Source organism: uncultured Tenacibaculum sp., from assembly GCF_947502995.1.
Lineage (GTDB): Bacteria > Bacteroidota > Bacteroidia > Flavobacteriales > Flavobacteriaceae > Polaribacter.
The window spans coordinates 115,344-173,014 of record NZ_CANNBW010000005.1; the positions used below are offsets into that span (position 1 = coordinate 115,344).

Sequence of the window (57,671 nt, forward strand, 5' to 3'; positions counted from 1 at the left end):
TTGGTATGGAGCAAAACTATTACAAACTCCATTTAATGTAAAACTTAACGATTTTCAACTAGAGAAATATCCAGGATCTGAAACTGCTTCTTCATACGCAAGTGAAGTATCAGTTATTGACAATAATGATTCTTTTGACTACAGAATATATATGAATCATATTTTAGATTACAGAGGTTATAAATTCTTTCAAGCAAGTTACAAAAACGAAGGACAGGCTATTGAACAAACTCACTTATCTGTAAATCATGATTTCTGGGGAACATTTGTTACCTACTTAGGATATTCACTTTTATATATTGGTTTAATTTCTATGTTATTTGCTAAACATACTCGATTCGATAGTTTGAAAAAACAACTAAAGAAACTTCAAAATAAAAGAGCTATACTTTTCTTACCATTAGTATTCTCATTCGGATTAACTTTTGGTCAACACGAAACACATAAAAACCTTCTTTCTGAAGAAAAAATAGATAGTATTTTACAAGCAAATAGTGTAGATATAAAACATGCAGATAAATTCAGTAAAATTGTAATTCAAGATGCTGGAGGAAGAATGAAACCTGCACATACATTTGCATCAGAACTTGTAAGAAAAGTTTCACACTCAGATAGTTTTAAAGGAATGACACCAAGTCAGATATTACTTTCTATGACTGAATATCCACGGTTCTGGTTTCAAGTTCCCTTTATTTACCTTGAAAAAGGAAATTATAAAATACGTGAAGCTTTAGGCCTGCCTAAAGATGCCACACATGCTCGTTTTATTGATTTTTACGATACAAAAGGTAATTCTAAAATCAACAAATTAATTGATGAAGCACAGAAGAAAAAGATTCAGAATAAATTTGAACAAGATGTTATTAAAATTGAAAAGCGTTTATGGTTATTAAACCAAGCTATTGGAGGAGGAATTTTAAAAATATATCCTATTCCAAATGATGAGAATAACAAATGGGTTTCACAACCTGAAACTTCTCAAGCTTCTTTTAAAGGAACTGACTCTGTTTTCGTAAAGCAATCTTTACCTGTTTATTTACAATTATTACAAGAAGCTAAGAAATCAAATGATTATTCTGAAGCAGGAAAAATATTAGATGGTATTAAAAAATTCCAAAAAAAATATGGAAGTGAAGTACTACCTTCAGAAACAAAAATAAATGCGGAAATTCTTTATAACAAAGCTAAAATATTCCCTAAGCTTGCAAAATACTATGGTTTAGTAAGTGTACTTTTAATTGTTTTTGTAATTCTTCAGATCTTTTACAATAAGAAAATATTTAAATCAATATCTAAGATTTTAATTTACTCTATAATTGGATTATTCCTAATTCAAACATCAGGATTAATTGTTAGATGGTACATTTCTGGTCATGCTCCATGGAGTAATGCTTATGAAAGTGTTATTTATGTTGCTTGGGCTACAATGTTGTTTGGATTAACTTTAGGAAGAAAATCATCACTAACAATTGGTGCAGCTACATTTGTTTCCGCTATAATTCTTGCCTTTGCTAATCAATATTGGATAGATCCAGAAATAGCAAATTTGCAACCAGTACTTAACTCTTGGTGGGTTTTAGTTCATGTATCTATTATCGTTGCTAGTTACGGACCTTTCTCTTTAAGTATGATTTTAGGAGTTTTAGCATTGATATTATTGATCTTTAAAAACGAAAAGAACCATAAAAAGATAGATGAGAACGTTAAAGAAGTTACTTTAATTAATGAAATGTCTTTAACTGTTGGTGTAGTAATGCTTACTGTTGGAAACTTCTTAGGAGGAATGTGGGCCAATGAAAGTTGGGGGCGTTATTGGGGATGGGATCCAAAAGAAACTTGGGCTCTAATATCAATAATGGTTTGTGCTTTTGTTTTACATATGCGATTAATACCAGGACTTCGAGGAAAGATTGCTTTCAATTTTATGTCTGCATTCTCTTACCTTTCGATTATGATGACTTTTTTTGGAGTTAACTTCTATTTATCTGGATTACACTCATACGCAAGTGGAGATAGAGTTGTTACACCTAAAGAAGCGTACATATATATAGTTGTACTTATCTTAATTACCGTAGCTGCTTGGCTTAGAAACAAAAAGTTTTCTCAAAAGTAAATTTTCATTTATACAAGAATAACGTACATTTGTCGCAAAATTAGAAAGAATAAATATGTTTAATAAGAATATAAAACTGGGCTTAGCTTTTTTAACTTTTGCATGGGCCGTATATGAATTTTCTCAAGGTCACATTGGTAATGGTATAGCTTTATTACTAGTTACAGGAATTTTTATTCTATTCTATTTTAAAAATGAATTTATTCTTCTAGCTTTTTTAAAGTTAAGAACACAAGATTTTGATGGTGCCAAAAAATGGTTAGCTTATATTAAAAACCCTGAAGCTGCGTTAACACTTAAACAACAAGGATATTATAATTACCTACATGGCACTATGCTATCTCAAACGAATTTAACTCAAGCAGAAAAATTCTTAAAAAAAGCTGTAAAACTTGGGTTATCTATGGATCATGACATGGCAATGGCTAAATTACAATTAGCAAGTATAGCAATGTCTAAAAGAAGAAAAAGAGAAGCTACTACATTAATGAATGAAGCAAAAAAGTTAGATAAACACGGAATGCTAAAAGAGCAGATCCAGATGTTAAAACAACAGATGAAGAGAATTTAATATCTAAAACTGATATTATTTAATTAATTGTATCTTTACTCGAATTCATTCTAGATCGATGATTAGAAATTTTCTTTTAAAAGCTCTTAACAAGCATGCTTCTCATTGGGTTGTGCTAATTATAGACACTGTTTTAGTTGCCTTATCTTTTATATTGGCTTACACTATTAGATTTGCTTCTTTAGATTTTAATGTTGCAGACTTAACCTATCAAATCCCTTTTATATCTTTAATATCTTTATTTAGCTTTTGGTTAGTAGGTTCTAACAAAGGAATTATTAGGCATACAGGAACTAGAGATGCTTTTAATGTATTTATTGGAGTAACAATTGCGTCCATGGGAATAGTTTTCTTTGTCGCTACTAATAATGTTTTTAAAGTTATTCCTTGGTTTACAATACCTAAAACAATTGTTTTAATACATTACTTCATTACTATTTTTGTTTTAGTTGTTTGTCGATTTATTTTCAAAGCATTTTATGAAATTATCTCTTCTGAATTAAAAGACATTACCAATGTAATGATATATGGTGCTGGAGATTCTGGGTTGATTACTTATGGAGCTTTAAACAGAGATACTAGAAATAACTATGAAGTTATAGGCTTCATAGATGATGACAAAAATAAAGTAGGAAAAAAAATAGATCGCGTAAAAATATACAGCAGATCTCAAATCACTAAGAAATTTGTTGATGATAAAGAAATAGATGAAATCATCTTTTCTATTCAAAATATTAAATCAGAAAGATTATTATACCTTACTGATAGACTTCTAGAGCTTGGAGTAAAACCTAAAATTGTTCCTCCTTTTTCTAAATGGATTGGTGGTGATTTTGAAGCTAATCAAATTAAACAAGTAAAAATAGAAGATTTATTAGACAGAAAACCTATTACAATTGATAACCCAATTGTAAAAAGAGATGTAAATAATAAAGTTATCTTAGTTACTGGAGCAGCTGGTTCTATTGGTAGTGAAATATCTAGACAAATATGCAAATATAACCACAAACATCTTGTGCTTGTTGATCAAGCTGAATCTCCTCTTTATGAAATCCAACAAGAATTACTTAGAAATGGAGTAAAGAACTTCACATCTATTGTTGCTGACGTAAGAGATATAGTTAGAATGGAAGCTGTATTTAAGGAATTTAAACCTGATAAAGTTTATCACGCAGCAGCATACAAGCATGTTCCCTTAATGGAAGAAAGCCCTTACGAAGCTATTAAAATCAATATAAATGGGACGAAAAACATTGCAGATTTATCCATCAAACATGAAGTAGATAGATTTGTAATGGTTTCAACGGATAAAGCTGTTAATCCTACAAATGTGATGGGAGCTTCAAAAAGAGTTGCTGAAATGTATATAAGTTGTCTTAGTAACACTACTAAAACAACAAAATTTACAACCACTCGTTTTGGTAATGTTTTAGGTTCAAATGGATCTGTTATTCCTTTATTCAAAAAACAAATTGAAAATGGAGGCCCTTTAACTGTTACTCATAAAGATATAACACGTTATTTCATGACTATACCTGAAGCATGTCAATTAGTGATTGAGGCAGGAACTATGGGCGAAGGTGGTGAGATTTATATATTTGACATGGGTAAATCTGTTAAAATTTTTGATATTGCAAAGAGAATGATTCATTTATCTGGATTAAAATATCCTGAGGATATTGATATCAAAATCACTGGATTAAGGCCTGGAGAAAAATTATATGAAGAGTTATTAGCTAATGGTGAAAACACTACTCCAACTTATCATGAAAAAATAATGATTGCTAAAACACAAGATTTAAATGTAAAAGACGTTAAAGAAAAAATAGAAAATCTTTGTGTGGAAAATCTAAAATATGAAAACAATAAATCAGTAAAATTAATTAAAGAAATTGTTCCAGAATTTAAATCTAATAATTCGATTTATGAAAAACTGGATGAAAAAATTTTAAATTAAATTCATTACTTTCGCAAAAAATTTGACAAATGCAAAAAGCTTATAAAGTTGTTTCTTTAATACTTTTAATTAGTATTACTTTAACTTCTTGTGTATCTAAAAAAGATATTACTTACTTCCAAAATGATCAGATAGATCAAAAAAATGTATCTAATTCATACAAGATTGTATTTAAGCCTGATGATTTGTTACAAATAACAGTATCTGCCTTGGATTTTGAATCTGTTAAGTCCTTTAATTTACCAGCAGTGAACTTTGCAACAACTACAGATAGAGCAATAGGGACGCCACAACAACAGACATATTTAATTGACAACAAAGGCTTTATAAACTTCCCTGTGATAGGGAAATTAAAAATCGCAGGACTAACTCGTGGAGAAGCAATTGACATGATTAAAAACAAACTAGATCCTGATTATGTTAAAAACCCTACAATTAATATAAGAATAGCAAATTATACTGTTACCGTACTGGGTGATGTAAGACGTCCTGGAACATATACAATTCCTAATGAAAGAATTACAATTTTAGAAGCTATTGGTTTAGCTGGTGATCTAAATATAACTGGAAAAAGAAACACAATAAAAGTCTTTAGAGAAATTAACGGAGAAAAAGTACAGTTTGATATTGATATTAGATCTAATAAAATCTTCACCTCTCCTGTTTACTATTTACAACAAAATGATTTAGTGTATGTAGATCAAAACAAAGCCTCTTCACAAGATGCAGCTTACAATAGAAATACAGGATTAATAGTTTCTGTTGGTTCTATAATTATATCCCTTATAACACTTATAACAAGATTTTAGAAATGAGTAGTAATACAAATACAAACTCTAATGAGATAAATGATCATGATACAATAAACATTCGCGCTGAAATTGAAAAATATTTAATTCATTGGAAGTGGTTTATTATAGGTGCTACTTTAAGTTTAATTTTTGCTTTTCTTTACTTAAGATATTCTACACCAAAGTATTCAGCTAGTACAACTATAATGATAAAGGATAACAAAAAATCTGGAATTTCTGCTGAACTTCTAGCTTTTGAAGATCTAGGTATCATTGGTGGTGGATCTAGTAATAACCCAGATAACGAAATAGAGATATTAAAATCTAGAAAAATTCTTGGCGATGTTGTTAGAAAATTGAATTTAACAACTAAATATATCTCAGAAGGTAGAGTTAAAAATTCAGAAACATATAAAAACTCTCCTATCAGTGTATCTGTTAGTGATTCATTATTTTTTGATAAAGTTGAAAAAACGAAATCATTTTTTATTAAGATAACTTCTAATAACGAGTTTCAAATTTTTGATAGAAATAACAATTTAACTCATGATAATTTAAACTTTGGGAAAACGTTTAAAATTGAAGAGCTGGGTAATTTCACAATATCTAAAACTAATTTTTTTGAAGAAGAAGAACATATTAAAAAAAATATAATTATTGTTTTATACCCAAAAGACAAGATTATAGACCAACTTATCAGGAGTGTTTCTATTTCTCCTATAAACAAGAATTCTAGTGTTCTTAAACTTTCTTTGCAGTCTGCGATATTAGAAAAAGCTGAAGACATTCTAAATGCTATTGTTAATCAGTATAACTTAGATGCTGTAAAAGACAAAAGTGAAGTTTCCTCAAAAACTGTTGAATTTATTGATGAACGTTTAAATGAAGTTGGTAAAGAGTTAGCTATTGTTGAGGATAAAGTTAAAGACTTTAAAAAAGACTATAATGTTACTGATATAGAATCCGAAGCAAAATTAGCATTGCAATCTACCACCGACAATCGAGAAAAAATTATACAATCAAATGTCGAGTTAAATATAATCAAGTCATTACAAAATGAACTTAGCAAAAGCGAAGGAACATTACCTCCTAACTTAGGCCTACAGGATGCTAATCTGGGAAAAACTATTAGTGAATACAACAAATTTATATTAAGAAAAAATAGTCTTTTAAAAAGTGCAGGAGAAAAAAACTTAGTAATTGTTGAAATCCAAAGAAATATTGATGACTTAAGAGAATCCATAAGAATTGGTTTAGTAAACCAAGAAAAAGCTATACAGTTTAAACTAGATAATTTAAACAGAGAAGCTAGAATTATGAATTCTAAAATATCTTCTATCCCTGTAAAAGAAAGAAAGTTTTTAGATATAGCGAGACAACAAGAAATAATAGCTACTTTGTATTCTTATTTACTTCGTAAAAGAGAAGAAACAGCGATTTCCTTAGCTGTTACCGTTGATAATGCAAAAATTATAGATAGAGCATATGGATCAGATGTGCCAGTATCTCCTAAAAGAAAGATAATATTTTTATTAGCGTTATTTTTAGGTATAATTGTTCCGTTCATAATTATATATTTAAGAGATTTATTAGATACTAAAGTTCATACGAAAAGAGATATACAAGAACTTACTTCAGTTCCTTTCATAGGAGATGTACCTCATAATGAAACAGGTCAAAAAATAATAGTAAACTCTGATGCTAGATCTAGTACAGCTGAAGCTTTTAGACTAATTAGGACTAACTTAGATTTTATGTTATCAAATACAAAATCTGAAGGAGGAAAAACTATTTTTGTTACTTCTACTACAAGTGGTGAAGGGAAATCTTTTATATCAATTAACTTAGCTGCAACTCTTGCTTTATCTGGAAAAAAGGTAGTGCTTGTAGGTATGGATCTAAGAGCTCCTAAAGTAACTGAATATTTAGGTATTCCTGATAGAAAAGGAATTACGAATTATATTACTAATGATAACTTATCTTTAAATGATTTAAAATTTAGAGTTCCTGAATTAAAAGATTTAGATATCATTGCTTCTGGTGTTATACCACCAAACCCTGCTGAATTATTAATGTCTACTAGAATTCAACAATTATTTGACGAATTAAGAGCTGATTATGATTATGTTTTAGTCGATACAGCTCCTGTAAATTTAGTTACAGATACTCTTTTAATCGCGAAGCATGCAAATGTATTTTTATACATTACTAGGGCAAATTATTTAGATAAGAGACTTTTAACTGTTCCAGATACACTTTATAAGGAAGGTAAATTACCTAACATGGCAATTGTTTTAAATGATACAGATATGACTAGAGGTTATGGATATGGTTATGGCTACGGTTATGGTTATGGTTATGGAAATACAGAAGAAACCAAAAAACCTTGGTATAAAAGAATAATCAATAGATAAAATAAAAAAGGATGAATTAAAATTCATCCTTTTTTTTATGATAAAAATTTGCTGTTATTTTTTAATAGGTATTCTATTTTTTTATAATTTTTCTTTGTTCCAATCTTCTGTAATAGTCTTAAATGATTTTCATGATGCGTATCTGTTCCTACAAAATCATACAAACCTTCTTTTATTAATTTCTCTGCAGTACTTTGAACTCCCCTTCCATATTGTTCAGTTAAAGACAATAAGTTTAACTGGAATAGACATCCTGCTTTTTTTAGTTTATAAAAATTTTGAAAATCTTTGTGGTAAAAGTTATAACGCTCAGGATGTGCTAAAATAGGTTTATATCCTTTTAATTGAATCTCAAATAAAATATCATATAAATTATAAGGAGCATTGAAATAAGACATCTCAACTAGAATAAAATTATCCTTTAGTGTTAGTATATCATCATTTGCAAGTAATTCAGAAAATTTTTCATCCATCATATATTCTGCAGCGGCATTGATATTAATATCATTATATCCTGATTGCTCTAATGCTACTTGTACTTCTGTTAACTTTTCTTTTATTTTATCTGAAGCATTGGGATAAACATCTCCTAAAACGTGAGGAGTAGTAATAAAGTTTTTTATTCCATAAGATCTCATTTTTGATATTAAAGCTAAAGTATGTTCAATATTTTTAGCCCCATCATCAATTCCTGGTAATAAGTGTGAATGTATATCGATAAAACTATCATTAAAAAATGTAGTTAGTGGTATACTTTTTTCTTTTAAAAAAAACATAATCTATATTAAAAACTTTGTAAAATTAAAGTATTTCATCAAAAATTCAACTTTTATTTTGACGAAAACGTTTGAAATTTTATAGCCTATTGTATATACAGAATGTAAAATATATATTTGATTTAAACATCAACTATAACAATGATTTTAATAGCAGACGGAGGGTCTACAAAAGCAGATTGGATTGCTTTAGATGACAACAAAAATGAAGTATTTAGAGTACGAACTTTAGGATTAAATCCTGCAGTTGTTCATGAAGATGAACTTAAAAACCGTATTGTAAATATGTTTCAATTGATAAACATTAAAGATGAAGTTCGTGAAATTCATTTTTATGGAGCTGGTTGTGGTACACCTAAACCGGTAGAGATTCTTCGTAATGTAATGAAGGAGATATTTACAAGTGCGGAAATTAATATTGCTGAAGATATGCTGGCAGCTGTTTATGCTGCATCTGGAAAAGAACCTGCAATTGTTTGTATTCTGGGTACCGGATCAAATAGTTGTTACTTTAATGGTGAAGATTTAGAAATGGTAGCAGCTTCATTAGGTTATTCTATTATGGATGAAGCGAGTGGTAATTATTTTGGAAAAAAATTAATTCGTGATTATTACTATAATCAAATGCCTAAGCAGATAGCTAAAAAATTCTCTAACGAATTTAATTTAGATGCTGATCATATTAAACATAACTTATATAAACAACCTAACCCTAATATGTATTTAGCCACTTTTGCTAAATTCATGTTTGAGTTTAAAGAAGAAAAATATATCAAGAAGACCATAAAAAAAGGGTTTGAAGAATTCTTTAAATACAGAGTTTTACCTTATAAGAAAGATTCATCAACACCAATATATTTCATTGGTTCTATTGCATATTATTTTGGTGATATTTTAGAAAAAGTAGCTAAAAAATATGATCTGAATGTTACTGGAGTTATTCAAAGACCTATTGATAAGCTACTTGATTATCATAAATCTAATATTTAAACTATAAAATCTAAGGTTCTTTCTAAAGCCATTCCTCTGGAACCTTTTATTAAAATATTACAGTTATTTAAATTATACTGTGCTAAGTAATCTTTGAAGTTTTCAAAATTTGGAAACTTCAAATTTTTTTTAAGCACATCTGTTTTATAAAAATGTTCACCTATTAAAAAGATTTTATCAAATGATAAATCATTAGATAAATCAACTATAGCTTGATGCTCTTTTTCACTGACATCACCTAGTTCAAACATATCTCCAAGTATAACGATCTTTTTATTGTGCGTACTAGTATGATGAAAACTTTCTAAAGCAGCTCTCATACTCGTAGGATTTGCATTATAAGCATCTAAAATAATCTCATTAGAACCTTTTTTAAGGACTTGTGAGCGATTATTTTCAGAAACATAACTCTCTATAGCTTTTTTAATTTTCACATCAGAAACACCAAAATAATTACCTATAGTAATTGCACAGGCGATATTAGTATAATTATACTGACCTATTAAACTTGTACTAATATTCATATCATTAAACTTGATACGAACTGTTGGATTAGCATTAATAAAAGATAGATTTTTATCTAGAAAAATAATATTAGCGTCTTTAGTTTTTTCAACTTGGATGGGGTCATTCTGATTGACAAATATTTTTTTATTATTCTTAATTAAGTAATCGTATAATTCTGACTTTGCTTCTATAACCCCTTGCTCTGATCCAAAACCTTCTAAATGTGCTTTCCCAAAATTTGTAATATAACCAAAATCTGGTTCTGCTATATTTGATAAAAAAGCAATTTCTTTATGATGGTTTGCTCCCATTTCTACAATACCTATTTCCGTTTTTGGCGTCATTGACAAAAGAGTTAAAGGAACTCCTATGTGATTATTTAAATTTCCTTTTGTGGCATTAGTTACAAACTTTTCCTTTAGTACTACATCTATTAACTCCTTTGTTGTCGTTTTACCGTTGCTTCCTGTTAATGATATAATAGGTATGTTTAGCTGTTTACGATGAAAGTTAGCTAATTCTTGAAGAGTTTTAAGTACATTATCAACTAATAAAATATTTGGTTTTGTTTTGTATTGTTCTTCATCTACTACACTAAATAAAGCACCTTTTGCTAAGGCTTCTTCCGCAAATCTATTTCCATTGAAATTAACTCCTTTTAAAGCAAAAAATATTGTGTTTTTTCTAATTTTTCTAGTATCGGTATCAACTAAGAAATGTTGACTATATAATTTATAAATCTCTTCAATATTCATACTGTAAAAATAAAAAAACCTCACTTAAAAAGTGAGGTTTTATATTTTATATAAATTCAATTTATTTTCTTGAATAACTATATCTTGGTGTAGCTGTCTTCTTTTGATCTCTAACCATTGGTCCTACTTTATCTGTAGCACATCTGAATCCAATAAAGTTCGTAGAAATATATTCTGGGAAATATCTTCTTTGAGCTGGATCTAACCAGTATTCTCTGTCTGCCCAAGAACCTCCTTTATATACTCTTGTTTTATTACTGATAAGAGTTGTTCTTCTTTTCTTATCGTACTCTAAACTAGAAATTACATTTCCTAAAGTATCTCTTTCAGCTTGTGGTCTGATAGGAGAATCATACATTCTAGGAACTCTTTGATCTTCTTCAGCATCAAAACTTTTAGTTGACTTCTTATCTCCGTCATTTAAATCAGAATTATCAGCGAAAGAATAATTTCTTCTCATGTAAGTATCATCTTTAGTAATTGGAATATATTTAATAGTTCCAGGTAAAGCTTTAGGAACAACACTACCATTGACTAAAGTATCGATTTCTACTTCACTATCGTCTACGATAACAACTTTACCATTTGCATCGATTAACTTCTTAGTATAAATATTACCTCTAAAATAATTAAAGTCATTTGCTTCTGAATCTACTAAAGGTCTGTATACATCAGAAACCCATTCAGCTACGTTACCTGACATATCATATAAACCAAAAGCATTTGGTGGATAACTTCTTACAGCATTTGGAATGTCTGCTCCATCACTACTCCATCCAGCAATACCACTATAATTACCTTTACCTTGCTTAAAGTTTGCTAACTGATCTCCTCTTTTTGATCTTGATCTGTTTCTAGTATACTTACCACCCCAAGCATATTTCTTTCTACCACGAATATTATTGTATTCTCTATTTTCGAAAATTGCTTTTGCTGCATATTCCCATTCTGTTTCAGTTGGTAATCTAAATTTTTGAGAAAGTATACCATCAGAAGAAGTTACTTGTCTTCCTGTGAAAGCTCCTTTTTCTGGTTTAGGTTCACCTTTCTTTCTTGGCACTGGGATACCTTTTTTATAGATAGTAGAATCACCATCAAATAACACATAAGGATCTGTTAAATATACATCTGTATCGAAATTATTTCTTCCTCTAAACTCTAAAGAATCTTCTTTGAAAATGTTAGTAATAACTCCTTTATCCATTAAGATTTTAAGATTCACCGCATTTGTTCTCCATTTACAATATTGATTTGCTTGAATCCAAGTAACTCCAACAACTGGATAATCAGAATAAGCTGGGTGTCTTAAATAACTTTCTGAAAGTAAGTTTGTATTTCCTAAACCTTTTCTCCAAACTAAAGTATCAGGTAAAACCGAAGGATAAATATGTTTAAATTGAGGATCTGATGGAGGAAAAACATCTTTAGTGTATTGCATAAATAAACTATACTCAGAATTTGTTACCTCTGCCTCATCCATATAAAAAGAACGAACGTGCATTTGTTTTGGAGTTGTGTTCCAATCAAACATTACATCATCCTGTACTAATCCCATAGTAAAAGTTCCACCTTCAATATGAACCATACCTGGAGGAGTATTTCCATCTTTAAAATCTCCTTTTACATAATTACCATAGTTAGGATCATTAAAATTCCATCCTGTAAGAGAAGATTTACCAGAACTTCTTCTTGAACTATTACAAGAAAAAATGATAGTGGAGATAACTAGTAAACCTAATAATTTTAACGTACTTCTCATGTATTAACTTCTTTTTTTAGGGTCTGCCAATTTACAACATTTAAAATTCATATTAATTATATAAATATAATAATTTTGAATTATTAATGAATACTCAATCTTAACGATTGTTTTTTCACTTTATTATATTAATCTTGTAAAATGAATACTAACCAACGAAAGGTCTCGTTATATTAGAACATTTCATGATAAAAAAGTCACTTTTAATTCTAATTTTCTGTACTGTTTGTCTCTTTGGTCAAACAAGAAACTCCGTTCTTGCTTCCGGCGAATGGTATAAATTCTCGATAGACGCCACTGGTGTATTCAAAATAGATGCTAATTTTTTATCTAGCCTCGGAATTAATATTAATTCTGTGAATCCCAAAAATATTAAAATATATGGGAATGGAGGTAAATTATTGCCTGAATTAGCTTCAGAATTTAGATATACTGATTTACAGGAAAATTCAATTTTTGTTAGAGGTGAAGATGACAATCAATTTAATGGAGATGATTTCATTTTATTTTATGGTGTTGGTCCTCATAGCTGGGATGTTGATGCAACTAATGAAACAGCTAATCATGTACAAAATATTTATACAGATAAAGCTTATTACTTTATTAATATATCCAACAATCCAGGAAAGAGAATTGTTAATGCTCCTACTGTAACTAATAGTTCTTCATTAAATATTACTGAGTATGATGACTTCATTTTCTATGAACAAGAAGACACTAATATTTTAGCTGTAGGTAGGTTATGGTTTGGGGAGAACTTTAGTATAAATTCTGATCAAGATTTTAGTTTAAAGTTCGACAATGCAGTTTTAGGTTCCGATGCTTTAATAAGAGTTACTGCTGTAGCACAATCTAGTACAACTTCTAACATGAATATAGCTATAAATGGTAATAGTATTCCTACAATAACTTTTCCTCCAGTAGCAAATTCATCATCTTCTGGATTAGCTAGATATGGAACAAGTTCTGGAAACGTTGATGTAGCTAATGATCTTTCAGTTAACATAACTTATAATAATAATGGGAATCCTTCTGCTAATGCATTTTTAGATTTCATAGAGGTTATTGGGAAAAAACAATTAACTGTCGGAGATAAACAGTTTAATTTTAGAAGTTTTAATCAAGCAAATGCAACAAATGTAGTTTCTTTCCAAATACAAAACTCTAATAATATTAGTCAACTTTGGGATGTAACAGATCCTTTGAATCCATCAGTGATATCAAATGAAGATTCGACTTCTAATATTTTTTCTTTTAAAGCTTTAGGAGGTAATTTAAATGAGTATGTAGTCCTAAATGAAAACGATTATTTTTCTCCAGAAAGAATTAATAATTCTACTGTTAGAAATCAGAACTTACAAGGTTTAACCGATATTGAATACATAGTAATTACTAGTAATGAATTAATAAATCAAGCACAACGTTTAGCGGATTATCATCAAGAAAACTCAAACTTAAACACTAAAGTAATCAATGTTTTAGATATTTATAATGAATTTTCTTCAGGTGCACCAGATATTGTTGGAATTCGTGATTTCATTAAATACTTGTATGATAACAGTACTCGAAAATTGAAATATGTTTGTTTTTTCGGTGACTCTTCTTACGATTTTAAAGATCGAATTACTGGAAATAATAATGTTGTTCCGACTTTTCATGCTGAAGAAAGTTTCGATTTAGTTGCTTCTTATGTTACTGATGACTTTTTCGTTATGATTGATGATAGTGATGGAACAATGCGTGCTGTTGATAATATTGATATTACTTCTGGTAGAATTCCCGTAACAACTACTCAAGAAGCCAGTAATGTTGTTGATAAAATACTGAGTTATTATCAATCTGATTCTTTCGGAGATTGGAGAAATAACATTGCTTTAATTGCTGATGACATAGATGAGAATTCTGATCGAACTCTTCAATCTGGATTAGAAGAAGTTGCAGATAGCATTAAGAAATACAAGCCTATTTTAAACATCAATAAAATTTATGCAGATGCTTTTAAACAAGAAAACTCATCTGGTGGTGAACGTTATCCTGATGTAAAAAATGCTATTACAAATGCAATGGAAAAAGGTGTTCTTGCTTTTGATTATTTTGGGCACGGTGGTGAAGATGGACTTGCTTTAGAACGTATTTTAGAAATTCCTCAAATACAAGGATTCAATAACTTTAACACTTTACCTTTATTTATAACTGTAACTTGTGAATTCTCTAGATTCGACAATCCACTTAGAGACACTGCTGGCGAGCAATTGTTTTTAAATCCAAACGGTGGAGCTGTTAGTATGATTACAACTACAAGAGACGTGTTTATTTTTTTAGGTGAAACCTTTAATAAAGAGTTAGCAAAATATGTTTTTGACTTTGATAATTCTGATGATAGTATTGCAGCCAACCTTATTAAAACAAAAAATGAAACTTCTAGCAATCAACGTTTTTTCATATACTTTTTTGGTGATCCCGCAATGAAATTAGCAATTCCTAAACCTGATGTTAGAATAACCAAAGTAAATGATGTTGACATAACGCAACCTATTGATGCATTAAAGGCTTTATCTAGAATTAAATTAGAAGGAATAGTTAGTGATAATATAGGAAATCCTTTAACCAATTTTAATGGTATTGTATTCACAACTATTTTTGACAAGCCTATTGATAAAACTACTCTAGACAATGATGGTTTTGGTATTGTAAATACTTTCGATTCTCAAGAAAGTAAAATATTCCGAGGAAAATCATCCGTAGAAAATGGTCGTTTTGAATTTGAATTCATCGTTCCAAAAGACATCAAAATCACAGATGGAAAAGGTAAGATTAGTCTATATGCTCAAAGTGAAAATGAAGATAAATCAGGTGTAAATTTCGATGTAACTGTTGGTGGAATAAATGAAAATGCACCCGAAGACACAACTGGTCCTGAACTTAGAGCTTTTATGAACGACGAATCATTCATAGATGGAGGAACAACAAACTCCTCTCCTAACCTAATTATAAAACTATCTGATATTAGTGGTATAAACACGTCTATAACTGCTGTAGATCATGATATTGTAGCTGTTTTAGACGGTAATGAATCTGAACCTTTTATCCTGAATGACTTTTATGAAACAGAACTAAATGATTTTACCCAAGGAGAAGTTAATTTTAAGTTCAGAGATTTATCTATTGGAACACATACTTTAAAAATAAAAGCTTGGGATACTTATAATAATTCTTCTGAAATCACGTTAAGTTTTGAAGTTATTAGTGACACTACGCTCTCTTTAGAAAATGTATTAAACTACCCCAATCCATTTACTAATTACACAGAGTTTTGGTTTAATCATAATAAACCAAACGAACCATTAGAAGTACAAGTACAGATTTTTACAGTTTCAGGAAAATTAGTAAAAACAATTAATCAAACTGTACAAACAAGTGGAGGATTATCAAGATCTATAACTTGGAATGGTTTAGACGATTTTGGTAATAAAATAGGTAAAGGTGTTTACATATATAAAATTAAAGTTACTTCATCTGTTAATAATTTAACATCAGAGAAGTATGAGAAGTTAGTTATCCTACAATAAAATCATATATTTGTCAAAATAATGTTAAAATCAAAATGAAAAAAATACTATTACTAACCTTAGCTATTTCAATTACAGGTATTAAGCTGAATGCTCAATTAGACTCTAGAGCAATTACTACCGCAGTTCCTTTTTTACAGATCAATTCCGATGCAAGAGCTGGTGGTATGGGAGATATTGGTGTAGCAACTTCATCAGATGCTTTTTCTTTATATCATAACCCTGCAAAAATTGCTTTTAATAGTAATAAACTTAGTATTGGTGCAAGTTATGTTCCTTGGTTAAGAAATTTAACTGATGATATTTTTGCTGGTAACCTTTCTGTAATTAATAGATTTAATGAAAATAGTGCTTGGGGTGCAGATTTAAAATTATTCTCTTTAGGTCAGATCGATTTAACTAACCCAGATGGTTCAAGTAATGGAAGTATAAACCCAACAGAATTAGCTATTTCTGGATACTATTCTTTAAAGCTAAGTGAAAAATTCTCTATGGCTGTTGGTTTAAAATATATCAACTCTAATTTAGATGTAGACAGTACTTTAGAAGCTGTAAATTCATTTGCAGTTGATATTTCAGCTTACTATCAATCAGATGAACAAAACTATGGTACTTTTAATGGACGATATAGAATTGGATTAAATGTTGCCAATATTGGTCCAAAAGTAGAATACACTCCTGGTGAAGAAGACTTCATCCCTACTATTGCTAAATTAGGTGGTGGTTTCGATTTCATTTTTGATGATTACAATACCTTAGGACTTAATGTAGAATTTAGAAAATTATTAGTTCCTTCTAGTGGAGCTCAATCAGATAGAGGTTGGTTCGAAGGAATGTTTACTTCTTTAGTAGATCGTAGTTTTAGTGAAGAATTACAAGAAGTAAATTGGTCTTTAGGAGCTGAATATTTATATAATAATGCTTTTGCAGTAAGAGCTGGATATTTTAACGAAAGTGAAGTGAAAGGAAACAGAAAGTTTTTCACTTTAGGAGCAGGTTTTACAGCTAATGCATTTAATGTAGACTTATCTTATTTAGTGAATGTATCAGATGTAAACAATCCTTTAGAAAACACTTTACGTTTTTCAATTTCATTTGATTTAGGTGAGATTTACGAAGATTATTAGTATCTTTCCATTATAAAAACATTTAAAAGCAGTCTAACGACTGCTTTTTTTAGCTAGAATAGAATCGCATTTATGAAAAAAATTAATTTTTCTGCTGAAGCAATAATTTATGATGACATTTCTGAGTTAAACAAAGAAGATCAGAAACTTATGGAAGAAGCCAAGATCGCTAAAAGTAAATCATACGCTCCATATTCTGAATTTAATGTTGGAGCTGCATTACTGTTAGAAAATGGTGTAATAATTCATGGAAATAATCAAGAGAGCGCTGCCTACCCTTCTGGAATGTGTGCTGAAAGAGTTGCTGTTTGGAAAGCTGGATCGGAATATCCCAATATGAAAATAAAGAAATTAGCTATTGTAGCATCTTCAAAGAACTCTACTGTAGATAAACCTGTAGGACCTTGTGGTGCATGTAGACAAACCCTACTTGAATATGAAATTAATCAAAAAGCTCCTTTTGAAGTTATATTTATGGGAGAAGTTGGTAAGGTGGTAAAAACGAAATCTTTAGTTTCTTTACTTCCTTTCTCTTTCGATAGCTCATATTTATAATATCTCATTAACATAGGTTAATTTTTAATTTTATCTCAATAAAAAACAAAAAAAACAGAAAATTCCACAAAAAAAACATCTTTTCACCAGAAATACATTTATCAAAAATTCAATTTTACATACCTGAAATTATCATATTAAAAAAATAACACCCTTAAAATAGGAATCTAACAAAAATGAAATTTCACTTTCATTTTAAATAGGTTTCCAAGAACAAAACCTGTTTATTTGTTGTTACCCTAAATATAAATTTTAGCAATGAAGGCAGTAATAACAGGAACAGGATGCTATATTCCAACGGTAAAAAAGGAGAATGATAAATTTATTTCAAATAGATTTTTAAATGCAGATGGTACACCATTCAACTCTTGTAATACAGAAATCATTGATAAATTTAAATCTATAACTGGAATTTTAGAAAGAAGATACGCTGAAAATGATTATACAGCATCTGATCTTGGTTATTTTGCTGCAAAAAATGCTATTGAAAATGCAAATATAGATGCCGAAAGTATCGATTATATCATCGTAGCTCACAATTTTGGAGATGTAAAAAAATCAGGAATACAAAGTGATATCATTCCAAGTTTGGCTACTAGGGTAAAACATTTACTACAAATTCAAAATCCAAACTGCGTTGCTTATGATATTTTATTTGGTTGTCCAGGCTGGGTAGAAGGTGTTATTCAAGCTCAAGCATTTATTAAGGCAGGTATTGCAAAAAAAGCTTTGGTTATAGGTACAGAAACTTTATCAAGAGTTATAGATAAACATGATCGTGATTCAATGATATATAGTGACGGTGCTGGTGCCTGTATTGTAGAAAGTACAGACACTAATATAGAAAATGGAATTTTGGGTCATGCTTCGCAAACGTTTTCTAAAGATGAAGCCTATCATTTATTTTTTGGGAATTCTTATGATCAGAATGAAGATGAAAGTGTTCGCTACATTAAAATGCACGGAAGAAAGATTTATGAATTTGCTTTAACTCATGTTCCTAAAGCAATGAAAGCTGCTTTAGATAAAAGTGGAGTTGATATAAATGAAGTGAAAAAAGTTTTTATCCATCAAGCAAATGAAAAAATGGATGAAGCTATTATCAAACGTTTTTATAGACTTTATAAAAAACCTGTTCCAAAAGACATTATGCCAATGAGTATCCACAAACTTGGTAATAGTTCAGTAGCTACAGTTCCTACATTACTAGATTTAGTTCTTAAAGGAAAAATTGAAGGGCATAACTTACAAAAAGGAGATATTTTTATTTTAGCTTCTGTTGGTGCGGGTATGAATATCAATGCAATAGTATATCGTTATTAAAAAGTGAAAAATTCATGCAAAAATAAAAATCAAACTATTATTTTTGCGGATGCAACAACACAACGTATTAATATTAGATTTTGGTTCGCAATACACTCAGTTAATTGCGCGTAGAGTAAGAGAGTTGAATATTTACTGTGAAATTCATCCTTACAATAAAATTCCACAAAACTTAAACGATTTTAAAGCTGTAATCTTATCAGGAAGCCCTTCCTCTGTTCGTTCAGATGAAGCACCGCATCCAGATTTATCAGAAATTAGAGGTAAAAAACCTTTATTGGCTGTATGTTATGGCGCACAATATTTAGCACATTTTTCAGGTGGTTTAGTCGCTCCATCAAATACGAGAGAGTATGGTAGAGCTAATTTATCATTCATTAAAAATGAAGAACAATTTTTAAATGGTATTTCTGAAGGAAGCCAAGTTTGGATGAGCCATTCTGATACCATAAAAGAATTACCTGAAAACGCTATTTTATTAGCTAGTACTAAAGACGTAGAAAACGCAGCTTATAAAATTGAAGGTGAAACTACATTTGCTATCCAATTTCATCCAGAAGTTTATCATTCAACAGACGGAACATTGTTATTAAAAAATTTCTTGGTTGATATTGCTAAAATCGAGCAAAATTGGACACCGAACTCTTTTGTTGAATCAACAGTTTCTGATTTAAAAGAGAAAATTGGAAATGATAAAGTAATATTAGGACTTTCTGGAGGTGTAGATTCTACAGTTGCGGGAGTTTTATTACACAAAGCAATTGGTGATAATTTACACTGTATTTTCGTAAATAATGGATTATTAAGAAAAGATGAGTTTAAAAGTGTACTTCAACAATACGAAGGCATGGGATTAAACGTTAAAGGTGTAGATGCTTCTGAAAGATTTTTAAATGCCTTAGCGGGAATTAGTGATCCTGAAACTAAAAGAAAAACAATTGGTAGAGTATTTATTGAAGTTTTTGATGACGAAGCAGCTAAAGTTGAAAATGCAAAATGGCTAGCACAGGGAACTATTTATCCAGATGTAATCGAATCTGTTTCTGTAAATGGAGGTCCTTCAGCAACAATAAAAAGTCATCATAATGTTGGTGGATTACCAGATTTTATGAAATTACAAGTTGTTGAGCCATTACGAATGATTTTTAAAGATGAAGTAAGACGTGTTGGAGCTTCTATGGGAATTGATAAAGAATTATTAGGTAGACATCCTTTCCCTGGTCCAGGTTTAGCAATAAGAATCTTAGGAGATATTACGTCAGAAAAAGTTCGTATTTTGCAAGATGTTGATGCCATTTTTATAAATGGGTTAAAAGAATATGGATTGTATGATAAGGTTTGGCAAGCCGGTGCAATATTATTACCTGTTAACTCTGTTGGAGTAATGGGAGATGAAAGAACTTATGAAAAAGTAGTAGCTTTAAGAGCTGTTGAAAGTACTGATGGTATGACAGCAGATTGGGTAAATTTACCTTATGAGTTCTTACAAAACATATCGAATAAAATAATTAATAATGTTAAAGGTGTAAATAGAGTTGTTTACGATATTAGTTCTAAACCACCTGCAACAATAGAATGGGAATAATCGTACTAAGCAGTAATTGAATTATATGAATAAGATTAAATTTTGGACTTTTACTTTACTAGTAACTATACTGGTATCTTCTTGTAGTCAACAAAAAAGATACATCTCTTATAAAGTAAAAGAAGGGGAAACTATGCGAGATATCGCAAATCGTATCGATGTTAAAACGGAAGATTTGGTTCGTTTAAATCCCGATGTAGGTGAAACCCCATCAACAAATAGTGTTATTATTATACCAAATCCAGAGTATAAAAAATCAATTCCTTTAATACAAGAGCCAAAAGGTGATAAACAGTCTGAGGAAATTAAAGATGAAAACACTAATGAATCTTCTTCTGAAAATGAAGTTACTACTGAAGATGAGAACAATACCGTAAAACAACCAGATTCTACTCAAATTATTAGAACTGTAATAGAATACAAAAAGCATACGGTTAAACCAGGAGAAACTGTTTACAGAATTACAAAAGATTATAATCTATCGAAAGAAGAATTAATAAATCTTAATCCTCAATACCCTAGGCTAAAAGAAAATTATTTAGATGTTGGTCAGGTTTTAAAAGTAAAAGTAGCAGAGAAGAAAATCATTTACTTATCTAGAGAGGATGATTTAAAAAATCATATCACTCACACAGTTAAATCTAAAGAAACAGTTTATAGTTTAACAAGATTCTATAATATTACTAAAGAAGATTTAATGAATCTGAACCCTGAATACCCAGAAATTGAAGATAATAATTTACAAGTTGGTCAGGTATTAAGAATTCGAAACATTGCTGATAATTTAGAAACATATTCTTCTGAAATGTTTATAGATAGTATTGCTGAAATAGATGAAAACATAAAGTTAGCTTTACTTTTACCTTTTAGAGCGAAAGAATACGACAGTATTTCTTATGAAAATATTTTCGATACCTCTAAAGGGAAACGAGGGAATGCTAATTTGGCAAACTTAGTAACTGACTTTTATATGGGCTCTGAAATCGCTATAGATTCTATTAAGAGTTTAGGAATAAAAGTAGATGTTTCTGTTTTTGATACTGGAAATAGAGGAAAGAACATCAAAGGAATTTTAGAGAAAGAACTTTTAAACGATATGAATGCCATTATTGGTCCATTCTATTCAGACAAAGTTAAGGAAGTTGCTAAAGCATCAGATGCACCTGTAATTTTCCCTCATTTCTCAAGAAATCAAGATCAATTTTCTTCTTCAAAAATTGTAAAATCTGCTCCAGATAAAACTACAAGAAGTCAAGCTTTAGGTAATTATCTAAACAAAATATATGACGGAGAAAGTATTTTTATTGTTTCTGATGGAACTGAAGCTTCAGATGCTCAAGCTAAAGAAATAACTCAAGTATTGAAAAGTAACGATTCTATTGATAATGTTTTCGTTTTAAAACCTGAAGACAACTTTATAAAAAAGGAACGTTTTACGGATAAAATGAAACCAAATTCTCATAACTGGATTATTATCGCAACTGATCAAAGAGCTGTTGTTGCCAATGCAATAAATAGCATGGTCGTTCTTCCTGAAGGAATTTCTGCACAAGTTTTTGCGATTGATAAAAATAGTAGATCTTATGAAAATGTAGATAATAATACTTTAGCTAGAATCGGTTTTACATATGTAACTGATAGTTATGCTAACTACGAAGATGAAAACATGAAGAAATTTATTAGTAGCTATAAGGCCAAAAATAAAGACATTCCAACTGAATACGCTGTTCGTGGTTTCGATATTACTTTTGATGTTTTAATGCGTTTAGCTTCTGGAGAAAAACTTTTAGACACCTATAAACAAGGAGCTTCTATTCGTTTAGAAAATAAATTTGAATTTGATAAAAAGCTTTTTGGAAGTATTTATAATAAAGGGTTATTTATTGTTAAATATAATCCAGATCTAACCTTAGAAAGAATTAAATAAATATTATAAAAATTAAAAAGTTCAGAATATAAATTCTGAACTTTTTAATTTTTATAATAACTTAGATATTGATCTCTTGATTCTATCTCTATCCTTATCAGACAAATTCGAGCCAGAAGGAAGACATAAACCGTTATCAAATAAATTTTCCGATATCGTAGTTCCATAAAATTTACAATTCTTAAAAACAGGTTGCAAATGCATTGGCTTCCATAAAGGTCTAGATTCTACATTATCTTCTAACATTTTTAATCTTAAATCTTCTCTGGTAAAACCAACTTTATTTTTATCTACCAATATTGAAGATAACCAATGGTTAGAAAAATAATCTGAATTAGGCTCTGTAAAAACATCTACTCCATCTATATCTTTAAATAACTCTTTGTAAAAAGAATTATTATTTCTCCTAAGATTTATATGCTTATCTAAAACCTCCATTTGACCTCTTCCAATTCCAGCAGTAATATTACTCATTCTATAATTATAACCAATTTCTGAATGCTGATAATGCGGAGCATTATCTCTAGCTTGTGTAGCTAAAAAAATTGTTTTTTGTTTACTTTCCTCAGTTTTACAAATTAAAGCGCCTCCTCCAGAGGTTGTGATAATTTTATTTCCATTAAAAGAAAGTACTCCAAAATCTCCAAATGTACCACATTTTTGCCCTTTGTATGTAGAACCTAGAGCTTCAGCAGCATCTTCGATTAATTTTATATCGTAGGAATCTGCTATAGCTTTAATTTGATCAATTTTAGCTGGCATACCATACAAATGAACTACTATAATTGCTTTAGGTTTTTTTCCTTTTGCTATTCTATCTTCTACTGCCTGTTTTAATGAATTTGGACACATATTCCAAGTTTCCTTTTCACTATCAACAAAAACAGGAATAGCTCCCTGGTATACAATTGGATTAGCTGAAGCTGAAAAAGTCATACTTTGACAAATAACTTCATCTCCATGTGATACTCCTGATAATATTAATGCTAAATGCAAAGCAGAAGTACCAGAAGCCAAACAAGCTACTTTAGATTCTTCCTTAATATAACTTTCTAAATCTTTCTCAAAACCATTTACATTAGGACCTAGAGGAGCTACCCAATTCGTATCAAATGCTTCTTGAACATATTTTTGCTCTCCTCCTCCCATATGAGGAGATGATAACCAAATTTTATTTTCCATATTTTAAGCTCTATATAACGGGAAAAATGAACTGTCTTTTGAAATACCTTTTTCTTCGACTAATTCATCATACTTTTCTTTATTAACTATATATTTCCAAATTTTAAACTGAAACAATTCTTTAGAAAAACCTGATTTGAATCTAAACAATGGATCTTCATCACTACCTCCTACTCCACCTCCTAAATGTAAAAAATCAACATTTAACTCATTACCCAGTAATCTAGCTTCATCCAAAATCAATTTCATTGGTGTATCTCTAGCAAAAGCTTGTTTTGTTCCTGCTAAATGATACTGAATTATTTTATTTGTAATTGTAAAAATCGCTCCAGCAGTAGTTTCTCCTTCTTTTTTAGCTAACAACAATTTTGTCTCGAAACAATTATTATTAAGAAATTTATAGAAATATTCTCTTGGAAAAAAGTAGTAATCATTAGCTTCTACTTTTTTCATTGTTTCATAATAAATATCAATAAATTCGTCTTGTTCTTCTTTTGTAGTTGCTTCAACAACTTCAAAATTATTTTTCTTTAACTTATTAATTTCATATTTATTTGATTTTCTGTATTGTCTTCTTTGTTCTTCAGGACTTATTGTAAGGTTGATTGCTATCGTTTTATTTAAATTAACAACTTCACCTAACCCATTAATCAATTTATCATTTTCTAAAATTGGATGTAGTCTTGAAAAAACAGATATTATCTTTTTTTCATTAAAAAAATCATTTAATTTATTCTGAAAACTAGTTTTTAACTCTTCAGAAATAGTATTAATATCTAGGTTTGATATAGCACCTGCATAACCATAAACTGAAGTACAATCAAATAAATCTGTATCTGGTATTTGTCTTATGATTAGAGGTAAAGCTATAAAATCATTGCCTTCTGTATATACAAACAATATTGGTTCACCTTCTTTTTCTAATTTATTATAAGATAAAGTATGGTAAAAATCATACACACGTGATCGATTTACATACTCTTTCCAAGATTCATCTGTTGGTCTTATAATTTTTGTTTCTGACATTCTTGAATTGATTTTTTTAATTCTGTAGTTATATATATAATATCTTCTTCTGAATACCTATAATCTAAGTGTAAAAATAGAAATCTATTTTGATAATTAATATCAATATCTGTTTTCTGATTTGGCCACAAAATAGCAGGATATATATTAGATTGGATTAATTTTCTACGTACAAAATCCCTCTGAGTATTTGAGTCAAAAAGTAACAATAATCCTAATGAACTTTCTTTTACACTAAATAAATAACTTAAATAATTTTCGAGATGTTTTAATGCTAATTTAATATTTGATTCTTTCTTTTTTAATATTTTTTCAACATTTAATGTTTCTAAAATATTTTCTGCTAAAGAAGGTAGTTTATAATCTTTATAAAGTTTTATTAACTGTTCTTCTGCTTTAGAATAATAACTCCTATATAAATCTTTATTTAAAAATCTATTTTGTAAGTATTCATTTTTTAAGAACATACCTAATGTTTTGTTCTCTGCTGCTTGATCTGCTAGAATACTCCCCTTACCTTTTGGAAGTTTTAACTTATGTGGAGAATACAAAAAACCACCTAATGGTATTGGTAATTGTTTTCTTAATGATCCAAAAACATAATCTGACCTACTCTCCTTAACTCCTTGAATACAATGAGTTAAATCATCTACGACAACAATTTTTTTAAATATTTCAGTATTATTTTTTTTTACACCAAAATAATTGACATTGATAAAGACACTTGTTTTATTATCCTCAAAAAAATCATAGTTTAGTAATAAATCATCAGGATTTGACTGAAAAACAACTATTTCAATATTTAACTCTGATAAACTTTCAATTACATCTTGGCAATAATAAGAAGGGATGTAAACTTTTGTCCACCCATAATTTTCTACTCCATACTTTATTAAAGCATACAAAGCAGATCTTCCTGATAGAAAAAAAGAAAAATCTTTGTTATCGAAAAAAAAGTTCTGCTTTTTATTTAAAATAAATTCTTTATTACAAGAATGGAAATCAGAACCAAATTCTTTATTTATCATTTTTCTTCTCTGGATTAAAATAATTTTTACTTAATCCTTTACTTATACCTATATCATCAACTTCAGACATTGGCCTACCTAACTGGATATCGCTAGACTTAAAAACTTTCAGAAAAGTTTTCCATAATATTTTAATATCTAGAAATAAAGACTGTTTATTAACATATTCTACATCTAGATTGAATCTTTCACTAAACTTAAGATTATTCCTTCCTGAAACTTGTGCTAAACCTGTAATACCTGGTTTTACATTATGCCTTTGGATATGGTAATCGTTATAATAAGGTAAATACTCAATTAAAAGTGGTCTTGGACCTACAAAACTCATATCTCCTTTAATTACATTAAAAACTTGAGGTAATTCATCTAGTGATGCCTTTCTAATAAACTTACCAAAAGGAGTCAACCTTTCCGTATCATTTAAAAGCACCCCATCTTTACCCTTTTTATCATTCATAGATTTGAACTTTATCAACTTAAAAATTTGATTATTAAACCCAACTCTTTTTTGTGTAAAAAAAGGTTTTCCAGAATTTAAAAAAGAAAGCATTAATGTTATAACTATGTAAAAGGGTAATAAAATGATTAACACAAAAAATGCTAGAAATAAATCTAATAACCTTTTAAAAAATATTCTATACATTGTTTGTGTTTATAAGTTTTTAGCAAATTTAGCTGGATTACCCATTACAACTTGGTTATCTTGAATGCTTTTAATTACGTTACTTCCCATAGCAACCATAATATTATCTCCAACTTCAATTTTATTATTTAATGAAGAATTTAGTCCCATAAAAATGTAGCTTCCCATTTTGATATTACTACCAATTAAACTATGTGCTGCGAAAAAATTATGATTTCCCATAACAGTATCATGACCAAACAGACACATTGAGTTAAATGTATTATGGTTTCCCATTATTGTGTTAGAACTTATGACAGAACCTGCTTGAATAACATTTCCATACCCCATTTTAAAACTTCTACAAACAGTTACAGAAGGATGAATAAAATTACCATATCGTTCTAATGGTATTTTAAATTGAGGTAACCATGAAGCTCTTTCCATAAGTTTATCTGGTCGGTATAATTGGTAAATAAAAAATACATCATCATATTTTTCATATTTTTCATAAACTTCTCTTGTTTTACTTAAAACAGGAAAACCATTAATTTCTTTACCAAATGATTCGTCATCAAAAGCAAAACCAATAAACTCATCTTCATAATTATAATTATCAACTGCATCTTGTATTTGTTCAGCTATATTAACAGCTGTACCAATACCTCCTATAATAATTATTTTTTTACCCATTGTTTTGTTCTATTTTAAGTTGCTTTTTTAAAATTCTTTTAGCTTTTGCAACAAAGGGAGGTCCAATGAATTTACCTTTCATAATTGCTACACCCTGATTATTCTCTCTAGCTTCTTTATCTAATTTTAAAATTTCTCTAGAGTGGATTAATTCTTCCTCAGATGGTGAATAATATTTATGAACTAAATCTAGTTCGATTGGGTTTAATACTAACATTCCTTCAAAACCTAGATTTTTAGATACTTTTAAATTTACTTCTAAATCTTCTAGATCCTTTACTCTAACATGAACCGTATCAATTGGAATAATATCGTGTGCTCTCGCTGCCATTGCAATCATTGCTCTTGGAGTAAATAAGCTTTGATGCTCTTCATCATGTATTCCTTGTAGGTCTGTTATAAAATCTTCTGATCCATAAGCTATTCCAACGACTCTTTTAGAAGCACTACATATTTCTTGAACATTCATTACAGCTGAAGCTGTTTCTATTAAAGGAATGATTTTAAATGTACCTATTTCATACCCTTTTTCAAACTCTATTGTTTCTAATAACTTATCGAAAAAGTAAATATCTTCTCCTCTTTTGGCTTTAGGATACATAAAACCATCAATTTCAGGAACTGTCAATTGTAAAACATCCTTTAATAATTGACCACTTTCTCTATCGTTTATCCTAGGAAATATAGTACGACCTTCATATTTTTTTTCTTTAATCTTTGCTAAAAGCTTATCTCTAGCAATTTGTTTATTTCTTTCAGGTTGCACTGAATCTTCTATATCAAATAATAGAACATCTGCATTTACTTTTGAAGCACTTTCTAATAGTTTATCTGAATGAGCTGGAACAAACATCAAGCTTCTCATTAAATAATCTTTCATGAAATTTTTATTTCTTTGGAATTAAGACTTTTCTTCTAAAACTTAAAACAGGATCGTTATTTTGGTTATATGCAATAGTTTCTACGTAAACTATACCACGATCATTTTTTGATTTTGATTCTCTTTTATCTAATACTGTAGTCTTTGCAGATATAGTATCATTCACAAAAACAGGACCTAAATGATTCACACTTTCATACTCTAAATTGGCTATAGCTTTACCGCTAATATCTGGCACTGTCATACCTACAACTAAACTAAAAACTAAAGTTCCTACAACTAATATTTGTCCATGCTGATGATCTTTTACATGCTCTAAACTTAAATGAACTGGATGATGATTCATTGTAAGTAAACTAAAAAAGTTATTATCACTTTCGAAAATAGTTTTTGTTAATGAGTGCTCAATTGTTTCTCCGACATTAAAATCTTCAAAATAATTCCCCAAATTACTTGCTTTCATAATATCTTAAAATTTTATTCATTTTTTTTAAATGTGGTCTCTCTATAATTTGTCCATCAATAACTGTTGGAGAAAATTCTTTTTCATTTAAAACCTTATTTAATTCTTCTTTTATTCTTTTTGCCCATACAAAATCTTCTTCTGAATATAAATTGAGTTCTTTTAACATGGATAATTGCCATGGATGGATATAAAATTTTGCATCGTAACCTTTTCTTACTCCGTCTAAAATTTCATTCTTAAACTCAATTTCATTTTTAAGCTCCATAGAAGCAATATCGATAGCTAAAACATCAATTGATCTAGCATAAATTAATAATTGCTGTCTTAAAAACTCTAAATTTTGTAAATCGTGTACACCACCTATTTCTCCCATTAAATCATGACTACCTATACATACGCCTGTAAAGAAATCTTTATACTTAAATAAAATGTCTTTAACATCTATAAAAAGATTCGATGTTTCTATTAAAAGAATGATATTTATCTCATCACTATTTAAACCTTTTATAGTCTTCTTAAAATCTTTTTTATTTTCAATTTTAGGGAAAATGAATTTATTAAAACCCGAAGTAATCAATTTACTTAATAAAGTTAAATCTAATTTTTCCTTATCGTTATATAATGGAACTCTTATATAGAAATCTTTTAAAGATTCATCATTAATTAATTTTTCTAACAATTCTAGTCTTTCAGAAAATTTAACTGCATCTTCTAAATCGATTATAATTTCTGAGACACCAAGTTTAATAATGTCTTTAATCTTATGTAATCGTGTCCCTGGAACAAAAAAATAACTATCCAATTTAACTTATTTTAGAAATAACATTAACAAATTTAGCACACAAAATACTTTTATCATACTCATTTTCTGCCAATTTCCTAGAGTTTTCACCCATTAACTTCATTTTTTCTGGTTCATTTTGAAGTTCTTTTATAATGGTAACTAACTCACTAGGCTCTTTAGGATTAGAATAATAACCACATTTATATTTTTCTACCAAATCTTTAGTCCAACCAGCTGAATTTACTATTAAGGGTTTTCCTGCTGATAAAGAATCAAATAATTTATTAGGTGAGTTTGTATATAAAATAGGTAAATCTAAAAAACTAACTAAAGATACGTCACACAAATTCACGATCTCAGAAGTTTCTTGCATTGCATATCTTCCTAAAAAATGTACATTATTAAGGTTATTGTTTTTACATTTATTTTTCATGGCCTCTTCTGTAGATCCTCCTCCTATAAAAATAAACTCTATTGAATCATCATCTTTTAATAAAGTAGCTGATTCTATTATAGTGTCAATTCCATTTGCGATACCTAAGGCTCCAAAGTGTATTAATTTAAAAGAGTCTTTTTTTAACCCTAATTTTTCAACTAATTCGATGTTTTTAGATCTAGGATAGAAAGCATCTATTTTTGCCATATTAGGAATCATAGATACTTTTTCTTGCTTTTCATATTTTAAAACTCCTTTTTCCATTCCTGGTGAAAGAGCTATAATGTGTTTTGCATTCTTATAAATTGTTTTTTCAAACCAGATTGCCAAATTCCTAACAAGATTATTTTTTAAAGCTCCCATTTGAATTGGTACTTCTGGCCACAAATCTCTTACCTCAAAAAGATATGGTACTCGTTTTATCTTCTTTAAAACTAAAGCAGGAAAACCTATAGTTAAAGGAGTTGAAGTAGCTACAACCAAATCTACTTTTTTTTCACGTAATGAGTAGTATGATGATTTAATCATAAAACTAAAAAAAGAAATTAACCTTTGAAAAATAGACATTTTCTGATTATACGGTACTCTTAAATAAATAACATTAATGCCATCTATTATTTTTCTTTCTATCTTATTTTTAATGGTACTACTCGTAGTTAACATAGTTACTGAGTGACCTTCTTTTATCAATTCTTGAGCGATCCAATAAGATCTAGTTCCTCCCGGTTCTAGAGGAGTTCTAAAGTATTGATGTATATATAATATCTTCATTATTTATGATTCTATTTTATTTCTTTGAAAAGAAATAATTAAAAAATTTAATATAAGATTGATCTGAGTAATCTCTCATTTGTTTATTATTAATATCCATACTACCATCTTCATAATGCTTTATTTTAACTTTATGTGGTATGTATTTTATAGCTATAGAATTTTCGTAAGCTTTTCTTGCCAAAAATTGTTCTTCTTGAAATAAAAACATTTCATTATAAAAAACAGGATTAATTTTCTCTACTGCTTTTTTCCCAAAAATGATAAAAGCTCCATGACAACTGTAAGTATTATAACTTGATTTCTTAATTACTTTAGTATAAAAATTAAGTAAACGCCTAACGATACCGTTTGCAATATAAATTAAGCGTCTTAAAGTCATTTTATCATTGACAATAGCTTTATAAAAAAGCTTTCTCGTTGTTAGTGAAAAAGTATGGATGTATGGATTTTGATCTTTATCTGTTAAAGTTAAAATTTTAGGTCCATAAATATTTTCTCTAGATGCATTTAATAAAAAATCTGTATCCATTTTTTGAATAAGAACATCAGAGTTACATACAATAAGGTATTCAAAATTATAATTTTTAAGAGCAAAATCTATACCTACATTATTTCCATAACTATATCCTAAATTTTCAACATTAATAAAATCTGCTTTGTTAGATAAAGCGATTTGATTGAATACTTCTTTTGACTCTTCATCGTAAAAGCTGTTAACAATAATCACCTTACTATTTTCTAGCTTATTTTCTTTAAAAAAATTTTCTAAGTCTAAGGTATTTCTGTAGGTTAAAACTACATAAACAAAATTATATGATTTATTCATTAACAAGTTTTATTTTTTTCCAAATTAAAAATGATATTAGTCCTAAACTAACGTAAATTATATTATAAAAGATAGCTGCTTGAATTATAGATTCAGAAAAATAAATTAAGGTAATTCCTAAACAACAAGAAAAAGCAACTGTATAAGTATTGTATGGTTTTTTAGTAACAGCATCTATAGGGTTTCTGAGTAATAGATAAAGTGAATTAGGTAAAATTGATAATACAATTAGATTCACTATATTTTCTGCAGGAATAAACTCTGCACTAAAGAATAATTTCAATAATAACTCGTTGAAAATAAAAATAAAAGCCACTACAATAACAGAAATAATCAAATACATGTATAAAAACTTTCGTATCAAATAATCTACTTGAGAGTATTCTTTATCTTTATAACTTTTACTGACTTTTGGTAATAATATGATTCCTATATAAGAAAAAATCGGATTGATTAAGGCTTTTAAAGTAATTCCAGCAGCAAAAAAACCTCCCCATTTATTTCCAAATTTATTATTTATTATAATGAGAGGGATTGCATTTAGAGAAAACAGAAAAAAATCTCCTATAAGTCTACTATAACCATAAGACCATAATTCTTTTATATTAGGTTTTATTGTTTTACTTTTCCATACACTTATTATGTTTCTATTTTTTAAAAGTTCTATTACAATTTGTGTTATAACAAAAATAGAGATTGAAATTATACTCCATAGAAAAAACTCTTGTAAACTATCGGTAAAAAAGAAAACCACTGTTAATACAATTAACTGAACAGACAATTGACTTAGGTTAAAATAAATTATCCTATCCATACCTCTTAAATATGCATATGAAAAGGAAACAAGAGCTATTATAAAACTATAAAAGAAACAAAGAAGAATTAAATTGTTATTTGTTCCGAAAACAAGCTCTTCTAAAAAAGATTCAAAAGATATAACAATTAAACCTAGCAAAGCTGCCAAAACCAGAACAATATAAAAAGCAGAAAAAGCTAATGAAAGTTTATCTTTTTTCTTGTCCGTTTGCGGTAAATATTTGGGTATCGCTATTCCCATTCCACCTAATATTATGAAACTAATAACGCCTGAAGTTTTTTTAAAAACACTATAAATACTATAAGTTTCTACCCCAAAATTTAAACTAATCAGTTTATTAATTACTAAACCAATAAACATGACTGAAACTTGTATTGATATTGAAAATATTAATTCTTTTTTTAAACTCCCTATCATTTAGTTTGAGTTATTTTTTTTATCGATAAAAATTTTGTTAGAAATAATAATAATGAGAAACTTAGGATAAAACTCATGTATGCAAATATTGAAGACAAATATGAGTTCAACACAAAAAATACTAAAGCACTTAAAACACTTAAAGCTAGGTTAGGAAAATGTACTGATAATGATCTTATTTTTCCAAAAATAAATCCTAGACAAAATAGAAATAATATGGAACCTAAAATTCCAAAATCTTGGATTAAATATCTATAGATTGTATAAATATTTGTACCATAAATCCTTCCATTAGATTTAAAATAATGGAAATCTGTAAAAATTCCTACTTCTCTCTTTACAATTCCTAGAGTATTAAAAACTCCAAAAAAAGTTTTAACTCCTAATTCATACTCTCTATCTACTGTTTCTATATTTTCTAACAACCAAATATCTAAAGCTGGTACATGAGCAACATAACTTGACATTTTATAATTTGCTGATCTTACAGCACTTTGGTTTAACGCTCCCATTCTTGCTGCAAATGAAAAAATAAAAAGACTATAAAAAAGAAACACAAAGGTTAAAACAGAAACATAGACCTTCTTTTTGAATTTCGGCAACCTTCTCTCAAAAACTAAATTAGCGACTAAAAAAGAACTTACTAAAATTAAAACGCAAGCAATAAATACCAATTTAGTGTTTTGTGTTAATAACACAATTAGAGAAGGTAATAGAGATAAAAATAAAAGCTTTCGTTTTCTTACAAGAAAAAAATAAACTCCAGAAAAAAGAGGTAATAAATAAACAAATATTAAAAAAATTTGTGCTATTAAAGTTCTTTTTATTTCCCCTGAATACCTAGCTACTGCTAATTCATTATTAGTAGATAATAAACCTTGTAAAGAAAATAATCTACTTAGTGATATACCATTATTAATTAAATTAAAAATTGGATATAAGAAAGCTAAGGAAAAAATAATTAAAAATATTTTTTTAGCTCTCAATTTTCTGAAACTATAAAAAGATTCTTGAGTTGATTTTGGTACTTTTAATGCTTTTGAATTTAATGAGAAAAACTCTCCTAAGAATATAAAAAGACTACTTCCTAGTAATAATAAATATAGTTCTATCGAAAGTTTATATCCTGAAAAAAAAAAGTTTGAAAAAACTATGTTACCAAACCAAAAAAGAGAAAATATAAAACTAATAGTATACTTATTTCTTTTTTTAAATAAAGAATAAGTTATAAAACTATAAATTATTAGTATTAAGAAATTAATCATTTTACTCTTTTTAAATAACTTCCGTAACCACTTTTACATAATGGTTCTGCTATTAAATCTAATTGCTCTTTTGATATATATCCCATTCTATAAGCAACCTCTTCTATTGCACCTATTTTCAATCCTTGTCTTTCCTCAATTACTTGAACAAATTGACCTGCCTGCATTAATGATGTAAAAGTACCTGTATCTAACCAAGCTGTTCCTCTATCAAACACCCCTACCTTTAATTTACCTCTTTTTAAATACTCCTTATTAACATCTGTAATTTCGTATTCACCTCTTGCAGATGGTTGTATATTTTTAGCTATTTCTACAACATCGTTATCATAAAAGTATAACCCTGGAACTGCATAATTTGATTTAGGTTTTTCTGGTTTTTCTTCTATTGAAATCACGTTATTATCATCATCAAAATCTACCACACCATATCTTTCAGGATCATGAACTTGATACGCAAAAATAACTCCACCCTCTTCTTTCGTTGAATTTTGAAGTAACTTAGACATACCACTCCCATAAAAAATATTATCACCTAAAACCAAAGCCACTTTATCATCTCCGATAAACTCTTCACCAATAACAAATGCTTGAGCTAAACCATTTGGTTTTTCTTGAACTGCATAAGAAAATTTACACCCAATTTTACTTCCATCTCCTAATAATCTTTCAAAATTAGGTAAATCATGTGGTGTAGAAATAATTAAAATCTCTTTAATCCCTGCTAGCATTAACGTAGATAAAGGATAATATATCATTGGTTTATCATAAACAGGCATTAACTGCTTACTTACTGCTAAAGTTAAAGGGTGAAGTCTTGTACCAGAACCTCCTGCCAAAATTATTCCTTTCATTTTATATATTTTTATTGAGCATTTGTTTCAAACTATAGTCCCATTTTGGAACTTCCAAACCAAATGTTTCTTTTATTTTGGTTTTGTCTAGTAAAGAGAAACTAGGACGCTTAGCTTTAGTTGGAAAATCTTTAGTTAAAATCTTATTCACTTTACAGTCGAATTTCATAATTTTCTGTATTTCTACAGCAAAATCGTACCAAGATATTTGCCCTTCATTAGAGTAGTTATAAATCCCAGTTTTCCAATTATTAGAAGCTATAATTTGTAAGACAGCTTTAGCTAAATCTTTAGCATATGTAGAACTACCTATTTGATCAGAAACTACAGAGATTTCATCTCTATTCTCCATAAGTTTACACATTGTTTTCACAAAATTATTCCCATAACGAGAGTAAACCCAAGATGTTCTAAAAATCATATACTCATTGCAGTTCTGTGTTACTTTTTTCTCACCTGCTAACTTTGAGGCTCCATAAGTGTTAATTGGGTTTGTTACATCATTTTCCTTGACTGGAGAACTACTTGTTCCATCAAAAACATAATCTGTTGAAATGTGAATTAATCGAGATTTATTTAATGTACACCACTTACTAATAATATCTACAGCTTCGTCATTTATTAAAAATGCAGTTTCTTTTTCATCTTCAGCTTTATCAACTGCTGTGTAAGCTGCAGCGTTAATTATGTAGTTTGGCTGTTCTTTGCTTAACACTTTCAATATTGAATCTGGATCATTCAGAGGCATTGAACTTCTATTTACAAATACAAATTCAAAATTATCAAACTCCTTCTCTAAATCTCTCAATTCTGAGCCTAACTGTCCATTGCTACCTGTTACCAGTATTTTATTTTCTGAAGATCTCATTAAAATTAGGCAAAATTAAATCTTTCTCTGATACCTTTATATTTTCTTTATCTAACCCCCAATTAATATTTAAAAAAGGATCATCGTATCTAACACCTTGCTCATATTCTTTGTTATAATAATTATCACATTTATAAAAAAACACAGCTTCTTCTGAAAGAACAGAAAATCCATGCAAAAAACCTCTAGGAACAAAAAGTTGCAAATTGTTTTCTGCAGATAATTTAACAGCAACATGTTTTCCGAAAGTTGAAGAATTTGGTCTAGCATCAACTGCTACATCGATTACTTCTCCTTTTAAAACTCTCACTAATTTAGCTTGTGCGTATTGTCCTTTCTGAGCATGTAATCCTCTTACTACACCTTTGTATGAAAAAGATTGATTGTCTTGAACAAAATTAACATCCAGATTAGTGATATCTTTAAATATTTTATTATTAAAACTTTCAAAAAAATAACCTCTATCATCTTCAAACTTTTTAGGTTCTATTATATAACAACCTTCCAAATGAGTTTCTTCTATTTTCATAGTATTTATTTTCTATATTGAGCTTTGTAATATTCTTGGTAATCTCCAGAAGTTATATTATTTAACCATTGTTGATTATCCATATACCATGCAATAGTTTTAGCTAAACCTTCTTTAAATGTAACAGAAGGTTCCCAACCTAATTCTTTATTTATTTTTGATGCATCTATAGCATACCTTAAATCATGTCCTGGTCTGTCTTTAACAAATGTTATTAATTTCTCACTTTCACCTTCATCTCTTCCTAAAACTTCATCCATTTGCTTGCACAATTCTTTTACAAGATCGATATTTTTCCATTCATTAAAACCTCCAATATTATATGTTTCGGCATTTTTTCCTTCATGAAAAACTAAATCTATGGCTCTAGCATGGTCTATAACATATAGCCAATCTCTTGTAAACTTTCCATCTCCATAAATAGGTAAACTTTTTCTATTAATAATATTATTAATACAAAGTGGTATTAATTTCTCAGGAAAATGATTAGGCCCGTAATTATTGGAACAATTAGTAATTACAAAAGGTAAATTATAAGTCTCTCCATAAGCTCTTACGAAGTGATCTGAGCTTGCTTTTGATGCAGAATATGGAGAATTTGGACTGTATGAAGTTTCTTCTGTAAAAAATCCTTCGTCACCCAAAGCACCATAAACTTCATCTGTACTTATATGATAAAACCTTTTACCTGTAAAGTCTGCCTTATGAGTATTTTTAAAAGCATTAAGTAAATTTAATGTCCCTAAAATATTAGTCTTCGCAAAAGATAAAGGATCAAGAATAGAACGATCTACGTGTGACTCTGCTGCTAGGTGAATTACTCCTTCAAATTTATGAACTTCAAAAAGTTCATTTATTCCATTCTCATTAGTTAAATCCTCTTTTATAAAAGTATAATTGGATTTATTTTCTATATCCTGTAAATTCTCTAAATTACCAGCGTAGGTTAACGCATCAAGATTGAAAATATGATAATTTTCATATTTGTTCACTAATAGTCTTACTACATGAGATCCTATAAAACCAGCTCCTCCTGTAACTAATATTTTCTTCATTTTTTGATTGTTTTGAAACGAATTATTTTCCTATTCTAAAATATTCAAATCCCTTTTCCTCTAAGTTATAGGCCATATACTGATTTCTTCCATCAAATATAATTGGCTGATTTAATTCTTTTTTTATCTCCTCAAAATCAGGAGATCTAAACTCCTTCCATTCAGTTAATAAGATTAAAGATTCTGCTTCATTTAAAACATCATATTTTCTTTGAAAATATTCTACATTCTCTATTCCTTTTAGGTAAAAATGTCGTGCTTCGTCCATAGCTTTTGGGTCATAAGCTTTTACTTTAGCTCCTCTACTAACTAATTCTTTAATTATATAAATCGATGGAGCTTCACGCATATCATCAGTCCCAGGCTTAAAAGAAAGCCCCCATATAGCAAATGTTTTCCCCGTTAAATCTTCTCCGTGACGCTTTACTATTTTTTCAGCTATAACAAATTTTTGCCTATTATTAACTTCCTCAACAGATTCTATAAGTTGAGCTTTATAATTATGCTCTTCTGCTATCTTCTTTAAAGCTTTTACATCTTTTGGAAAACAAGAACCTCCGTAACCACAACCTGGATAAATGAAACTATATCCAATTCTAGCGTCAGAACCAATTCCTAATCTTACATTATCTACGTCTGCTCCTACTCTTTCACAAATATTAGCTATTTCATTCATAAATGAAATCTTAGTCGCTAACATAGCATTGGCTGCATACTTAGTCATTTCAGCAGAGCGAACATCCATAGTTACAAAACGATCATGCGTTCTAAAGAAAGGACTATATAACTCTTTCATTTTTTTAAAAGCTATATCTGATTGAGCTCCTATAACAACTCTATCTGGTTTCATAAAATCATTAATCGCATCCCCTTCTTTTAAGAACTCTGGATTTGAAACGACATCAAAACTTATATCTAAACCTCTTTTATCTAACTCTTTTGCTATTGTTTCTTTTACTTTATCAGCAGTTCCTACAGGCACTGTAGATTTATCTACAACAATTAGAGATTTTGTCATTTTCTCTCCAATTTCTCTTGCTACAGACAACACATACTGTAAATCTGCTGAACCATCATCTCCCATAGGTGTACCTACAGCTATAAAAACTACTTCAGCATCTTTAATTGATTCTTCGAGATTTGTAGTAAAGAAGAGTGTCTTTTTTTCTACATTTTTAAGAACCATTTTTTCCAAACCTGGTTCATAAATTGGAATTATTCCTTCGTGAAGTTTATTTATTTTATCTTGGTCTATATCTACACAGGTAACTTTATTACCCATTTCTGAAAAACAAGTTCCAGACACTAGTCCTACATAACCTGTTCCAATTACAGCAATATTCATATATTATTTATCCTTATCTTTTAAACTCTCTTTCTCAGCTACTTCCTTTCTTAAACCACTACTTGAAAAGCGATGTTCTCGTTTATTAAAATATAACTTGATTCCTTTTTTCTCACAATAATCTCTTCCAGTAAACATTTTGCTAGCATATTCATCCCCTATAATTCGAACATCTATATGAAATGAACGTAAGACATCCTCTAGATCTTGCTCAGTAGCATAAGGAACTATCTCATCGACGTATTTACATCCTTTAAGTTGAATATATCGTTCTACTACAGATTGTACTGGTTTGTTTTTTTCTGGCCTATCTAATGTAGGATCAGTTTGGAGTCCACAGATTAAGTAATCGCATTGACGTTTAGCTTCTTCTAACATTTTTATATGACCTGCATGAAGCAAATCAAATGCACTAAAGGTTATACCTACTTTCATAATTTCTGTTTCTTTTAATGAACAAATATATTAAGTTAATTTATTTTGAAAAGCCTTTTTCAATTTTATTAACGATTAATTGACCTATTCATAATTAATTATCTATAGTGTTTTATCTTTTTGACTTGTTTTTAAACTGTTTTTAACATCATAAACAACAGCTTTATTTTTCTTTAAAACTTCAAAATCTATATTCATAAACTCCTTATGGGCTACAGTTAAAACTATAGCATCATATTTCTCTTTGGGTAATTTTTGTACTGATTTCAATCCATATTCAACAAACACTTCTTCTTCATTTGCCCAAGGATCATAAATATCCACATTCAACCCATAATCTTTTAAAGCATGTACAACATCAACTACTCTAGTGTTTCTTACATCTGGACAGTTCTCTTTAAATGTTACACCTAAAATTAAAACTTTAGCATCTTTAATCCTAAGATCATTTCCTATCATTAATTTGATAACTTCAGAGGCTACATATTCCCCCATACTATCATTTAACCTTCTTCCTGCTAAAATAATTTCAGGATGATATCCAAACTCTTGAGCTTTTTGAGCTAAATAATACGGATCGACACCAATACAATGTCCCCCTACCAAACCTGGTTTAAATGGCAAAAAATTCCATTTAGTCCCTGCAGCCTCTAAGACATCATGAGTATTTATCCCCATTAAATTAAATATCTTGGCTAATTCATTAACAAAAGCAATATTTATATCTCTTTGAGAATTCTCTATAACCTTTGCTGCTTCAGCTACTTTAATTGTTGGAGCTAAATGTGTTCCTGCAGAAATCACTGACTTGTAAAGATCATCCACTACTTTTCCTATTTCAGGAGTTGAACCAGAAGTAACTTTTAATATCTTATCTACCGTATGTAATTTATCACCCGGGTTTATTCTTTCTGGTGAATATCCCACAAAGAAATCTTTATTGAATTTCATACCAGAAACTTTCTCTAAAACAGGTACACAATCCTCCTCAGTAGCTCCTGGATAGACTGTAGATTCATAAATTACTATATCGTCTTTCTTTAAAACTTCACCAACTGTTTCACTAGCTTTAATCAAAGGTGTTAAAACTGGACGATTATTTTTATCTGTTGGTGTAGGAACTGTAACCACAAAAATGGTACAATCTTTTAAGTCGTTTATATTAAAAGAACAATACAGACCATTTGAATTAGTATTTTCATCAACTATAACAGAATTCAACACTTCGTTATCGACTTCTAAAGTTGAATCCACACCCGATTTTAATTCCGCTATTCTTTCTTTATTTATATCAAATCCAACAACTGAATATTTAGTAGCGAATAACCTAGCTAAAGGCAAACCTACATATCCTAATCCTATAATTCCTATTTTTGGTTGACTCATTACTTTATAAATTTTCCCAATACCATTTTACAGATTCTTTTAACCCCTCTTGAAGCGAGAACTTTGGATCATAACCTAACAACTCTCGACCTTTATCTATATTCGCCAAAGAATGAGGGATATCTCCCTGCCTATTAGGACCATGTTTTACTTCTACATTCTCGATTGACTTATCAAAAACTGACAAATACTCTTTTAAATACCCTACTAGATCAAGTAATGTATTCCTCTCTCCAAAAGCTACATTATAAACTGTATTTACAGCTTCTTGTTTATTTGAAACTAGAGATAAAAGATTTGCTTCTATAACGTTATCAATATAAGTAAAATCTCTAGAGTAAGAACCATCCCCATTAATAACAGGAGATTCATTATCCATCAATAATTTAACAAACTTAGGTATTACAGCAGCATAAGCTCCATTAGGATCTTGTCTTCTTCCGAAGACATTAAAATACCTTAAACCAATAGTTTCTATACCATATGTTTTTGAAAAAACATCAGCATACAATTCATTCACATATTTTGTGATCGCATAAGGAGATAATGGTTTACCTATTTTATCTTCAACTTTAGGTAAAGCTTCAGAGTCACCATAAGTGGATGAACTAGCCGCATAAACAAAACGCTTAACACCTGCATCCCTAGAAGCCACTAACATATTTAAAAAACCCCCTACATTTACATCATTAGAAGTAATAGGATCTTTTATCGATCTTGGAACCGAACCTAAAGCCGCTTGATGCAAAACATAATCGACTCCTTTTACAGCTTTATTACAATCTTCTAAATTTCTAATATCTCCTTCTATGAGCGTAAATTTAGTATGGCTTAATAAGTGCTCTATATTACTTTTTTTACCTGTTGCAAAATTATCTAGACAAACTACTTCGTTATCTAATTCAATAAGTTTATCACACAAGTTAGAACCTATAAAACCTGCTCCACCAGTAACTAATATTTTTTTATTTTGAATTGTACTTGAATTTATTTCCAAAACTATATTAATTTAATTCTCTTTATTTACACAAATAAGGATGTTTAAATCCTTTATTTATAATTTTCGTATTTCTGATATTATAAACGGTTTCTATTGAAGCTCTAGCTTCTTGCAAAGAAAACCCTCTCCCTCTTAAAATCTCCTGATATGTTTTAGTATGAAGATCTGTAAACCCATCACTAAACTCAAGCTCCTCTCCATCAACAACAATAGACCTATAAGTTCTCTTCCCTGTTGTAATGATTTCATTTGACAAATCACCTTCATCAATAGATAAAAACCATCTTACCCTTGCATTTTCGAGTTCCAAGTAACCACTAGCTTTATTAAACTCTCTTAAATACACATGGCTTTCTTGCTCTTTACCAAAAATCCAAGTTAACATATCAAAAAAATGTATTCCGATGTTGGTAATTATTCCTCCTGATTTACTTTCATCTCCTTTCCAGGAAATTCCATACCAATTTCCTCTAGAAGTTATATAAGTTAGATCTATTTCGTATTTACTCGTCTTTTTTTGATTTATAATTTTATTCTTAAGTGCTATTACACTAGAATGCAATCTTAATTGTAAAACAGCATTAATACTATTCTCTCCCTCAGCCTCAATAGCCTCTAAAGCGTCAATATTCCATGGATTTAACACTAAAGGTTTTTCACATATAGCATCAGCCCCTCTTCTCAAAGCCATTCTAATATGCGAATCATGAAGATAATTCGGAGTACATACACTCACATAATCTAATTGAACGTTTTCTTGTCTCTTTAATCTTTCTATATAACGATCAAACCTTTCAAACTCAACAAAAAAATTTGATTTAGGAAAATAACTATCTAAAATACCAACACTATCATTTTTATCTAATGACGCTACTAGATTATTTCCTGTATCTTTAATTGCTCTTAAATGCCTTTCTGCAATATAACCAGCAACACCTATAACTGCAAAGTTTTTCATTTAGCTTCTATTCGCAAACATTAATTTACCTTCTCGACATTTTCATTAATCAATCTATACAATTGACCGCTTTCTTTACAAACAGCCAATCCCTCTTCATTAAATTCTAACTTATGACCGTATTCGCTTACCCAACCAATCTGATTCGAAGGATTACCAACCACCAACGCAAAAGGCTTTATATTTTTTGTCACCACAGTTCCTGCCCCTACAAATGCATATTCTCCTATAGTATTCCCACAAATTATTGTTGCATTCGCACCAATTGTCGCTCCTTTCCTCACCAAAGTTTCTTTGAACTCTGATTTTCTATTTATTGCACTCCTTGGGTTAACTACATTGGTAAAAACCATAGAAGGGCCAAGAAAAACATCATCTTCACAAACAACTCCTGTATATATAGAAACGTTATTTTGAACTTTCACATTATTTCCTAGAATCACTTTTGGTGAAACAACTACATTTTGTCCTAAATTACAAAACTCTCCGATTTTACTATCAGACATAACATGTGAGAAATGCCAAATTTTAGTCCCCTTTCCTATCTGAGAACCCTGATCAATTACAGCAGTTTCGTGAGCAAAATAATCTATTGAATTTTTCAAGAAAATTAAAACCGTTTGTTTGAATTAACAAACCTACAAAAAGCATATTTAATTCAGGGTAAGAAAACAAAAAACCTCAATCTATATAGATTGAGGTTTTACTTGTGGGCGAAGAGGGATTCGAACCCCCGACCCCTTGGGTGTAAACCAAGTGCTCTGAACCAACTGAGCTATTCGCCCTAATAACTTTTAGGTTTTGTGGGCGCGAAGGGATTCGAACCCCTGACCCCTTGGGTGTAAACCAAGTGCTCTGAACCAACTGAGCTACGCGCCCTAAATCGTTATTGCGGGTGCAAATATAACACTGTTTTTCATAATAGCAATGTTTTTTTTCATTTTTTTACTATAAAATTTCTGCCACAGTAAAAGTACTTCCACCTACATATATCAAATCTTTAACTGAAGACAAAATAAGAGACTCATTGTAAGCACTTTGAACAGAATTAAAAACCTCCCCTTCTAAATTATATTTTTTCGCTTCTTCACTTAATTTTTTTTCTGAAAGTCCTCTTGGAATATTCGGTTTACAAAAATAATATGTTGCTTGAGTAGGAAACATTGGTAAAATCTCTTCTAAATTTTTATCTGAAACAACTCCTAAAACAATATGTAATGTTCCATAATCTTCTTCTTGGAGTTGTTTTAACACATATTGAAGACCTTCTTTATTATGTGCAGTATCACAAATCACTTTTGGAGACTCTTGTAAAACCTGCCATCTTCCTTTTAGATTTGTGTTACAAACTACATTACTTAACCCTTTTTGTATATGTTCTTCATTTACTCTAAAACTAGAAAGTTTAGTAATTGCTGTAACTGCTGTTTTTATATTTTTCTTCTGATACGAACCTAGTAAATCGGTTTCAAAACTAATTCCTTTATTATCTGAAGCAAATACAATTTCAGAAGATAACTCTTGTACTTTATTGATAAAAACATTTTCTGTATCTTCATCTCGCTCTCCAATAACCACAGGAATTCCTTTTTTTATGATTCCTGCTTTCTCTACAGCTATTTTTTGAACAGTATCTCCTAAAATTTGCACATGATCTAATCCTATATTAGTTATTACAGAAACTTCAGGAGTTATAATATTTGTAGAATCTAAACGCCCACCTAGTCCAACTTCAACAACAGCAATATCAACATTTTCTTCAGAAAAATATTCGAAAGCCATTCCTACTGTCATTTCAAAAAAAGACAATTGATTTTCTTCAAAAAAACTTTTGTTCTTTGTTATAAAATCAACAACATTATGTTCTTGAATCTCTTTCCCGTTAATTCTAATTCTTTCAGTAAAACTTTTTAAATGAGGTGAAGTATATAATCCAACTTTATAACCCGCTTCCTGTAAAATTGAAGCAATCATGTGACTAGTAGATCCTTTTCCATTAGTTCCTCCTACATGAATCGACTTAAACTTATTTTCTGGATTACCTAAATGATTAGACAATTTAATAATGTTAGATAAATCTTCTTTATAGGCAGTTTTTCCCTGACTCTGATACATTGGTAATTGATTAAACATCCAATTTACCGTTTCTTCGTATGTCATATTAATTATAAACTACTTTGATAATGAGAATTTGTAAATAATGGTTCCTCTTTGTTTATTTGGAGCATTCCCATCTGGGTTCCATTTTGTTTTTAACGCTGCTTCTTTAGCTGCTTTAAATAAACATGGGGCAGAATTAGTTGTTCCTCTTGCTCCAGGTGAAGCTTTGATTACACTTCCATCTTTATTAACTTCTATACTTACCACTACAGTACCTTCTTCTTCACAATCTGGTTTTTGCACGGGTTTAGACAAAGCTTTTCTTCCTGTTAAATTATAATTACCTCCAGAACCTCCTTCAGCTTCTCCATAATATTTATTAGAATCAGGATCACCTTTTTTATCACCTTTTACTCCATTTTGAGCATCGTCTCCTTCTCCTTTTTTCACTTCTCCATCTGGTGAACTTCCTTTTAATAAACTATTTAAAGCATCTTTTGCAGCTTTAGATGGTTTTGGCTTTGGCTTCTCTTTAGTTTTTTCTTCTTTAACCTCCTTAACTTCTTTAACAGGTTCCTTTTTTTCTTCATTTTTTTCTACAACAGGAACGTCTTCTTTAGTTGTATCATCTGTTATTACCTCTTCAGCGACTTCTTCTTTAGGTTGCTCTTCAACTTTTTCGATTTGCTCTTCAACCTCTTCCTCTTGAACTTCTTCAGTTTTAGGTTGCGTAGCTTTTACTTTTTGAACAGGCTCTCCACTTCCAACATTAGAATCTCCATAATTAATAGACACTCCATATTCCACAGGAGGATCCATATAACACATACCAAAACCATACATCATTAGAAGTATTAATAGTAAAAGTATCGCTGTAATTATAGCTGACTTTCTTTTATGTATTGTATCAAATACTCGCATTTATCTTCCTTTAACAGCTAAGATCATCTTCAATTTATTCCTGTTTGCAATATCAATTACCTGCATTACATTTTTATATGGAACATTTTGATCTCCTCTGATTACAACCGTTTTTTCTTTATTTACACCTACTTTATTTAACAATTCTTGTTCCAAACTGTTTGAAGAAACTTTTGATTTATCTATATAAAAATCTGAATCTTTTGTAATAGTAACTGCTACTGAAGTTTGGTTTTCTGTTTTTCCACCTGCTTTTGGCAATAATACATCTATAGCACTTACAGTTACTAATGTAGACGTTAACATAAAAAATATTAACAGTAGAAAAACTATGTCTGTCATAGAAGACATATTAAAGTTTGGGTTTACTTTATTTCTTCCTCTTAAATTCATTACACTGGCTCATTTAATAAATCTAAAAACTCTACAGACTTAGCCTCCATTTGATACACAACTTTATCTGTTCTTACAACCAAATGATTATATGCTATATAAGCAACAATACCAACTATTAAACCTGCTACTGTAGTTGTCATGGCTGTATATAAACCATCTGATAACATTTTAATATCTATCTGACCTCCAGAATTTGCAATCTCATGTATTGCCACAATCATACCTATTACGGTTCCTAAGAAACCAATCATTGGAGCCGCACCAGCAATTGTTGCTAATACAGATACATTTTTTTCTAATTTATATACTTCTAACTTCCCTGCATTTTCGATTGCTGTATTAATATCATCTAAAGGTTTTCCTATTCTTGAAATCCCTTTTCCGACTAATCTAGAAGATGGTGTGTTTGTACTTTCGCATAATGCTTTAGCTGAATCTAGATTTCCATTTAAAACAAAATCTCTAATCTGATTCATGAAATTACTGTCTTCTTGAGAAGCTGATTTTATAGCAAAAAAACGTTCAAAATAAATATAAAGCGCAACGCCTAACAAGACAAAAAGAATGGCTATTATAATTTGACCTCCTAGTCCTCCATCTTTTATTAACTGAATAATTGATAATGTTTTTTCTTGTGATGCTTCTTCTAATACTTGCTCAGCAGCTTCCTGAATAAATAATAACATATACTATTCTTACTTTTTTAAATATTTAAACGAATTGTTTGTTTGAAAATTTCAACATAGGAACCTAAAAGTAAACGTATTATCTTTTTTTTAACTTTTGAAAAGAAAAACGACAGCAACTTTACACTTTTAAATCCACTTAATTTCAGTTATACAATCTCATGTACAACATAAACAAATATATTCATTATAGATTGAATAATATGCTGTCTCTTATGATGAAATTAAAATTTAACGACTAAACCATTTCGTTGTATAGTGAGATACTGTACCATTATCGAAATGTATATGAAGATACTTCTTCTTAAAAAGATTCGAATTATTAATTTTGTACACCCAAGTATTACCAAAGTGATTTTTATAGCATGAACCCATAATCTTTTCAACGGTTTTCTTACTTAGACTTAGTAAATCATCAAAATTATTTAAAAAAGAAAATGATTGATGCTCACATGAGTTTTTAAAACTATCTAAAATTTTCTCATATAAAACATCACTTCTAGTTTCCTCGGAAGAAACACCTCCAAACGTTCTTGAATTAAACGTTGTTTCTACTTCATGATTTATAACTACCTCTTCTTTAACATCTTTATTTCTCACTAAAATCTCACTCGCTAACTGTAAATAACATTGTGCTCCTACGCAAGTAGCATCAAACTCAATAACACTTTGACCAAAACTTGGTGCTTGAGTAATTTTAGAATTACGTTCTATCAACGTATTAAAAACAAGATCCTTGAAATAGCTACGTACATAATCAACAACCTTATTAGAAAGATTTAATCGTTTATCATACATTGTAAGTAAAAAACCTTCTATATGTAACTTTTCGTTCATTTTCTTTTGTACAAAACGTACAGTTTTCAAAAACTTATGTAAACCCTCTAATGCATAGTAATCACATTGAACAGGAATAAGAACGGCATCTGAAGTAGCTAATATTTCTAAGTTTTTCGCTTTAAAAAAAGGGACACAATCAATTAGAATATAATCGTAAGAATGTTTTATTTTATGTAATGCTTTTTGAAATTTTGATACTACGGAAGGCTTCTCAAAAAAGTTTAAATCTTCAAAAAAAGGAAATAAACAAACATTTGGAGCGTTTGTTTTTATGATGTTATTTTTAATAACTGATGTAAAATCCATATACTCGAGAGCTGGATTATTAAGTTGATCTGCTCCAAAACCAAAAGATACAGAAGCATTAGCTTGAGGATCTGTGTCAATTATCAAGACTTTTTTTTCTAAAACACCAAGTGCCGCAGACAAATTAACACAGGTTGTAGTTTTTCCTACGCCTCCTTTTTGGTTACAAATAGAAATTATTTTTCCCATGTTGAGTTGTTGATCTAAAAAAACTAAGCTAAAAAGAAATAGAATTTTATATAGTATTCAACAAAATGAGATTTTCCACATCAATTTTGAAGAGTTGAAAAAGGGGAGCACTTTATAAAACAAAACCTACCAATACTTATAAAAAGTAATGATAAACAATTCATTTTTAACTAAAACGTATTTAAAGGATTATATCTCATAAAGCTAAAAAAAAATCCTGAATTTAAAAAATTCAGGATTTTCTACAAATAATACTATTTTTCTTACAGCATAACCTTTACTAAAACATAACCTAATACACCTAAAACGATAGTATAAGGAAGTGCCATTTTCACCATCTTTCCGTAAGATAAATTAATCAACGGCGCTAAAGAAGATGTTAGTAAGAATAAGAAAGCTGCTTGTCCGTTTGGAGTAGCTACACTTGGTAAATTTGTTCCTGTATTAATTGCTACAGCTAATTTTTCGAAATGCTCTCTAGTGATTGCACCACTTTTAAAGGCATTTTCTACTTCTCCAATATATACTGTTGCTACAAAGACATTATCACTTATCGCTGATAAGAATCCGTTAGCGATATAAAATAATCCTGGTTGAGTTGCTGGATCTTGATCTAAAGCCCATTTAATAATTGGACTAAATAAATGCTGATCGTGAATCATTGCTACAATTACAAAGAATACTACTAGTAAACCTGTAAAAGGCAAAGCTTCTTCAAAAGCATGTCCTAATTTATGCTCATCGATAATTCCCATAAAAGCAGTTTGAACTATAATTAATGCTAACCCAATAAAACCTACTGGTGCAATATGTAAAGCCAAACCAGCTATTAATAAAATTGCAGAAACACCTTGAACAATTAAACCATATTTTTCACCATCTGTTCTCTTATTATCTTCTTCTACAGTGTAGCTTTCAATAATTTCTGCTGCAACTTTAGGTAGTTTTGCTCCAAAACCAAACCAACCTGTAGTTTCGAGTACAACTGTAGTTAACAAACCTGCCAATAACACAGGAATTGTTATAGGCGCCATTTGTATGAAAAAGTCTACAAAATTCCATCCTAATCTTTCTCCGATCAATAAATTCTGAGGCTCACCAACTAAAGTACAAACTCCTCCAAGAGCAGTACCAACAACACCGTGCATAATTAAACTTCTTAGGAAACTTCTAAATTGCTCTAATGTATCTCCACTTAATTCTTTTCTGTCTAATGTTCCATCTTTATCATAATCTGCCGAACTCGATGCAATCCTGTGGTAAACACCATAAAAACCTACAGCTACACTAATTAATACAGCAGTTACAGTTAAAGCATCTAAAAACGCTGATAATACTGCCGCTAGAAACACAAATAATAATGACAGAATTAACTTTGATTTAATTTTTGTAAACACCTTACTAAAAATATACATTAGTAAAGGCTTCATAAAGTAAATACCTGCCACCATAAACACTAAAAGCAAAACCACTTCTAAGTTTTGATCAACTTCATGATACGCACTTTTGGGTGTAGTTAAACCTAAAGCTAAGGCTTGTATTGCTAGCAACCCTCCTGATTGTAGAGGATAACATTTTAATGCCATTGCTAAAGTAAAAATGAATTCACCTATAAAAAGCCAAGCCACAATACTGTGCGCTAGATGATCTTCCATAAAAATTGGCAATAGGAAATACAAAACAGTATTTAAGACTAAAAAACCTACCATGGTTAATTTGAACCACTTTGGGCTATTTCCTAAAAAGTATTTTAACATAATTGTACTTATTTGATTAAATTAATTCCTTTAAGGCGATTTCAAACGCCGTTTCGCTAATATTTGTTTTAGAGGAATTATTAGCGTGTGCTTTTTCTAAAGCTTTTTTAATTATTTCTGATGTATCGTTAAAAATTGACTCATCGTCCATTGCAACTCTTTTTTCCATAAAGTAAGCAAACACTCTTGCCATTCCACAGTTTGAAATAAAATCTGGAATTAAACTTACTTTCTTGTCTGTATTCTCCATTATTGGTCCGAAGAAAATTTCTTTATCTGCAAACGGAACATTTGCACCACATGAAATAACTTCTAAACCAGTATTAATCATTTGATCAATTTGTTTTTGAGTAATTAATCTTGAAGCCGCACAAGGAGCAAAAATCTCACAAGGTAAATTCCATACTCTTGCATTCATTTCTTCAAAAGGAATCATGTTTTCAGCTACTAAAGTATTTCCATCTTTATTCAAGAATAATTCTTTAATTTCTTCAAACGTAAAACCTTCTTCATTAATTACACCTCCAGCTCTATCAATAATTCCAACTACTTTAGCTCCCATTTGTGCTAAATAATATGCCGCAGCTGATCCTACATTACCGAAGCCTTGTACTACAGCTCTCTTTCCTTGTATATCTCCTCCGTAAATATCATAATAATGCTTTACAGCTTCAGCTACACCGTAACCTGTAATCATATCAGCAACAGTATATTTCTTTGTGATATCTGGAGAGAAATCTTCACTTTCAATAACTTTAATTACACCGTGGCGTAACTGACCAATTCTATTGATTTTATCTGCTTCTGTTGGTTTAAAATGACCATTAAAAACTCCTTCTTGTGGGTGCCAAACACCACAATCTTCTGTAATAGGAATTACTTCGTGAATTTCATCTACATTTAAATCGCCACCTGTTCCGTAATAATTCTTTAATAATGGCGCTACAGCTTTATACCATCTTCTTAACACACCTTCTTTTCTAGGATCTCTAGGATCGAAGTTTATACCAGATTTTGCTCCTCCAATTGCTGGGCCAGAAACTGTAAATTTCACTTCCATTGTTTTAGCAAGTGACATTACTTCGTATTTATCTAATCCTTGGCGCATTCTTGTTCCTCCTCCTGCAGCTCCTCCTCTTAAAGAGTTAATTACAGTCCATCCTTCTGCTTCTGTCTCAGGATCTTTCCAGTTAAAAACTATTTCTGGTTGCTTTTCTTCGTATTTTTTTAATAATTCTTTCATGATTTAAATAATTAATAAGATTGTTGTTTGTTAAAGTTTCTTTTGTTCTATTATTAAATCATGTAAGCTAAAGTTGTGTCATCGTATTCTTTTTAAATTTTAGTTTAACTTATCTCGCAAACTTACCAAAAAAATAGATTTTTTTTAGCACAAATCTTTACACATTATTTATAAAAATATTCTAGTTATTAACACTTTCTAAAATAATTTTATCAAGTATTAAATACGGCAGCAATTTACTAAGGAAACTTTTAATACAAAAGTAGTTTCCATAGTTTCTTGCTCTTTTAACATTTTTTTAAACTGAAGAAAATTTCAATTAATTGGGAAAACAACACCCGAAGAGTGATCTTCACTCGCGCCAGTAACTGATTTTAAACAATTTACCTCTCCATTTAACTTTAACAAACCTAAAAAAGCAAAAATGAGTGCCTCCTTATATTCAATCAAGTTTTTTGATGCTAAGTGAATTTTTGTTTGTGTGATATTTTCAATTTCTTGAATTAAAAAAGTATTGTAAACACCTCCGCCTGTTATTAATACTCTATTTGAACTCTTAATAACTTTACTTATTTGTATCGCACTATGCTTTACAAATGTTTTTAAAATTGTAGGAATATCTTTTTCTAAATCATCGATTAATGGAAAAACTTTTTCTTGGACCCATTCTAAACCTAAAGATTTTGGCGGTATTTTTTTATAAAAGTCTAAAGCATTTAGTTTATTTAATAAATCTGAGTTTATTTTACCTTTTGATGCTATTTTACCATTATTATCATAATCGAAACCTAATTTTCTTACATAAAAATTAAGTACGATATTAACAGGACAAATATCAAAAGCTATTCTCTCTTTATCATTTTCAAAAGAAACATTTGCAAAACCACCTAAGTTCACACAAAAGTCATATTCATTAAATAGTAATTTGTCTCCAATAGGTACCAAAGGAGCGCCTTGTCCTCCTAGATTAACATCTTGTGTTCTAAAATCGTAAACGACCTGTATATTTGTTTCTTCAGCTATTTTTTCACCATTCCCAATCTGTAATGTTATTCCTTTATCTGGTTGATGAAAAACTGTATGACCGTGAGAAGCTATAAAATCTACAGTTTCAATATTAAACTTTTCTATAAATTCGTTTACACATTTCCCTAAGTAAACTCCATAATCATCATTAACTTCTTGAAGTTTTTTTTTATTTAATCTTATAGCATTTGACAAAATAGATTTCAAATTAGTATTGTATGCCTTAGTTTCAGCATGTATAATTTGAAAATCTTTGTAATCGAAGTTATTGAATTTCACATAAACTAAATCCAAACCGTCTAAGGAAGTCCCCGACATTAATCCTATTGCGTATCTAAACTCATTCTGCATAAGGTAAAAATATAAAAGCTATTGAAAAAATAATATTAAAAAGGTATCTTTGGGCTCGTTTTATACAAATTTAATATAACTATAACGATTTAGTATGGATTTTAATCTTACAGAGGAGCATTTAATGATTCGAGACGCAGCTCGTGATTTTGCTCAAAATGAATTATTACCAGGTGTTATTGAAAGAGATGAAAAACAACAATTTCCTGATGAATTAGTGAGAAAAATGGGTGAACTTGGCTTCATGGGAGTTATGGTTGATCCAAAATACGGAGGTAGTGGAATGGATACTATTTCTTATGTATTAATTATGGAAGAATTATCTAAAATAGATGCTTCTGCTTCTGTAATGGTTTCTGTTAATAATTCACTTGTTTGTTATGGTTTAGAAGCTTATGGTACTGAAGAACAAAAACAAAAATATTTAACAAAACTAGCTACTGGTGAACAAATTGGTGCTTTTTGTTTAAGTGAACCTGAAGCAGGTTCTGATGCTACTTCACAAGCAACAACTGCTGAAGATAAAGGTGATTATTATTTATTAAATGGAACTAAAAACTGGATTACTAACGGTGGACGTTCTGATGTGTATTTAGTGATCGCTCAAACTGATAGAGCTAAAGGTCACAGAGGAATTAATGCTTTTATCGTTGAAAAAGGTATGGAAGGTTTCCATATTGGTCCTAAAGAAGATAAATTAGGAATTCGTGGTTCTGATACACATACTTTACAATTTAACGATGTAAAAGTTCCTAAAGAAAATAGAATTGGAGAAGATGGTTTCGGATTTAAATTCGCTATGAAAACTTTATCTGGTGGACGTATCGGAATTGCTGCTCAAGCTTTAGGTATTGCTTCTGGTGCTTATGAATTAGCTTTAAAATATTCTAAAGAGCGTAAAGCTTTTGGTACAGAAATTTGTAACCACCAAGCTATCGCTTTTAAATTAGCTGATATGTACACCGAAATTACTGCTGCTCGTCATTTAGTTATGCAAGCTGCTTGTGATAAAGATAACGGTAGTGATTATACTCGTTCTGGAGCGATGGCTAAGTTATATGCTTCTAAAGTAGCAATGGAGCAAACTGTTGAAGCTGTTCAAATTCACGGTGGAAATGGATTCGTAAAAGAATACCATGTAGAGCGTTTAATGCGTGATGCGAAAATTACTCAGATTTATGAAGGAACTTCTGAAATTCAAAAGATTGTAATTTCTAGAAGTTTAATTAAAGAATAATATTCTTATATAAATTTACCTGAAAAAGCCTGTTCTTTATGAGCAGGCTTTTTTTTATTTTAGTAAATAAAACGATTTCAAATGAAGTTAACCCCAAATTGGAATGGTCGAATAATTTTTGATATTGAAAAACAAGATAATTTTAGATACAAGAATAGAGAATCTAAAGAATTTAAAAGAGGATATCAAATAGAGATACAGCAAAACGATGTAAATAAATTTGAAGTTTATTATCCGAACTCTATTTTAAATCAAATTAAATTATTTAACGATTACGAAGACTACATTAAAACTGATGCTACATCAGTTACGAAAACCATTTTTTATGAAGTAGATGAAAATTATGCTTTTGAAGATATTATTAATAAAAATGAAATCATAAACTCTATTAAAAAAGATGGAGATACCCTAGTTAAACAAATACCCGATGAAGAACATCAGGAAGATTTCTCCTATACAATAAACTTAATCTGTGAATCTGAAAACCGTTTTGATAAATATATTTTAGATGATATTATAAAAGTTCATTTTAATTATGGACTCAAAATAGAATCTGGTTACTATTTTAATCTTGGTAAAACATCTATTTCTAAAAAGGTTTTAAAGAAAATATTTGCAAAATCTAAATACGTTTTACATAAAGAACATTTTATGCGTCACGAAGTTACAGATGATTTTATTATTGTAGAATTTTTAAAAATTTCAGAAAATTCCTCGTCTAATAACAAAGCTAATTGGGAACAAATTGAAGATGATTTTGCTTGTGGTGAATTTTGCCCTAATGAATGTAAAAACCTGACTTTCACACACGAAATTTTCGTGTACGATTTAGACGATCAGATTCTTAATTCTTATTGCAAAACACAAGTTATTGATACTAAAGATATGCGTAAGGAAATTATTCATAAAATAAATAACATTAACACATATAATTAATTGCGTTCACTAGAATGAATTACTCATTGGTATTGTAAACTCAAAACGAACTCCTTCTTCATTATTCATTTTTTTTCCAAGAGTTATAGTACCATTTAATCTTGTTATAATCGATTTAATAGTTGCCAAACCAATCCCTGTATTTTTAAAGTTGGCTTCTCCTAAGGTTTCAAACATTAAAAAAACTTTATTGTAAAATTTTTCAGGAATTCCAGGTCCATTATCTTCATAAATAAACTTATAAGAATCGTTAGTTCTTCTATAATCTACGTATACCTCGCACGCTTCTTTATCATTAAACTTGTATGAATTTGTTAAGAGGTTTTGAAAAATCTGAATGAAACAAATTTTCGAATGATAGATTTCAACATCTAGTTCTTCAAAATTCACTATCATTTTGTTTTCTAGATCACAATTTTTGATAATATCATTTAATAATTCTTTCAAATTAAAATTTTCTAAATAAATATCAGCATTTGTAACTTTTGAATAAAGCAATAGCTGATTTATCATAGATTCCATGTAAACTGCTCTAGAAGAAATAAGATCTATAAACTCTGAAGTTTTAGAATCTTCTGAAGATTCCTCCAAATCTTCTTTTAAAAATAATGCTAAAGAATTAATTCCTCGAACAGGAGTTTTTAAATCATGAGTTAATCGATGTGTAAATTGATTTAACTCATTATTTAATCTTGTTATTTCTTGATTTGCTTGCTCTAATCTCAAATTCTGTTTTCTCAACTCTAACAAACTCATTACTTGCTGAGATAAAGCTTTTAATGATTCTTTCTGACCATCTGTTAATGATAAACGAGGTTCATTATCTATAACACATAAAGTTCCTAAAGCAAAACCATCTTTTGTTTTTAAAGGAGCACCTGCGTAAAAAACTACATTAGGCTCGCTAAGCGTTAAAGGATTGTCTCTAAATCGGATATCTTTAGTAGCATCAGGCACTATAAATAATTCATCTGGGTCTAAAATTGTATGTGCACAAAAAGCATATTCTCTTGGTGTTTCTGTGGCATCTAAACCATAAGCTGATTTAAACCATTGTCTTTCCGGATCGACTAAAGAAACTAAAGCAATCGGTGTGTTACATATTTCCGCTGCTATTTTAGTTATATTATCATAATCTTCTTCAGGAAGTGTATCAAGAATACTATAGCTTTTTAATCTTTGTATTCTTTTTTCTTCATTCTTAGGAATACTTGCTGTTTGCATAAAGTAAATTTAACGGGGGTAAATAATGATTTGTTAATCTTAAAGTAGCATAGAAAACTTATTTATCTTTATTTACTCCTAAGGCCATACCCTTAAATATAACATAATAATTTCAAAAACAAAAGTGAAAAACATAATATTCAGTGTTTTACCCCTAACTCAAACTACAAGAATTTCACTTATTATTCAGTGAATAATGTAAGTACAATTTGATATAATATTTATTCTGTAGATGATTTGTCTTTTTTATTTTTACTTAATGATAGAAAAGAAAAAATTTGATAATCCGGTTTGGTCTGCTTTAGAAGAAACTCATAAAGAATATCTCATCAGTTATGAGAATGCAAAGTTTTATCATCCAGATTATTGTCCATTTGGAAGCTTCAACGATTCTAAAGATATTATAAAAGCTATGGAATCTTATGCTGAATTAACTTCTGATTTTTTCATTGTTTGTCAAGAAGCTCCGAATTATCCAAAAAGTTTAACCTTAAAGGGAGAATACCGTTGTTTACAAATGGAATTGTCTCAAGAAGATTTTAAAATTCCAGAATATACTTCAACTATAATGAAATTAACCAAAACTCATGAACAACAACTTTATGATTTAATAATGCTTGTAATGCCAGGAACTTACCGTAAAAAATCTTTCAATATTGGTGATTATTATGGAATATTTGATGGTAATGAATTAGTAGCTGCCACAGGAGAACGCATTCAAGGTGATAAATTTATTGAAGTTAGTGGTGTTGTTACTCACCCAGATCATCTTAGAAAAGGATACGCAAAACAATTAGTTGCTTACACTTCTGAGGAAGTTTTACGAAAAGGAAAAACTCCTATTTTACATGTCTTAGAAATTAATGAAGGTGCAATACGACTTTACGAGAAATTAGGATATAAAACCATAGACTTTATGTATTGGAGACATTATATAAAAGATTAGTTCTACTTAAAATTTACTTCATGTAAATGTAAACCAGAAGCAGGTGCAATGCTTTTAAGAAATTCGATATTAGAATTTCCATCTAAACTTTGTTTAATAAAATCTAAATCATAATTTCCTTTGCCTAATTCGGCTAATGCTCCCATAATTAATCGGATCTGATTTCTTAAAAAACCTTGTCCTTTTATAATTAAAATATAACTCTTTTCAGGAAAAAAAGAAGCAGTCAATTCTGTGTTTTCAATAATCTCACAAGAATCAATCGTTCGTTCAACTTTTGTTTCTTCTGATGGTTTTGTACAATAATGTTTAAAGTTATGAAAGCCTTCAAATAACTTGGCTCCTTCAATCATCAAATCAATATTAAGATGATCTAAATATCCTACTAAAAAAGGTGCGCAATATGGATGATTTTTTTCTCCAAAAGAAAAGTAATAACGATACTCTTTTTGTTTTGGATGCTGAATTATATTAAAGCTTTCGTCTTCTATTTTTTCAATTGCTGTTACTCTAATATCAGAAGGAGAGTTTATATTAAAAGTTTCTATAAAAATATCTTCATCTAACTTTTCATCTATGAATAATTGATACGCATAATTTGTAGAAGAAACTTTAGCGTCTGTTCTCCCCACTCCTATTGTTTTACAACGAATTCCTTTACAAACAAACTTTAAAGTTTTATCTAAAGCCCAGTGTACAGTTTTCAAATTTGGCTGTTTTTGCCATCCATGAAATCGAAATCCTAAATATTGAAAACGTACTAAATACGCGTAATTATAATTCATACGCCAAAGTTACTATTTTTAAAATGTTGAACTACTCTATAAAATCCACATAACATTTTTAGCTAGTTAACTATCAATCAACATAGTTTACATTAAACTAAACTTTCTTTTATTTTTAAATAACTATTTAAAAACATCTATCAGCTTCATTTGCTCCTTAATTATTAACCCCAAACTTTTTATCAAAATGAAAAAAATTTTATTCCTTTCAATTTTAACTTTATTTACTTTAATCAGTTGTTCTGAATCTGACAATTGTTATGATTGTGAATCTTCTATTACTAATGAAATCGAATCATCAGACATAGAAATAACAAAAAAAAGAGCTGTAAATCTTGATCAATTAAAATACAATCAAGTAAT

The 57,671-nt window shown here is 29.4% G+C and carries 51 protein-coding genes and 2 tRNA genes (2 of these 53 cut by a window edge); 16 read left to right on the plus strand and 37 right to left on the minus strand.

Annotation, left to right across the window (positions count from 1 at the left end; all coding sequences use genetic code 11):
- The 5 genes in view from ccsA to Q1A46_RS05525 are tightly spaced (at most 58 nt apart) and all read left to right on the plus strand, a layout consistent with a single transcriptional unit that may run on beyond the window.
- Nucleotides 1–2,113: the 3' portion of a cytochrome c biogenesis protein CcsA gene (gene ccsA, locus Q1A46_RS05505; RefSeq protein ID WP_299675019.1), read on the plus strand. It extends 1,031 nt beyond the left edge of the window; only the last 2,113 of its 3,144 coding nucleotides appear in the window; its start codon lies off the left edge, out of view; its stop codon occupies nt 2,111–2,113.
- Nucleotides 2,114–2,168: 55 nt separating this feature from the next.
- On the plus strand, nt 2,169–2,684 hold the full coding sequence (locus tag Q1A46_RS05510; protein WP_299675022.1) for a DUF2892 domain-containing protein: 516 nt from the start codon (nt 2,169–2,171) through the stop codon (nt 2,682–2,684).
- Between the two features lie 58 nt (nt 2,685–2,742).
- Nucleotides 2,743–4,641, plus strand: coding sequence for a nucleoside-diphosphate sugar epimerase/dehydratase (locus Q1A46_RS05515; protein ID WP_299675025.1), 1,899 nt, complete (start codon nt 2,743–2,745; stop codon nt 4,639–4,641).
- A 29-nt stretch (nt 4,642–4,670) separates the two neighbouring features.
- Nucleotides 4,671–5,450 (plus strand): polysaccharide biosynthesis/export family protein, encoded by a 780-nt coding sequence (locus Q1A46_RS05520; RefSeq protein WP_299675028.1) that lies wholly within the window; start codon nt 4,671–4,673, stop codon nt 5,448–5,450.
- A gap of 2 nt (nt 5,451–5,452) precedes the next feature.
- Nucleotides 5,453–7,846, plus strand: a complete 2,394-nt coding sequence (locus Q1A46_RS05525) for a polysaccharide biosynthesis tyrosine autokinase (protein ID WP_299675031.1) — start codon at nt 5,453–5,455, stop codon at nt 7,844–7,846.
- 35 nt (nt 7,847–7,881) lie between these two features.
- Here the strand turns inward: Q1A46_RS05525 and Q1A46_RS05530 are convergent, their stop codons facing one another.
- On the minus strand, nt 7,882–8,622 hold the full coding sequence (locus Q1A46_RS05530; RefSeq protein ID WP_299675034.1) for a tyrosine-protein phosphatase: 741 nt from the start codon (nt 8,620–8,622) through the stop codon (nt 7,882–7,884).
- A gap of 141 nt (nt 8,623–8,763) precedes the next feature.
- Here Q1A46_RS05530 and Q1A46_RS05535 point away from each other — a divergent pair, with 141 nt between their 5' ends.
- Entirely contained in the window at nt 8,764–9,612 is an 849-nt protein-coding gene (locus Q1A46_RS05535) for an N-acetylglucosamine kinase (RefSeq protein WP_299675036.1), read from the plus strand.
- Here the strand turns inward: Q1A46_RS05535 and murF are convergent.
- Entirely contained in the window at nt 9,609–10,874 is a 1,266-nt protein-coding gene (gene murF, locus Q1A46_RS05540) for a UDP-N-acetylmuramoyl-tripeptide--D-alanyl-D-alanine ligase (protein WP_299675039.1), read from the minus strand. The two genes, Q1A46_RS05535 and murF, sit on opposite strands and share 4 nt — an antisense overlap.
- A 61-nt stretch (nt 10,875–10,935) precedes the next feature.
- Nucleotides 10,936–12,633 (minus strand): gliding motility lipoprotein GldJ, encoded by a 1,698-nt coding sequence (gene gldJ / locus Q1A46_RS05545; RefSeq protein ID WP_299675042.1) that lies wholly within the window; start codon nt 12,631–12,633, stop codon nt 10,936–10,938.
- A gap of 185 nt (nt 12,634–12,818) precedes the next feature.
- On the opposite strand from gldJ, the gene porU reads away from it, so the two are divergent.
- The 6 genes from porU (at nt 12,819) to Q1A46_RS05575 (ending at nt 22,719) form a co-directional block, all read left to right on the plus strand.
- Nucleotides 12,819–16,202, plus strand: a complete 3,384-nt coding sequence (porU, locus tag Q1A46_RS05550) for a type IX secretion system sortase PorU (protein ID WP_299675045.1) — start codon at nt 12,819–12,821, stop codon at nt 16,200–16,202.
- A gap of 35 nt (nt 16,203–16,237) precedes the next feature.
- Nucleotides 16,238–17,329, plus strand: coding sequence for a type IX secretion system outer membrane channel protein PorV (gene porV / locus Q1A46_RS05555; protein WP_299675048.1), 1,092 nt, complete (start codon nt 16,238–16,240; stop codon nt 17,327–17,329).
- A gap of 72 nt (nt 17,330–17,401) precedes the next feature.
- The gene (gene cdd / locus Q1A46_RS05560) at nt 17,402–17,884 is read left to right on the plus strand and encodes a cytidine deaminase (protein WP_299675051.1); all 483 of its coding nucleotides are present in this window, start codon (nt 17,402–17,404) and stop codon (nt 17,882–17,884) included.
- 258 nt (nt 17,885–18,142) lie between these two features.
- Nucleotides 18,143–19,207: a 3-oxoacyl-ACP synthase III family protein gene (locus Q1A46_RS05565; RefSeq protein ID WP_299675054.1), complete on the plus strand. Its 1,065-nt coding sequence runs from the start codon at nt 18,143–18,145 to the stop codon at nt 19,205–19,207.
- A 49-nt stretch (nt 19,208–19,256) separates the two neighbouring features.
- Nucleotides 19,257–20,792, plus strand: a complete 1,536-nt coding sequence (gene guaA, locus Q1A46_RS05570) for a glutamine-hydrolyzing GMP synthase (RefSeq protein ID WP_299675057.1) — start codon at nt 19,257–19,259, stop codon at nt 20,790–20,792.
- A 25-nt stretch (nt 20,793–20,817) separates the two neighbouring features.
- Complete coding sequence (locus Q1A46_RS05575; RefSeq protein WP_299675060.1) at nt 20,818–22,719, plus strand: LysM peptidoglycan-binding domain-containing protein; 1,902 nt, start codon at nt 20,818–20,820, stop codon at nt 22,717–22,719.
- Between the two features lie 51 nt (nt 22,720–22,770).
- Here the strand turns inward: Q1A46_RS05575 and Q1A46_RS05580 are convergent, their stop codons facing one another.
- From Q1A46_RS05580 to Q1A46_RS05735, 32 genes are all read right to left on the minus strand, one after another.
- Entirely contained in the window at nt 22,771–23,901 is a 1,131-nt protein-coding gene (locus tag Q1A46_RS05580; RefSeq protein WP_299675063.1) for a DegT/DnrJ/EryC1/StrS family aminotransferase, read from the minus strand.
- A gap of 3 nt (nt 23,902–23,904) precedes the next feature.
- Entirely contained in the window at nt 23,905–24,927 is a 1,023-nt protein-coding gene (locus tag Q1A46_RS05585; RefSeq protein WP_299675066.1) for a GNAT family N-acetyltransferase, read from the minus strand.
- Nucleotides 24,906–25,955: a hypothetical protein gene (locus tag Q1A46_RS05590; protein WP_299675068.1), complete on the minus strand. Its 1,050-nt coding sequence runs from the start codon at nt 25,953–25,955 to the stop codon at nt 24,906–24,908. The genes Q1A46_RS05585 and Q1A46_RS05590 overlap by 22 nt, the downstream gene beginning before the upstream one ends.
- Complete coding sequence (locus Q1A46_RS05595) at nt 25,945–26,598, minus strand: sugar transferase (protein WP_299675071.1); 654 nt, start codon at nt 26,596–26,598, stop codon at nt 25,945–25,947. The genes Q1A46_RS05590 and Q1A46_RS05595 overlap by 11 nt, the downstream gene beginning before the upstream one ends.
- Nucleotides 26,599–26,607: 9 nt before the next feature.
- On the minus strand, nt 26,608–27,270 hold the full coding sequence (locus Q1A46_RS05600) for a hypothetical protein (protein ID WP_299675074.1): 663 nt from the start codon (nt 27,268–27,270) through the stop codon (nt 26,608–26,610).
- A complete protein-coding gene (locus tag Q1A46_RS05605) occupies nt 27,263–28,150 on the minus strand; it encodes a CoA ester lyase (protein ID WP_299675077.1) in 888 nt (295 codons plus the stop codon). The genes Q1A46_RS05600 and Q1A46_RS05605 overlap by 8 nt, the downstream gene beginning before the upstream one ends.
- Before the next feature lie 7 nt (nt 28,151–28,157).
- Nucleotides 28,158–28,613, minus strand: a complete 456-nt coding sequence (locus Q1A46_RS05610; RefSeq protein ID WP_299675080.1) for a MaoC family dehydratase — start codon at nt 28,611–28,613, stop codon at nt 28,158–28,160.
- Nucleotides 28,600–29,418, minus strand: a complete 819-nt coding sequence (locus tag Q1A46_RS05615) for an aldolase/citrate lyase family protein (RefSeq protein ID WP_299675082.1) — start codon at nt 29,416–29,418, stop codon at nt 28,600–28,602. Before Q1A46_RS05615 ends, Q1A46_RS05610 begins: the two co-directional genes overlap by 14 nt.
- 1 nt (nt 29,419) lies before the next feature.
- Nucleotides 29,420–30,607: a glycosyltransferase family 4 protein gene (locus Q1A46_RS05620; protein ID WP_299675086.1), complete on the minus strand. Its 1,188-nt coding sequence runs from the start codon at nt 30,605–30,607 to the stop codon at nt 29,420–29,422.
- A gap of 16 nt (nt 30,608–30,623) precedes the next feature.
- Nucleotides 30,624–31,436 (minus strand): glycosyltransferase family 2 protein, encoded by an 813-nt coding sequence (locus Q1A46_RS05625; protein WP_299675089.1) that lies wholly within the window; start codon nt 31,434–31,436, stop codon nt 30,624–30,626.
- Nucleotides 31,429–32,670: a lipopolysaccharide biosynthesis protein gene (locus Q1A46_RS05630; RefSeq protein WP_299675092.1), complete on the minus strand. Its 1,242-nt coding sequence runs from the start codon at nt 32,668–32,670 to the stop codon at nt 31,429–31,431. Before Q1A46_RS05630 ends, Q1A46_RS05625 begins: the two co-directional genes overlap by 8 nt.
- Entirely contained in the window at nt 32,667–33,935 is a 1,269-nt protein-coding gene (locus Q1A46_RS05635; RefSeq protein WP_299675095.1) for an O-antigen polymerase, read from the minus strand. The genes Q1A46_RS05630 and Q1A46_RS05635 overlap by 4 nt, the downstream gene beginning before the upstream one ends.
- Nucleotides 33,932–34,789 carry a glucose-1-phosphate thymidylyltransferase RfbA gene (gene rfbA / locus Q1A46_RS05640; RefSeq protein WP_299675098.1) on the minus strand — a complete coding sequence of 286 codons (858 nt, stop codon included), beginning with the start codon at nt 34,787–34,789 and terminating at the stop codon, nt 33,932–33,934. The genes Q1A46_RS05635 and rfbA overlap by 4 nt, the downstream gene beginning before the upstream one ends.
- A 1-nt stretch (nt 34,790) precedes the next feature.
- The gene (gene rfbD / locus Q1A46_RS05645; RefSeq protein WP_299675101.1) at nt 34,791–35,657 is read right to left on the minus strand and encodes a dTDP-4-dehydrorhamnose reductase; all 867 of its coding nucleotides are present in this window, start codon (nt 35,655–35,657) and stop codon (nt 34,791–34,793) included.
- Nucleotides 35,638–36,186 carry a dTDP-4-dehydrorhamnose 3,5-epimerase gene (rfbC, locus tag Q1A46_RS05650; RefSeq protein WP_299675104.1) on the minus strand — a complete coding sequence of 183 codons (549 nt, stop codon included), beginning with the start codon at nt 36,184–36,186 and terminating at the stop codon, nt 35,638–35,640. The genes rfbD and rfbC overlap by 20 nt, the downstream gene beginning before the upstream one ends.
- A 5-nt stretch (nt 36,187–36,191) precedes the next feature.
- On the minus strand, nt 36,192–37,241 hold the full coding sequence (gene rfbB / locus Q1A46_RS05655; RefSeq protein WP_299675107.1) for a dTDP-glucose 4,6-dehydratase: 1,050 nt from the start codon (nt 37,239–37,241) through the stop codon (nt 36,192–36,194).
- Between the two features lie 22 nt (nt 37,242–37,263).
- Nucleotides 37,264–38,586, minus strand: coding sequence for a UDP-glucose/GDP-mannose dehydrogenase family protein (locus Q1A46_RS05660; RefSeq protein WP_299675110.1), 1,323 nt, complete (start codon nt 38,584–38,586; stop codon nt 37,264–37,266).
- Nucleotides 38,587–38,589: 3 nt separating this feature from the next.
- Nucleotides 38,590–39,021 carry an adenylyltransferase/cytidyltransferase family protein gene (locus Q1A46_RS05665; protein WP_299675113.1) on the minus strand — a complete coding sequence of 144 codons (432 nt, stop codon included), beginning with the start codon at nt 39,019–39,021 and terminating at the stop codon, nt 38,590–38,592.
- A gap of 102 nt (nt 39,022–39,123) precedes the next feature.
- Nucleotides 39,124–40,407, minus strand: a complete 1,284-nt coding sequence (locus Q1A46_RS05670) for a nucleotide sugar dehydrogenase (RefSeq protein ID WP_299675116.1) — start codon at nt 40,405–40,407, stop codon at nt 39,124–39,126.
- Between the two features lie 4 nt (nt 40,408–40,411).
- Nucleotides 40,412–41,404: an SDR family oxidoreductase gene (locus Q1A46_RS05675; protein WP_299675119.1), complete on the minus strand. Its 993-nt coding sequence runs from the start codon at nt 41,402–41,404 to the stop codon at nt 40,412–40,414.
- Nucleotides 41,405–41,426: 22 nt separating this feature from the next.
- Complete coding sequence (locus tag Q1A46_RS05680) at nt 41,427–42,365, minus strand: Gfo/Idh/MocA family protein (protein WP_299675122.1); 939 nt, start codon at nt 42,363–42,365, stop codon at nt 41,427–41,429.
- Between the two features lie 20 nt (nt 42,366–42,385).
- The gene (locus tag Q1A46_RS05685; RefSeq protein ID WP_299675125.1) at nt 42,386–42,970 is read right to left on the minus strand and encodes an acyltransferase; all 585 of its coding nucleotides are present in this window, start codon (nt 42,968–42,970) and stop codon (nt 42,386–42,388) included.
- 105 nt (nt 42,971–43,075) lie between these two features.
- Nucleotides 43,076–43,150 (minus strand) — tRNA-Val (locus Q1A46_RS05690).
- 19 nt (nt 43,151–43,169) lie between these two features.
- Nucleotides 43,170–43,244, minus strand: a tRNA-Val gene (locus Q1A46_RS05695).
- Nucleotides 43,245–43,313: 69 nt separating this feature from the next.
- Complete coding sequence (locus Q1A46_RS05700; RefSeq protein WP_299675128.1) at nt 43,314–44,525, minus strand: folylpolyglutamate synthase/dihydrofolate synthase family protein; 1,212 nt, start codon at nt 44,523–44,525, stop codon at nt 43,314–43,316.
- A gap of 12 nt (nt 44,526–44,537) precedes the next feature.
- Nucleotides 44,538–45,386 (minus strand): energy transducer TonB, encoded by an 849-nt coding sequence (locus Q1A46_RS05705; RefSeq protein WP_299675131.1) that lies wholly within the window; start codon nt 45,384–45,386, stop codon nt 44,538–44,540.
- Nucleotides 45,387–45,779, minus strand: coding sequence for a biopolymer transporter ExbD (locus Q1A46_RS05710; RefSeq protein ID WP_299675134.1), 393 nt, complete (start codon nt 45,777–45,779; stop codon nt 45,387–45,389).
- Nucleotides 45,779–46,468: a MotA/TolQ/ExbB proton channel family protein gene (locus Q1A46_RS05715; protein ID WP_299675137.1), complete on the minus strand. Its 690-nt coding sequence runs from the start codon at nt 46,466–46,468 to the stop codon at nt 45,779–45,781. The genes Q1A46_RS05710 and Q1A46_RS05715 overlap by 1 nt, the downstream gene beginning before the upstream one ends.
- A 231-nt stretch (nt 46,469–46,699) precedes the next feature.
- A complete protein-coding gene (locus Q1A46_RS05720) occupies nt 46,700–47,803 on the minus strand; it encodes a ParA family protein (protein WP_306420507.1) in 1,104 nt (367 codons plus the stop codon).
- 263 nt (nt 47,804–48,066) lie between these two features.
- A complete protein-coding gene (gene nhaB, locus Q1A46_RS05725) occupies nt 48,067–49,560 on the minus strand; it encodes a sodium/proton antiporter NhaB (RefSeq protein ID WP_299675140.1) in 1,494 nt (497 codons plus the stop codon).
- A 16-nt stretch (nt 49,561–49,576) separates the two neighbouring features.
- Entirely contained in the window at nt 49,577–50,803 is a 1,227-nt protein-coding gene (locus tag Q1A46_RS05730; protein WP_299675143.1) for a Glu/Leu/Phe/Val dehydrogenase dimerization domain-containing protein, read from the minus strand.
- A 315-nt stretch (nt 50,804–51,118) separates the two neighbouring features.
- Complete coding sequence (locus tag Q1A46_RS05735) at nt 51,119–52,180, minus strand: anhydro-N-acetylmuramic acid kinase (RefSeq protein WP_299675146.1); 1,062 nt, start codon at nt 52,178–52,180, stop codon at nt 51,119–51,121.
- 94 nt (nt 52,181–52,274) lie between these two features.
- Here Q1A46_RS05735 and Q1A46_RS05740 point away from each other — a divergent pair, with 94 nt between their 5' ends.
- Both Q1A46_RS05740 and Q1A46_RS05745 read left to right on the plus strand, forming a co-directional pair.
- Nucleotides 52,275–53,417, plus strand: a complete 1,143-nt coding sequence (locus Q1A46_RS05740; protein ID WP_299675149.1) for an acyl-CoA dehydrogenase — start codon at nt 52,275–52,277, stop codon at nt 53,415–53,417.
- An 81-nt stretch (nt 53,418–53,498) separates the two neighbouring features.
- Complete coding sequence (locus tag Q1A46_RS05745) at nt 53,499–54,353, plus strand: hypothetical protein (protein WP_299675152.1); 855 nt, start codon at nt 53,499–53,501, stop codon at nt 54,351–54,353.
- A gap of 9 nt (nt 54,354–54,362) precedes the next feature.
- On the opposite strand, the gene Q1A46_RS05750 is transcribed toward Q1A46_RS05745, so the two are convergent.
- On the minus strand, nt 54,363–55,577 hold the full coding sequence (locus tag Q1A46_RS05750; protein WP_299675155.1) for an ATP-binding protein: 1,215 nt from the start codon (nt 55,575–55,577) through the stop codon (nt 54,363–54,365).
- Between the two features lie 259 nt (nt 55,578–55,836).
- Between Q1A46_RS05750 and Q1A46_RS05755 the strand changes: the two genes are divergently transcribed.
- A complete protein-coding gene (locus tag Q1A46_RS05755) occupies nt 55,837–56,523 on the plus strand; it encodes a GNAT family N-acetyltransferase (protein WP_299675158.1) in 687 nt (228 codons plus the stop codon).
- A 2-nt stretch (nt 56,524–56,525) separates the two neighbouring features.
- Here the strand turns inward: Q1A46_RS05755 and Q1A46_RS05760 are convergent, their stop codons facing one another.
- Nucleotides 56,526–57,308 carry a tRNA pseudouridine(38-40) synthase TruA gene (locus Q1A46_RS05760; protein ID WP_299675161.1) on the minus strand — a complete coding sequence of 261 codons (783 nt, stop codon included), beginning with the start codon at nt 57,306–57,308 and terminating at the stop codon, nt 56,526–56,528.
- 187 nt (nt 57,309–57,495) lie between these two features.
- Here Q1A46_RS05760 and Q1A46_RS05765 point away from each other — a divergent pair, with 187 nt between their 5' ends.
- Nucleotides 57,496–57,671, plus strand: the 5' portion of a protein-coding gene (locus Q1A46_RS05765) for a Ca2+-dependent phosphoinositide-specific phospholipase C (RefSeq protein ID WP_299675164.1). The gene runs 874 nt beyond the window's last position; 176 of the gene's 1,050 nt are visible here — the first part of the coding sequence; its start codon is at nt 57,496–57,498; its stop codon lies off the right edge, out of view.

What these genes read in the sequence shown, in the direction of transcription:
- Q1A46_RS05515 (WP_299675025.1), top strand. Translation starts at nt 2,743, where the DNA reads ATGATTAGAAATTTTCTTTTAAAAGCTCTTAACAAGCATGCTTCTCAT.
- Q1A46_RS05575 (WP_299675060.1), top strand. Translation starts at nt 20,818, where the DNA reads ATGAATAAGATTAAATTTTGGACTTTTACTTTACTAGTAACTATACTG.
- Q1A46_RS05585 (WP_299675066.1), bottom strand. Translation starts at nt 24,927, where the DNA reads ATGTCAGAAACAAAAATTATAAGACCAACAGATGAATCTTGGAAAGAG.
- Q1A46_RS05745 (WP_299675152.1), top strand. Translation starts at nt 53,499, where the DNA reads ATGAAGTTAACCCCAAATTGGAATGGTCGAATAATTTTTGATATTGAA.
- Q1A46_RS05520 (WP_299675028.1), top strand. Translation starts at nt 4,671, where the DNA reads ATGCAAAAAGCTTATAAAGTTGTTTCTTTAATACTTTTAATTAGTATT.
- Q1A46_RS05595 (WP_299675071.1), bottom strand. Translation starts at nt 26,598, where the DNA reads ATGTATAGAATATTTTTTAAAAGGTTATTAGATTTATTTCTAGCATTT.
- Q1A46_RS05680 (WP_299675122.1), bottom strand. Translation starts at nt 42,365, where the DNA reads ATGAAAAACTTTGCAGTTATAGGTGTTGCTGGTTATATTGCAGAAAGG.
- Q1A46_RS05700 (WP_299675128.1), bottom strand. Translation starts at nt 44,525, where the DNA reads ATGACATACGAAGAAACGGTAAATTGGATGTTTAATCAATTACCAATG.
- Q1A46_RS05600 (WP_299675074.1), bottom strand. Translation starts at nt 27,270, where the DNA reads ATGGGTAAAAAAATAATTATTATAGGAGGTATTGGTACAGCTGTTAAT.
- Q1A46_RS05755 (WP_299675158.1), top strand. Translation starts at nt 55,837, where the DNA reads ATGATAGAAAAGAAAAAATTTGATAATCCGGTTTGGTCTGCTTTAGAA.
- Q1A46_RS05750 (WP_299675155.1), bottom strand. Translation starts at nt 55,577, where the DNA reads ATGCAAACAGCAAGTATTCCTAAGAATGAAGAAAAAAGAATACAAAGA.
- Q1A46_RS05620 (WP_299675086.1), bottom strand. Translation starts at nt 30,607, where the DNA reads ATGAAGATATTATATATACATCAATACTTTAGAACTCCTCTAGAACCG.
- Q1A46_RS05630 (WP_299675092.1), bottom strand. Translation starts at nt 32,670, where the DNA reads ATGATAGGGAGTTTAAAAAAAGAATTAATATTTTCAATATCAATACAA.
- Q1A46_RS05610 (WP_299675080.1), bottom strand. Translation starts at nt 28,613, where the DNA reads ATGAAAGCAAGTAATTTGGGGAATTATTTTGAAGATTTTAATGTCGGA.
- murF (WP_299675039.1), bottom strand. Translation starts at nt 10,874, where the DNA reads ATGAATATTGAAGAGATTTATAAATTATATAGTCAACATTTCTTAGTT.
- Q1A46_RS05670 (WP_299675116.1), bottom strand. Translation starts at nt 40,407, where the DNA reads ATGAGTCAACCAAAAATAGGAATTATAGGATTAGGATATGTAGGTTTG.
- Q1A46_RS05740 (WP_299675149.1), top strand. Translation starts at nt 52,275, where the DNA reads ATGGATTTTAATCTTACAGAGGAGCATTTAATGATTCGAGACGCAGCT.
- nhaB (WP_299675140.1), bottom strand. Translation starts at nt 49,560, where the DNA reads ATGTTAAAATACTTTTTAGGAAATAGCCCAAAGTGGTTCAAATTAACC.
- Q1A46_RS05635 (WP_299675095.1), bottom strand. Translation starts at nt 33,935, where the DNA reads ATGATTAATTTCTTAATACTAATAATTTATAGTTTTATAACTTATTCT.
- rfbD (WP_299675101.1), bottom strand. Translation starts at nt 35,657, where the DNA reads ATGAGATCTTCAGAAAATAAAATACTGGTAACAGGTAGCAATGGACAG.
- Q1A46_RS05705 (WP_299675131.1), bottom strand. Translation starts at nt 45,386, where the DNA reads ATGCGAGTATTTGATACAATACATAAAAGAAAGTCAGCTATAATTACA.
- rfbB (WP_299675107.1), bottom strand. Translation starts at nt 37,241, where the DNA reads ATGAAGAAAATATTAGTTACAGGAGGAGCTGGTTTTATAGGATCTCAT.
- rfbC (WP_299675104.1), bottom strand. Translation starts at nt 36,186, where the DNA reads ATGAAAATAGAAGAAACTCATTTGGAAGGTTGTTATATAATAGAACCT.
- Q1A46_RS05590 (WP_299675068.1), bottom strand. Translation starts at nt 25,955, where the DNA reads ATGATAAATAAAGAATTTGGTTCTGATTTCCATTCTTGTAATAAAGAA.
- Q1A46_RS05525 (WP_299675031.1), top strand. Translation starts at nt 5,453, where the DNA reads ATGAGTAGTAATACAAATACAAACTCTAATGAGATAAATGATCATGAT.
- Q1A46_RS05720 (WP_306420507.1), bottom strand. Translation starts at nt 47,803, where the DNA reads ATGGGAAAAATAATTTCTATTTGTAACCAAAAAGGAGGCGTAGGAAAA.
- Q1A46_RS05710 (WP_299675134.1), bottom strand. Translation starts at nt 45,779, where the DNA reads ATGAATTTAAGAGGAAGAAATAAAGTAAACCCAAACTTTAATATGTCT.
- Q1A46_RS05665 (WP_299675113.1), bottom strand. Translation starts at nt 39,021, where the DNA reads ATGAAAGTAGGTATAACCTTTAGTGCATTTGATTTGCTTCATGCAGGT.
- gldJ (WP_299675042.1), bottom strand. Translation starts at nt 12,633, where the DNA reads ATGAGAAGTACGTTAAAATTATTAGGTTTACTAGTTATCTCCACTATC.
- Q1A46_RS05510 (WP_299675022.1), top strand. Translation starts at nt 2,169, where the DNA reads ATGTTTAATAAGAATATAAAACTGGGCTTAGCTTTTTTAACTTTTGCA.
- Q1A46_RS05735 (WP_299675146.1), bottom strand. Translation starts at nt 52,180, where the DNA reads ATGCAGAATGAGTTTAGATACGCAATAGGATTAATGTCGGGGACTTCC.
- Q1A46_RS05535 (WP_299675036.1), top strand. Translation starts at nt 8,764, where the DNA reads ATGATTTTAATAGCAGACGGAGGGTCTACAAAAGCAGATTGGATTGCT.
- Q1A46_RS05760 (WP_299675161.1), bottom strand. Translation starts at nt 57,308, where the DNA reads ATGAATTATAATTACGCGTATTTAGTACGTTTTCAATATTTAGGATTT.
- Q1A46_RS05580 (WP_299675063.1), bottom strand. Translation starts at nt 23,901, where the DNA reads ATGGAAAATAAAATTTGGTTATCATCTCCTCATATGGGAGGAGGAGAG.
- Q1A46_RS05625 (WP_299675089.1), bottom strand. Translation starts at nt 31,436, where the DNA reads ATGAATAAATCATATAATTTTGTTTATGTAGTTTTAACCTACAGAAAT.
- rfbA (WP_299675098.1), bottom strand. Translation starts at nt 34,789, where the DNA reads ATGAAAGGAATAATTTTGGCAGGAGGTTCTGGTACAAGACTTCACCCT.
- cdd (WP_299675051.1), top strand. Translation starts at nt 17,402, where the DNA reads ATGAAAAAAATTAATTTTTCTGCTGAAGCAATAATTTATGATGACATT.
- Q1A46_RS05605 (WP_299675077.1), bottom strand. Translation starts at nt 28,150, where the DNA reads ATGAAAGATTATTTAATGAGAAGCTTGATGTTTGTTCCAGCTCATTCA.
- porV (WP_299675048.1), top strand. Translation starts at nt 16,238, where the DNA reads ATGAAAAAAATACTATTACTAACCTTAGCTATTTCAATTACAGGTATT.
- Q1A46_RS05660 (WP_299675110.1), bottom strand. Translation starts at nt 38,586, where the DNA reads ATGAATATTGCTGTAATTGGAACAGGTTATGTAGGACTAGTGTCTGGA.
- Q1A46_RS05730 (WP_299675143.1), bottom strand. Translation starts at nt 50,803, where the DNA reads ATGAAAGAATTATTAAAAAAATACGAAGAAAAGCAACCAGAAATAGTT.
- Q1A46_RS05530 (WP_299675034.1), bottom strand. Translation starts at nt 8,622, where the DNA reads ATGTTTTTTTTAAAAGAAAAAAGTATACCACTAACTACATTTTTTAAT.
- Q1A46_RS05715 (WP_299675137.1), bottom strand. Translation starts at nt 46,468, where the DNA reads ATGTTATTATTTATTCAGGAAGCTGCTGAGCAAGTATTAGAAGAAGCA.
- Q1A46_RS05565 (WP_299675054.1), top strand. Translation starts at nt 18,143, where the DNA reads ATGAAGGCAGTAATAACAGGAACAGGATGCTATATTCCAACGGTAAAA.
- porU (WP_299675045.1), top strand. Translation starts at nt 12,819, where the DNA reads ATGATAAAAAAGTCACTTTTAATTCTAATTTTCTGTACTGTTTGTCTC.
- guaA (WP_299675057.1), top strand. Translation starts at nt 19,257, where the DNA reads ATGCAACAACACAACGTATTAATATTAGATTTTGGTTCGCAATACACT.